Raw genomic sequence first — 48,412 nt, forward strand, 5'->3', positions numbered from 1 at the left:
GGCAGAGAGGTCACACCCGTTCCCATACCGAACACGGAAGTTAAGCTCTCTAGCGCCGATGGTAGTTGGGACCTTGTCCCTGTGAGAGTAGGACGTCGCCAAGCAACTAAAAACACAAGTCATTTGACTTGTGTTTTTTTGTATTGTTAAAAAGAATGGGAAAGAAGTAATGGAAATACAAACACGTTGCCCAAGAGTTAATCATATTATATAAAAGATGGGTGTATATTTTTCTGTAAATTGTTAAGGATTAGAAGTATAAAATAGGTTCACTTAAATAGGGAGGGAAGATTATGAAATTACAAAGTGAAGTTTGTATTGTTTGTGAGACAAAAAGAAAAGAAGGTATATATGTTTATAATAATTTAATATGCCATGAATGTGAAAAGGATATGGTGAATACAGAGACAGATGATCCGAAATATATATATTATTTAAAGCAGCTTCGAAAATTAGAAGTATCATATTTTTAAATAGGCATATGCCTATTATTTTTTTTGTTCTGTATAATAGATAGAGAATGAATAATAAGGAAGAGATGTAGATGAATCAAAATCGTATGCCTTTATATGAGGCGTTAATAGAGTTTAAAGAAAGAGGGCCGTTATCCTTTCATGTTCCTGGTCATAAGAATGGTTTAAACTTCCCTCAGGAGGCAATAAGAGAGTTTAAAGATATTCTATCTATTGATGTAACTGAATTAGCAGGACTAGATGATTTGCATAGTCCGTTTGAATGTATAGATGAGGCACAACAATTATTGGCTGAAGTTTATAATACAAAGAGAAGTTATTTTTTAATTAATGGTTCAACAGTCGGGAACTTAGCAATGATTTTGTCTTGTTGCGGGGAACATGATATTGTTCTTGTACAAAGAAATTGTCATAAATCAATTATTAATGGTTTAAAACTTGCGGGAGCAAATCCCATTTTTTTAGATCCATGGATTGATGAAGCTTATAACGTACCAGTGGGAGTTCGTAATGAAATTATTAAGAACGCAATTGGAAAGTATCCAAATGCGAAAGCACTTATTTTAACGCATCCTAATTATTATGGTATGGGGATGGATCTAGAGGCAAGCATCGCTTTTGCACATGCACATAAAATCCCTGTTTTGGTAGATGAGGCACATGGGGCACATCTATGTTTGGGAGAACCATTTCCGAAGTCAGCATTAACATATGGTGCAGATATTGTAGTTCATTCTGCACATAAAACATTACCCGCAATGACAATGGGTTCCTATTTACATATAAATAGTCATTTAGTAGACGAAGATAAGGTTACTACTTATTTAAGTATGCTACAATCTAGTAGTCCATCGTATCCAATTATGGCTTCCTTGGATATAGCACGCTTTACAATGGCGCGTATAAAAGAAGAAGGTCACAGTGAAATTGTTGAGTTTTTACGAAGATTTAAGGAACAATTACGTTCTATTCCCCAAATCACCATTTTAGAATATCCGTTGCAAGATGAGTTAAAGGTCACCGTACAAACTCGTTGTCAGTTATCAGGGTACGAATTACAGTCTGTATTTGAAAAGGTCGGTATATATACAGAGATGGCTGATCCGTACAATGTCCTATTTATTTTACCCTTACAAGTAAATGAGGGATATATGAAGGTTATAGAGATGATCCGAGTAGCATTGCAACATTATGAGGTGAAAGACAAGAGGGAATCTATTCGTTATACTTATAATGGTGAATTCTCTCTTTTACCGTATACGTATAAACAACTAGACGGATATGAAACAAAGATAGTATCTATAGAAGAGGCTGTTGGAATGATAGCGGCGGAAATGGTGATTCCGTATCCACCTGGAATTCCATTAATTATGTATGGAGAGAGAATTACTTCAGAGCATAAAGAGCAAATTATGTATTTAGAAAGAGCAGGAGCTCGTTTTCAAGGTAATACGAAATATATGAAAGTGTATGATATAGAAAGTAGGTTTTAGGATGAAGGGATTATTTGTAACAATTGAGGGCCCAGAAGGTTCAGGTAAAACAACGTTAATTAAAAGCTTATTGCCATATTTTGAACAAAAAGCACAGAAGGTAATGGCGACAAGGGAACCAGGCGGTATTGCAATTTCTGAGGACATTAGGACGATTTTACATAAACAAGAATATACGATGATGGAAGCACGTACAGAAGCGCTTCTTTATGCTGCTGCGCGCAGACAACATTTAGTAGAAAAAGTTATGCCAGCACTTAATGAGAACTACCTCGTGTTATGTGATCGTTTTATAGATAGCTCTTTAGCATACCAAGGCTATGCAAGAGGATTGGGTATGGATAAGGTATTTGAAATAAATCGTTTCGCAACAGAGGACTGTATGCCTAGTTTAACAATTTATCTAGACATTGAGCCTGAGGTTGGTTTGGCTCGGATTGAAAAAGATGCAGGACGTGAAGTAAATCGACTAGATATGGAAGATATCTCTTTCCATAAACGTGTGCGCGAAGGGTATTTACAAGTTGTAGAACGTTTCTCGGATCGTATTGTATTGGTAAATGCTGATCAACCGATGGAAAAACTTATAGAAGAAGTTGTTCAGATTATAGAAGATAAATTGTTATAATAGAAGGAAAGAATGAAATAAGTGAGGTATGCATTATGACGAAGACGTGGGAGCAGCTTTCTGCTATACAACCCATCGGTGTAAAAATGTTGATGAATAGCATTGCAAAAGAGCGTATATCCCACGCTTACTTGTTAGAGGGAGGGAAAGGGACAGGAAAGTTTGCGACAGCAATTCAAATGGCAAAGAGTTTCCTCTGTTCTGAGCGGAATGGAGTAGAGCCCTGTCATGTATGTACAAACTGTAAGCGAATTGATTCAGGTAACCACCCTAACTTACATATTGTAAAACCAGACGGATTATCTATTAAGAAGCAGCAAATTCATGATTTACAAGAAGAGTTTTCAAAAACAGGATTAGAGGCAAATAAAAAATTATATATTATTGAGCACGCAGATCGTATGACAGCAAATGCGGCAAATACACTTTTGAAATTTTTAGAAGAACCAAGTAGTGATACAACTGCTATTTTACTTACTGAACAAAGTCATCAAATTTTAAATACGATTTTATCTCGCTGCCAAGTTGTTACGTTTAGACCGTTACCTACGGAATCTTTAATTAGAAGATTACAGGATGAAGGGATTACAGCATCTTTATCGACACTTGCTGCTCAACTTACAAATAGTTTTGATGAAGCTTTAGCTTTATGTAGTGATGAATGGTTTGCACAAGCACGAGCTTTAGTGATAAAATTATGTGAAGCGCTCGAAAAAGATAAAACCTCTATTTTTTTTGTACAAGAAAAATGGGGAAAACACTTTGGAGAGAAAGAACAATTACAGCAAGGTTTAGATATGTTACTCCTTATTTATAAGGATTTATTATATGTTCAACTTGGAGAAGAAGATCGTCTTGTTTTTCATGAGCAGAAAGAGATATTTGAATCGTTTTCCTATGCTCAGAAGCGCATTGTATCAGCTCTTTTTAATATATTAGAGGCAAAAAATAGAATCAACGCTAATGTAAATGCGCAGCTTGTGTTCGAACAGTTAGTGTTGCGGTTGCAGGAGGGATGACCGTTTTGTATGATGTAGTAGGTGTTCGCTTTAAGAAGGCCGGAAAGGTATATTACTTTGATCCAAACCAGTTCGATATCTCTGAAAATGAGTTTGTCATTGTAGAAACGGTAAGAGGTATTGAATACGGAAAAGTAGTTATTACCAAAAAACAAGTTGATGAAAACGACGTTGTATTACCGCTAAAAAAGGTTATTCGTATTGCAAATGAAAATGATCGTACCATTGTTGAAGAGAACAAATATGCTGCCAAAGAAGCATATCAAGTCTGTCAACAAAAGGTAGTAGAGCATAATCTTGATATGAAACTTGTAGATGTAGAGTATACATTCGATCGTAATAAGATTATTTTCTATTTTACTGCGGATGGTCGGATCGATTTCCGCGAACTAGTGAAGGACTTAGCCGCAATTTTTAGAACAAGAATTGAACTAAGACAAATTGGTGTTCGTGATGAAGCGAAGATGCTAGGTGGTATTGGTCCATGTGGTCGTATGCTTTGTTGTTCTACTTTTTTAGGGGATTTTGAACCTGTATCCATTAAAATGGCAAAGGATCAAAATTTATCATTAAATCCTGCAAAAATCTCTGGTTTATGTGGTCGCTTAATGTGTTGCTTAAAATATGAGAATGATGAATATGAGGCAGCAAAGGAACAACTTCCTGATTTAGATCAACGTATACAAACCCCGCATGGTACTGGCCGTGTTATCGGATTAAATATTTTAGAAAGATTAATTCAAGTGGAACTAGTAGACAAGGAACGGATAGTAGAATATACGTTAGATGAGTTAGTGAATAAAGGGGTCGTTTCGAGTCAAACCACAGATTAATGAGGTGGGTGCTTGTGGAGAAAAAAGATATTTTTGAATCGGTTTCTAGTATGGAAGAGCAAATTGGACATTTATATAAACAGTTGGGAGAGTTAAAACAGCATCTTGCAGAGTTGTTGGAAGAAAACCAGCATATAAAAATGGAAAATAACAATTTGCGACACCGTTTTGAAGAAGTGCAGAATAAAGAAAAACAAAAAACTCAAAAACGTAAAGAAGTGAAGCCGAAAACAGATATTGGTGAAGGTTATGACAATTTAGCCAGACTATATCAAGAAGGTTTTCATATTTGCAATCTACATTATGGAAGTGTACGTAAAGAGGGAGATTGTTTGTTCTGTCTTTCATTCTTAAATAAAAAGTGAAATTACCTTTCCAATTATAATTGGAAAGGTAATTTTTTATACATGAAATAGGGTAGGTTAAGGGTAAGAAAAGGAGCAGTATATGAATTTATATGAAGATGAACGTTTAGATTACTTATTAGCACAAGACATGAAGATTATACAAAGCCCATCAGTATTTAATTTTTCTTTAGATGCCGTTTTACTCGCAGATTTTGCATGGGTACCAATTCAAAAGGGGAATTTACTTGATTTGTGTACAGGTAACGCGGTTGTTCCCCTTCTATTAAGTACAAGAACAAAAGGAAATATTACTGGTGTGGAAATTCAAGAACGCTTATATGATATGGGAGTAAGAAGTGTTCAATACAATGGGTTGGAAGAAAGAATTCACCTCATACATGGAGATTTGAAAGATATGCCAGAGAAACTTGGGCGTCATCAATATGATGTTGTTACATGTAATCCACCATATTTTCAAACACCTCAAACTTCAGAGAAAAATATGAATGAACATTTAGCGATAGCTCGTCATGAAATTATGTGTACATTAGAAGATGTTGTATCTGCAAGTAGTCAGTTAGTAAAACAAGGTGGGAAAGTAGCGTTTGTACATCGTCCAGGGCGATTACTAGACATTGTCACATTAATGCGTAAATATAAAATTGAACCAAAGCGTGTGCAATTTGTTTATCCTAAGGTTGGAAAAGAAGCAAATACATTGTTAATTGAAGGAATTAAGGATGGAAATGCAGATTTGAAAATTTTACCGCCTCTCGTTGTATATGAGAACAATAACGAATATACAAAGGAGCTACGTTCAATTTTATATGGAGAAGAATAAGCACTTTTTTTATGTGGTAGAGTGCTCTGATGGAAGTTATTATGCTGGATATACAAACCATATAGAAAAGAGAATTCAGACTCATAATAGTGGCAAAGGGGCTAAGTATACACGCGTCAGGCTTCCTGTCGTTTTAAAATATGTAGAGACCCACGATGATAAGCGTACAGCTATGCAAGCGGAGTATTACTTTAAGCAATTAACGAGAAAACAAAAAGAGGCATATATGCAAAAAGGAGAACGCTATGTGGCAACAAAAAAGCTTTCAACAAAATGAAAAGGGAGTTTTATATTTAGTACCAACTCCTATTGGAAATCTAGAAGATATGACATTTCGTGCAATCCGAATTTTAAAAGAAGTTGATTTAATTGCTGCTGAAGATACGAGACAAACGAAAAAACTTTGTAATTATTTTGAAATTGAAACACCTGTCACGAGTTATCATGAGCACAATAAAGAAGTAAGTGGGAAGAAACTATTAGAGAAATTAGAGGATGGAAAGAATGTAGCACTTGTTAGTGACGCTGGTATGCCGTGTATTTCTGATCCAGGTTACGATATTGTCGTTGAGGCAGTAGCTGAGCAATATCATGTAATTCCGCTTCCTGGAGCAAATGCAGCCCTTACAGCATTAATTGCATCCGGTCTTGAAACAAAGCAGTTTTATTTCTATGGTTTCTTGCAGAGAAACAAAAAGGAACGGAAGATGGAGTTAGAAAAGCTACGTTATGTACAAATTACAATGATGTTTTATGAAGCACCTCATCGTTTAGATGATACTTTAATTTCGATGCAGGAAGTGTTGGGAAATAGAGAGATTGTATTATGTCGAGAGTTAACGAAAAAATTTGAGGAATTTATTCGAGGAACAATCGAAGAAGCAATTGAGTGGACGAAGCAAAATGAAGTACGTGGTGAGTTTTGTATTTTAGTAGCTGGTTCAACAGAAGAACCTGCTCCAGAAGAACAATGGTGGGAATCTCTTTCGGTATATGATCATATTGAATATTATATAAATGAAAAAAGTATGAATTCAAAAGAAGCGATTAAAACAGTCGCTAAAGATCGAGATTTGTCGAAAAGAGATGTATATCAAATCTATCATGTCGATAAAAAATAAGCTTCTCATAATTGAGAAGCTTATTTTGCTGTTTCGATATAATCTTGAAGTTCGTTTAAGATTTGCTCAGCGCCTTCTTTGCTTAAGATGATTTTACCTTCAGCTAAAGAAAGGTTACCGTCAGATACTTCACCAGTTACTTGGCAAGTCATGTTTGGTTTATATTTCTTTAAGATGATTTTTTCGTCATCAACATAGATTTCAAGAGCGTCCTTTTCTGCAATACCTAAAGTACGGCGTAATTCGATTGGAATTACTACACGACCTAATTCATCAACTTTACGAACAATACCAGTAGATTTCATAATTTTTTTCCTCCTAAATAAATAGTTTATAAGTTTCGAGTCTATTTTTAGATTCGTCATTTTTCGACAAAATACCCTATGGACATATGATACCAATCATTTACATTTCCGTCAATTCTTAAATTCTATATTTTTTAAAAAGATTTATAGATTTCTTATTTCTTATATATAATAGATTGAGAGGAAATTCCACAATTATTTACATTATTTTCTGAAAAAATAATAAATTAAAAGTGGATATTGTATATTTTTTTGAAATATGAGCAATAGATGATAAAGATATTGAGCATTAAGACCTAAATTGAAAATTAGGTTGGCGTAAAGAAGATAAGTTAGATTTGGGCTGCTCGTAAAAGCCCAATTAACGTGGGCTAATAATTAGTGGGGAGGAACAAAAACCCTACTGATTAAAGTTTCACTTTATATATGAGTTTTTGATATACTGTTTATAAATACATATGAGGTTATTCGGGAGGTCCAAAACAATGACAGAGGAAAATAAGTCCTTTTATATTACTACCCCAATTTATTATCCAAGTGGAAAATTACACATTGGACATGCTTATACGACAGTAGCAGGAGATGCGATGGCACGATATAAGCGTATGCAAGGTTATAATGTGCATTATTTAACAGGAACTGATGAACATGGACAGAAGATCCAAAAGAAAGCAGAAGAGTTAAATATTACGCCACAGGCATATGTTGATAACATTGTTGCAGGAATTAAAGAGCTTTGGGAGAAGATGGATATTTCTTATGATGATTTTATTCGTACAACTGAAGATCGTCATAAAGATGTTGTCGAAAAAATCTTTAAACAATTAGTAGATCAAGGTGACATTTATCTTGATGAATATGAAGGTTGGTATTCTGTACAAGATGAGACGTTCTATACAGAGCATCAATTAGTAGAGCCAATTATGGAAGGCGACAAAGTAGTTGGAGGAAAAAGCCCAGATAGTGGTCATGATGTAGAACTTGTTCGTGAAGAATCTTATTTCTTTAGAATGGGTAAATATGTCGACAGACTATTAAAGTTCTATGAAGATAATCCACATTTCATTCAGCCGGAGTCTCGTAAAAATGAAATGATTAATAATTTTATTAAACCGGGATTAGAAGATTTAGCAGTTTCTCGTACTTCATTTGACTGGGGAGTTCGTGTTCCTGGTAACCCAAAACACGTTATTTACGTATGGGTTGACGCATTATCTAACTATATTACGGCGTTAGGTTATGGAACAGCAAATGAAGAGAAATATAAAAAATTCTGGCCTGCAGATGTGCATTTAGTTGGGAAAGAAATTGTTCGTTTCCATACAATTTATTGGCCGATAATTTTAATGGCATTAGATTTACCTCTTCCGAAGAAAGTCTTTGCTCATGGCTGGATTTTAATGAAGGATGGAAAGATGAGTAAGTCAAAAGGAAACGTAGTAGATCCAGTTACATTAATCGATCGTTACGGATTAGATGCATTACGTTATTACCTACTTCGTGAAGTTCCATTTGGATCTGATGGTGTATTTACACCAGAAGGATTTGTGGAGCGTATTAATTTCGACTTAGCAAATGACTTAGGTAATTTATTAAATCGTACAGTAGCTATGATTGATAAGTACTTTAACGGAGAAATCCCTGCATTTAAAGAAAATGTGACGGAATTTGATGAAACGTTAGTAGCGTTTGCACAAGATACTTTGAAAAAAGTAGAAGAAGCAATGGAGAATATGGAGTTCTCTGTAGCGTTAGGATCTATTTGGCAACTAGTTAGTCGTACGAATAAATATATTGATGAAACACAACCATGGGTATTAGCAAAAGATGAGAATGATCGTGAAAAGTTAGCCTCTGTAATGGCTCATTTAGCAGAAGTACTTCGTCAAACAGGTATTATGCTTATGCCATTCTTAACAGTAGCACCAAGCAAGATGTTTGCTCAGCTTGGCCTTACTGATGAAGCTCATAAATCTTGGGAAAGTCTATCTACAATTGGCTGCATTCCAGCTGGAACAAAAGTAGAAAAAGGAAACCCAATTTTCCCTCGTTTAGAAATGGAAGTGGAAGTAGAGTACATTAAAGAACAAATGAAAAGCTCTGCTCCTAAAGTAGAAGAGAAAAAAGAAGAAGAACCGAAGGCAGAAGAAATTACAATTGATGATTTCTTTAAAGTAGAATTACGCGTAGCTGAAGTACTATCTGCTGAACCTGTGAAAAAAGCAGACAAGCTGTTAAAAATTCAACTAGACTTAGGTACAGAAAAGCGTCAAGTTGTTTCTGGAATTGCAAAATTCTATTCGCCGGAAGACTTAAAAGGTAAAAAGGTTATTTGTGTAACAAACTTAAAACCTGTAAAATTACGCGGTGAATTATCGCAAGGTATGATTTTAGCGGGTGAAGAGAATGGCGTATTGTCATTAGCATCAATTGACCAAAATCTACCAAATGGTACAAAAATCAAGTAATTAAGACAAGAAAAGAGATGTTTCACGTGTAACATGTGTGAAGCGTCTTTTTTCTTTTTACACTCTCTATTTTTGCATTAAGATTGTAGTATTGTTATCGTTAAGTTATTAAAGAACTTATTTTTGTAGAATAAACTTGATTTCAATATAAAAGGAGTTATGTATTATGTTGTTTGATACACATTCACATTTGAATGCAGAGCAATTCGAAGGAGATTTGCAAGAGGTTATTGCCCGAATGAAAGAAGCGGGAGTTACTTATACAGTTGTTGTTGGTTTTGATGAAGTAACGATAAAAAAGGCGATGGAATTAGCTGAAGCCTATGATTTTATTTACGCTGCGGTTGGGTGGCACCCAGTTGATGCAATCGACATGACAGAAGAACATTTAGCTTGGTTAGAAGAACTTGCTTCTCATCCTAAAGTCGTTGCACTTGGAGAAATGGGCTTAGATTATCACTGGGATAAGTCTCCAAAAGAAATACAGAAAGAAGTATTCCGTAAACAAATTGCATTAGCGAAAAAAGTAAAATTGCCGATTATTATACATAACCGCGATGCAACTCAAGATATTGTTGATATTCTAGAAGAAGAGAATGCAGCTGAAGTAGGAGGCATTATGCATTGCTTTAGCGGCAGCGTAGAGGTAGCAGAGCGATGTGTTGATATGAACTTTTTAATTTCGTTAGGTGGACCAGTTACATTTAAAAACGCTAAGAAGCCGAAAGAGGTTGCTACGGAGATTCCATTAGAGAAATTGTTAATAGAGACGGATTGTCCGTATTTAACACCGCATCCATTTCGAGGGAAACGAAATGAACCGAGTTATGTAAAACTCGTGGCAGAAGAAATTGCGAATTTAAAAGGAATTTCTTATGAGGAAGTAGCAGAAATGACAACTAAAAATGCAAAAGTTTTATTTGGTGTTGAATAAAAAAGAATGGGGAAACCTGTTCTTTTTTATTTTGAGAAAAACTAGTAGAAGTGATGAAAAAAATAAATGTGAATGATGAAGTGTTACAATAAGGACAGAGAACAAAGATTTTTCTATTCTATTTTTTAAAATATAAGAATGGGGAAAATAATAATGGAAAAGTCGTCATTTTTTTGTTTTACTAAGTAGAGACGAAATGAGTGTGGAGGCAAGCATGAAAATAAAAGAGATTATCGTTGTAGAAGGTAAAGATGATACAGTTGCGATTAAGCGTGCTGTTGATGCGGATACAATTGAAACGAACGGTTCAGCAATCGGTGATCATGTTATTGAGCAAGTTAAATTAGCGCAGCAAAAAAGGGGCGTTATTATTTTCACAGATCCGGATTATCCTGGAGAGCGTATTCGAAAAATTATTTCTGACAAGGTTCCTGGCTGTAAGCATGCCTTTTTACCGAAGGAAGAAGCGCTTGCTAAAAGGAAAAAGGGTGTTGGGATCGAACACGCTTCTAATGAGTCGATTCGCCGCGCTCTAGAGAATATACATGAAGAAATGGAAGCTTACACAAGTGAAATTAGTTGGAGTGATTTAGTCGATGCAGGCTTAGTGGGCGGAGAAATGGCAAAGAGCCGCAGAGAAAGAATGGGTAAGCTATTAAAGATTGGTTATACAAATGCAAAACAGTTACATAAACGATTACAGATGTTTCAAGTTTCAAAGGAATCATTTGCAGAAGCTTATAAGCAAGTAATACAGGAGGAAAAAAGATGAAGGATATCGCAACGCCAAATCGTACAAAAGACATTGTTGAAAAGTATGGATTTTCATTCAAAAAAAGTTTAGGACAAAACTTTTTAATTGATACAAATGTATTAAATCGTATTGTCGATCATGCAGAAATTGGTTCAGAAAGTGGTGCAATTGAAATTGGACCAGGTATTGGTGCATTAACAGAGCAATTAGCAAAGCGTGCTAAAAAAGTAGTGGCTTTTGAAATTGATCAAAGACTATTACCAATTTTAGATGAGACGTTAGCGCCATATGGTAACGTTACAGTTATTAATAAAGACGTACTAAAAGCAGATGTACATGAAGTATTTAATGAGCAATTTGAAGAAGGGCAAGATGTAATGGTAGTAGCTAACTTACCATACTATATTACAACGCCAATTTTATTTAAATTGCTTGAAGAAAAGTTACCAGTTCGTGGATTTGTTGTTATGATGCAAAAAGAAGTTGGAGATCGTTTAGCTGCTAAACCTGGAACGAAAGAGTATGGTTCTTTATCGATTGCTATTCAGTATTATACAGAAGTTGAAACAGTTATGACTGTACCGCGTACAGTGTTTGTACCACAGCCAAATGTTGATTCTGCAATTATTCGCCTTCTAAAGCGTCCGAAACCGGTTGTAGAGGTGACAGATGAAACATTCTTCTTTGAAGTAGTACGAGCAAGTTTCGCACAGCGCCGTAAAACTTTGATGAATAATTTATCAAATAATTTAAATGGTTTCCCGAAAGATAAGGAATTATTGGATCGAATTTTAACAGAAGTAGGAATTGATCCAAAGCGAAGAGGCGAAACGCTATCTATTGAAGAGTTTGCAACATTAAGTAATGCATTAGTTCTTCATAAATTATCATAAGAATATGAAAGGGACAGTTCAAGTTGAACTGTCCCTTTTGTCACCTTTCTCTCTTTAAATTCATACTTTAAAAACAGGTAAGATGGCCTAATGAGTTTGGAGGTAGGAGAATGGTTTTACATGTTGGAGAATTAGTGGAACGATATTCTCATAAGAGGGATATTCTTTTTCGTATTATAGAAATAAAAGGCGAGATAGCTATATTGTTTGGAGAGGAAATTAGACTGGTGGCGGATGCGCCACTTGAAGATTTAATTAGTATAGATCAAAGAGAACATAAAAAAAGGGTGAAGCGTGAGAAAGAAACAATGGAGCGCACGTATCGTTTGTTTCAACAAGATTATGTACTGATGAAACAAAGGCATGAACATACTTCAACTGGTGGATACACAAGTGAGGTGAATTATTTTCAAATGCCGGGACGTGTATTGCATATAGATGGAGACCCTTTATATTTGCGCAAGTGCTTAGATTTATATAATAAAATTGGCGTTCCTGTTCAAGGTATTCATTGTAAAGAAACGGAGATGCATGAAAAAGTAGTAGACTTAATAGATCACTTTCGCCCAGACATTCTCGTTATTACAGGGCATGATGCATATACAAAATCAAAAGGAGTGAAGGGAGATTTAGCGGCATATAGGCATTCAAGACATTTTGTACAGGCTGTTCGTGAAGTGCGAAAAAAATATCCATCATTGGATCAACTTGTTATTTTTGCTGGGGCATGTCAATCACATTTTGAGGCACTAATTCGTGCAGGGGCCAATTTCGCTAGTTCACCATCTAGAATTAATATTCATGCACTAGATCCTGTATATGTAGTTGGTAAAATTAGTTTTACTTCATTTATGGAGAGAGTCAATGTATGGGATGTCGTACGTAATACAATTACTGGTGAAAAGGGACTAGGTGGAATTGAAACGAGAGGGATTTTACGAACGGGATTACCTTTTCAACATTACGAAGAGTAAGCAGGATACATATGTATCTTGCTTTTTTGTATGGAAGGATTTAAATGAATTTGGATAAAAAGAGGTAAGAACGTGCAGACTACGTAATGATACTTTTACAATATAGTATTTCTTCTATCTATTCAAACGCAGGATGATATTAGCTGTGAATCGCGGTTAATAATTAGGATAGATATATCGTGCTTTAAGTGTTCAATCTAAATTACAGCGAGGTGTAGCGAAGTATATGTCAAAACGTTTAGATGAAATTAAAAGCGAATTAGATCACCATCTTGGACAGCGACTTATGTTAAAAGCAAATAGTGGAAGAAGAAAAACTGTGGAGCAATCAGGTGTACTAGCAGAAACATACCGTTCCGTTTTTGTTGTACAATTAGATCAACAAGAAGATGCGTTGCAACGTGTATCTTATAGTTATGCAGATGTTTTAACAGAGACAGTAGAGTTAACATTTTATGGAGACCCTCATAATGAGGTCATTTTATAATCCGTATATCATTACATATATTCCCATAAATGAAAAGCTATATTATTTTGCATACTAACTATACCGTAGCAAAATAAGGAGGGACTCTGCATTGAGTAGACGAAGAGGTGTCATGTCAAACCAATTTAAAGAAGAGCTAGCAAAAGAGCTTGGCTTTTATGATGTTGTTCAGAAAGAAGGATGGGGCGGAATTCGTGCGAAAGATGCTGGTAACATGGTGAAACGTGCTATAGAAATTGCAGAACAGCAATTAATGAAACGAAACCAGTAGTTGTAAGATACTTTCTATGCTACGGTAGCCGAGGAGACATTCCTCGGCTTTTTGTACTCTAAAAGGTGCCATCATTTTACATAAGTAGTTTCATTCTGAATGCTTTTCGTTATAATTAGGGAAGTGTCATCGTCTTACTATAAATTTATGGTAAAATAAACGATAAAAGATTGAGTACATAGAGTGGGTGAATAGATTGAAGCTACTAGTGAAAGCACCAGCAAAGATTAATCTGTCGTTAGATGTACTGGGAAAAAGACAAGACGGATATCATGAAGTGAAAATGATTATGACAACCATTGATTTAGCAGATCGTCTAGAACTAACGGAATTAGCAGAAGACCGTATTGAAATTTTATCCCATAATCGGTATGTCCCAGACGACCAACGAAATTTAGCTTATCAGGCAGCGAAATTATTAAAAGAGAAGTTTAATGTAAAAAAAGGTGTATCTATTACTATTGAAAAAACGATTCCAGTAGCAGCTGGATTAGCAGGTGGAAGTAGTGATGCAGCAGCCACATTACGTGGTCTTAATAAATTATGGAATTTAGGGCTTACAATTGATGAGTTAGCAGAGCTTGGCGCAGAAATTGGATCAGATGTATCGTTCTGTGTATACGGAGGCACAGCAATTGCCACTGGAAGAGGAGAGAAAATTGAGCATATAAAGACTCCGCCTTCTTGTTGGGTTATTTTAGCGAAACCACATATAGGTGTATCTACTGCTGATGTGTATGGAAATTTAAAGTTAAATCGAGTTACACATCCGAATGTAGATAAAATGGTTGATGTCATAAATTCTGGTGATTATAAAGGAATTTGTGATACTGTTGGTAACGTTTTAGAAGATGTAACATTTGGAATGCATCCTGAAGTTGCCCGTATTAAATCACAGATGAAGCGATTTGGAGCGGATGCTGTATTAATGAGTGGAAGTGGTCCAACTGTATTTGGACTTGTACACCATGATTCACGAATGCATCGCATTTATAACGGATTAAAAGGATTTTGTGAACAAGTCTATGCGGTACGTTTATTAGGAGAGCGAGAAACGCTTGAATAAAGACGTATAATACGTTATGATTTGTTTAGAATATTCGTGATTTGAGGTGAGAGTATGAAAATTAGAAGAAGTACAAGATTAGTCGATATGACTTATTACTTGCTACAAAACCCTCGTCAGCTAGTATCTCTCACTTTTTTTGCTGAAAGGTATCAATCGGCTAAGTCTTCCATTAGTGAAGATTTAGTTATTATTAAGCAAACGTTTGAACAACAAGGGGTCGGCACATTGCAAACGATACCAGGAGCAGCAGGAGGAGTGAAATATATACCGTATATAAGTGAAGAAGAGGCAGATCTAATTATTGATGAGCTTTGTGGCTTATTTGAAAACCCAGATCGTATTTTGCCTGGCGGTTACTTATACATGACAGATTTATTGAGTAATCCTCGCCATATTAATGGCGCAGGTCGTTTGTTTGCTTCTGTTTTTGCTAGGCAACCAATTGATGCAGTTATGACGGTGGCAACGAAGGGGATTCCACTTGCTTATGCAGTGGCAAATTACTTAGATGTACCAGTTGTAATTGCAAGGAAAGATAATAAGGTAACAGAAGGTCCGACTGTTAGTATTAACTATGTGTCGGGTTCTTCTAAACGAATTCAAACAATGACGTTAGCAAAACGCAGCCTTCCAGAAGGGTCGAATGTTTTAATTATTGATGACTTCATGAAAGCTGGCGGAACAATTCAAGGTATGATGAGTATGTTAGAAGAGTTCAAGGCTAATGTTGTTGGTATTGGTGTATTAGTAGAATCCACAGATATTGAAGAACGACTAATTAATAATTTTGTATCATTAATTCGTCTATCGGAAGTTGATGTGAAAGAAAAAACGATTCAAGTGGAAAAAGGGAATTATTCTCTTGCGCCATTTGATGAAGGGCTTGTAGAGGCGGAATAAAAGATAGAGCAGATAGCTCTATCTTTTTTATTTTATTTATAGATTATAAAATAGATGGACAAACTGCCTTTCGTACACTATTTTTAAAGAGTAAAATAAATAATAAAAGGGTGAAAAGTATGAAAGTTGTTCAAACAAGCAAGGCACCACAAGCAATTGGACCTTATTCACAGGGGATTATTGTAAATAACATGTTCTATAGCTCAGGACAAATTCCATTGACGGCAAATGGGGAGCTTGTAACAGGAGATGTAACAGTACAAACAGAACAAGTATTTCAAAATTTACAAGCGGTATTAGAGGAAGCAGGTGCTTCATTTGATACAGTCGTAAAAACAACAGTATTTTTAAAGGACATGGATGATTTTAATGCTGTGAATGAAGTGTATAGCTCTTATTTCTCTACTCATAAACCAGCTCGATCTTGTGTGCAAGTAGCAAAATTACCGAAAGATGTTTCCGTTGAAATTGAAGTAATCGCCCTAGTTAAGTAACCTTTTGTAAGCGATAACCTCCACTAATCTCTATATTCAACTACTTTAAAAATTTTTATCTTAAAAATTTTTAAAAAATTAAAGGGAAAATAGAAAATTTGTGGAATTTATACAAATATATCGCTTATTTAGAAAAGGGTGGTGAACACAAGATGGAAGTGACTGACGTAAGATTACGCCGCGTAAACACAGAAGGCCGCATGAGAGCAATTGCCTCTATTACTCTAGACCATGAATTTGTTGTTCATGATATTCGTGTAATTGATGGTAATAATGGATTATTTGTAGCAATGCCAAGTAAACGTACTCCAGATGGAGAGTTCCGTGACATTGCACATCCAATTAATTCTGGTACACGCTCTAAAATTCAAGATGCGGTTTTAACAGAGTATCATCGTTTAGGCGAGTTAGAAGAGGTTGAGTTTGAAGAAGCGGGTGCTTCGTAAAATTCGAATGAAAAGGGCTTTTGACAAAAAGCCTTATAATTTTGTAGCAAACTCCTGTAAGCATTTACAGGGGTTTGTTTTTTTTTGCTTTATATTTGGAAACTGCATAATTTATTAACATAAAAAGAAGAAACTACTAATTTTTTCAAAATCATTTTAAATAGTATAGCTTATTTCTTAAAAAAGATACTAAAGAGTAAAACATCTTATAAGAATTATGGTAAAATTTAATAGTTAAAATGTGTTTCTTGAAATATATGATGATTTAGGATAATATCTTTAATGGATAAATAGGTTGCGATGGAGGGTCTATATGTCAAACAGATTTGCAGTGATTCTAGCTGCAGGTAAAGGCACACGTATGAAGTCTAAGCTATACAAAGTGCTGCATCCTGTATGTGGAAAACCTATGGTACAACACGTAGTCGATCAAGTATCTCAATTAGGATTGCAGAAACTTGTAACGGTTGTTGGACATGGTGCTGAAATGGTACAAGAACAGCTAGGGAACGTAAGTGAATTTGCATTACAAGCAGAACAACTTGGTACAGCACATGCTGTAGATCAAGCTGCAAGTGTACTTGCAAATGAAGAAGGAACAACTTTAGTTATTTGTGGTGATACGCCTCTAATAACTGCTGAAACAATGGAAGCATTACTTCAGCAACATAAAGAAGCAGGAGCAATGGCGACGGTGCTAACAGCATACATAGAAGAGCCTGCTGGATATGGCCGTATTGTTCGTAATGAGAATGGTCATGTTGAAAAGATTGTTGAGCATAAAGATGCAAATGAGAAAGAATTAGCTATTAAAGAAATCAATACAGGTACGTATTGTTTTGATAATAAGGCTTTATTTGCTTCACTTTCTAAAGTTTCAAATGATAACGTGCAAGGTGAATATTACCTTCCAGATGTTATTGAGATTTTAAAAAATGAAGGTCATATCGTATCAGCTTATCAAACAGAGCAGTTCGACGAAACGTTAGGTGTTAACGACAGAGTCGCTCTATCGCAAGCGGAAATTATTATGAAAAACCGTATCAACCGAAAGAACATGGTAAACGGTGTTACAATTATTGATCCAAGTAACACTTATATTTCTGCTGATGCAGTTATCGGTAGTGATACAGTTCTTCATCCAGGAACAATTATTGAGGGGAACACTGTAATTGGCTCTGATTGTGAAATTGGACCGCATACAGTAATTCGCGATAGTGAAATTGGAGATCGTACGACAATTCGACAATCTACTGTACATGATAGTAAGCTTGGTACAGAAGTATCGGTTGGTCCATTTGCACATATTCGCCCAGATTCAGTTATTGGAGACGAAGTACGCGTTGGAAACTTCGTGGAAATCAAAAAAACTGTCTTTGGTAATAGAAGTAAAGCTTCACACTTGAGTTATATCGGGGATGCACAAGTTGGAGAAGACGTGAATCTTGGTTGTGGTTCAATTACGGTGAACTATGACGGTAAGAATAAATTCAAAACTGTGATTGGTAATGGGGTATTTATTGGATGTAATTCAAACCTTGTTGCTCCAGTAACAGTTGAAGATGGTGCTTATGTGGCAGCAGGCTCTACAATTACAGAGAATGTTCCATCAAAAGCATTATCGGTAGCACGTGCACGTCAAGTTAACAAAGAAGACTATGTTGATCAATTGCTGAATAAGAAAAAATCATAATGTGGAGGGTTAATCTAGATGTCGACTCAATATCTAAATTCTAATTTGAAAGTATTCTCTTTAAACTCTAATAAGGAACTTGCTGAGCAGATTGCAAAGCATATTGGAGTAGGGCTAGGAAAATGTTCTGTTGATCGTTTTAGTGATGGAGAAGTTCAAATTAACATTGAAGAAAGTATCCGTGGTTGCGATGTATTCATTATTCAATCTACAAGCTTCCCAGTAAACGAACATATCATGGAATTACTTATTATGATTGATGCATTAAAACGTGCATCTGCGAAAACAATTAATATTGTTATTCCTTACTATGGTTATGCGCGTCAAGACCGTAAAGCGCGTTCTCGTGAACCAATTACATCGAAACTTGTAGCAAACTTGCTTGAAACAGCAGGTGCAACTCGTGTAATCACTCTAGATTTACATGCTCCACAAATTCAAGGGTTCTTTGATATCCCAATCGACCACTTAATGGGTGTACCGATTCTTTCAGATTACTTTGAAACAAAAGGTCTTAAAGATATCGTAATCGTGTCTCCTGACCATGGTGGTGTAACTCGTGCAAGAAAAATGGCAGATCGTCTAAAAGCGCCAATCGCTATTATTGATAAGCGTCGTCCTCGCCCGAACGTATCAGAGGTAATGAACATTATCGGTAATATTGAAGGTAAAACAGCGATTTTAATTGATGACATCATTGATACAGCTGGTACAATTACATTAGCAGCAAACGCTCTTGTTGAGAACGGTGCTTCTGAAGTATATGCTTGCTGTACACACCCAGTATTATCTGGTCCAGCAATTGAGCGTATTCAAAATTCAAATATTAAAGAGTTAGTTGTAACGAACTCTATCGTATTACCAGAAGAGAAGAAAATCGACAAAGTACATGAACTTTCAGTTGCTCCATTAATCGGAGAAGCAATCATTCGTGTATACGAAGAAGAATCTGTGAGTGTATTATTCAATTAATTGGATAGAATGAGACGTAACCAAAATTGGTTACGTCTTTTCGTATCGAAAAAAGAAAGTAGTGGTACAAGAATGAAATTGATAGTAGGACTTGGGAACCCAGGTAGAGAATATGAATTAACAAGGCATAATATTGGATTTATGGCCATTGATGAACTTGCGAAGCGTTGGAACATTTCTTTGAATGAACAAAAATTTAAAGGTGTATTTGGTGCAGGGTTTGTTAATGGAGAAAAGGTAATCTTATTAAAGCCGCTAACATACATGAACTTATCTGGGGAAAGTATTCGTCCACTCATGGATTATTATAAAATTGATGTTGAGGACTTCGTTGTTATGTACGACGATTTGGACATTCCTGTAGGTAAATTGCGTCTTCGCATGAAAGGTAGTGCTGGTGGACATAATGGTGTAAAGTCAACGATTTCGCACCTAGGAACACAAGAATTTCAACGTATCCGTATGGGAATCGATCGCCCGAAAAATGGAATGAAGGTAGTCGATTATGTATTAGGACGCTTTACATCTGAAGAGATTCCGGATGTTAACCATTCTATTGAAAAAGCAGCGGATGCATGTGAAGAGTGGCTAAATAAGCCTTTTCTCCAAATCATGAATACTTTCAATAGTTAAAAATGAGATTGGGAATATTTCTCTTTTGTTTTACCCATACTAGTAGTAATTGAATTTTTAGGAGGCTAGTATGGAAGGGTATTATTATTGCAGACACTGCGGAGGTAATGTAGGCTCCATTAACGCAGAAAAAGTATATAGCGACGTTTTATTTCAACTAACAGAGCAAGAAGTAGTAGAAATGATTCATTTTCATGAAAATGGAAATATATATATAAAAACGATTTGTGAATCGTGTCAAGAAACGCTCGCATCTTATCCTGAGTATTATGAGTATGAAAAATTTCTGCAATAAAATGTTGTCGCTTTGGCATGTCCAAAGCATTTTTCTGTTTTCCTTTTCCAAAATATTTGCATAAAATAGAATGACTTGCTCTTTATGTTGAGAGGAGTTTTAAAAATGATAGGTTTATTAGAGCAATTTTATAAAAATGAAGAGATACAATCGGTTATTAATGGATTAGAAGATGGGTTAAAAGAACAACTTATATCAGGGATGGCAACGTCTTCTCGTTCGTTATTAATGGCGGCTTTATATAAAAAAACAAAAAAATCACAATTAATCGTGACACATAACTTATACCAAGCACAAAAAGTACATGAAGATTTAGTGGCGTTACTTGGTGAAAAAGATGTGTGGCTATATCCAGTGAATGAACTGATAGCATCGGAAATTGGGGTTGCAAGTCCAGAATTGAAGGCGCAACGTATAGAAGTGTTAAATCGCTTGGCTGCGGGAGAGAATGGAATCATTGTAGCGCCAGTGGCAGGATTGCGTAGATTTTTACCAATAAAAGAATTGTGGAAGCAAAAGCAAGTTGAAATCAATCTAGGGCAAGAGATTGATTTAGATGCGCTCTTGCATACTTTACATCATATTGGCTATGAACGTAAGTCGATGGTAGAAGCTCCAGGGGAGTTCAGTTTGCGTGGGGGAATATTAGATATTTATCCTTTAACTGAAGAACTACCATTTCGTATTGAATTCTTTGATACAGAAGTCGATTCTATTCGATTATTTGATGTGGATGAACAGCGTTCTCAAGGTAAAAAAGAAAGCGTTAGGTTTGGTCCGGCAACAGAGTTTTTATTTTCACAGGAAGAATTAAAATCAGGAATTCAGCATCTTGAAGAAGGTTTAACTAAGACGATGCAAAAACTTTCTGATGATAAACTAAAGACTACAGTGCTTGAGACGGTAAGTCATGAAATTGAGATGTTGAAAAACGGGCAAAGTATAGAACAGATGTTTAAATACTTATCTATTTTCTATAAAGAACCTGCTAGTCTGATAGATTATTTACCAGAAGACGGTGTTGTAATTTTAGACGAGATTTCCCGTATTCAAGAAACAGCATCGCATCTTGAAACAGAAGAGGCGGAATGGTATATATCACTTCTTGGTGAAGGAACAATTATTCAAGATTTATCTTTCTCTCACCCATTCGAGGGGTTTCTTCATCATAAAAAAAGAAGTTTTGTATATTTAACGTTATTCTTGCGTCATATCGCACACACACATCCGCAAAATATTGTTAATGTAACATGTAAAACAATGCAAGATTTCCATGGACAGATGAATTTGTTAAAAACAGAAATTGATAGATGGAATGAAGGGCATTTTACGACTGTTGTACTTGGAACAGATGATGAACGTGTGAAAAAATTACAACATATTTTAAGTGATTATGATATTGAGGCAGATATTGTAGAAGGTACAGATATCTTATTGCCTGGAAGGTTACAAATTGCTGTAGGTGATTTACATGCAGGATTTGAAATGCCGATGCAAAAGCTTGTTGTCATTACTGAAAAGGAGCTTTTTCATAAGAAAGTTAAAAAATCACAACGTAAACAAAAGTTATCGAATGCTGAACGTATTAAAAGTTATTCGGAATTAAAAGTTGGAGATTATGTAGTTCACGTAAATCATGGTATAGGTAAATTTTTAGGTATTGAGACATTAGAGATTAATGGTGTTCACAAAGATTATTTAAATATTAAATATCAAGGTAATGATAAGCTATACGTTCCAATTGAACAAATTGATCAAGTCCAAAAATATGTAGGATCTGAAGGTAAGGATCCGAAAGTTTATAAATTAGGCGGTAATGATTGGAAAAAGGTTAAAACGAAAGTTGAAAAATCTGTACAAGACATTGCGGATGACCTAATTAAACTATATGCTGAGCGCGAAGCTTCAAAAGGCTATGCATATACGCCAGATACGGCAGAACAACAAGAGTTCGAATCCTCTTTCCCATATCAAGAGACAGAGGATCAGTTACGTTCTATTGACGAGATTAAAAAAGATATGGAACGCGGACGCCCGATGGATAGGCTCCTTTGTGGTGACGTAGGGTATGGAAAGACTGAAGTGGCTATTCGTGCGGCATTTAAAGCAATTATGGATGAAAAACAAGTTGCAATTTTAGTACCGACAACGATTCTTGCGCAGCAACACTATGAAACAATTCGAGAGCGTTTTCAAGATTATCCGATCAATATAGGCTTATTAAGTAGATTCCGTACGAGAAAACAACAAAATGAAACAATTAAGGGCTTAAAGGATGGAACAGTAGATATTGTAATCGGAACACATCGTATTTTATCTAAAGATGTTACGTATAAAGATTTAGGGCTTCTTATTATTGATGAAGAACAAAGATTTGGTGTAACACATAAAGAAAAAATTAAACAATTGAAGGCAAATGTTGACGTATTAACATTAACGGCAACTCCGATTCCGCGGACGCTTCATATGTCTATGCTTGGTGTGCGCGACTTATCTGTTATTGAGACACCACCAGAAAATCGTTTCCCAGTCCAAACGTATGTAGTCGAGTATAATCCAGCGTTAATGCGAGAGGCAATAGAGCGAGAGCTTGCAAGAGGTGGTCAAGTTTACTTCCTATATAACCGTGTAGAGGATATTGAAAGAAAAGCAGATGAAATTTCGATGTTAGTTCCAGATGCCCGCGTAACGTACGCACATGGGAAAATGAACGAAAGCGAATTAGAGTCTGTTATGCTATCATTTTTAGAAGGACAGCATGATGTTCTTGTAAGTACAACAATTATTGAGACGGGTGTAGATATTCCGAATGTAAATACGTTAATTGTATTTGATGCAGATCGTATGGGATTATCACAGTTGTATCAGCTTCGTGGGCGTGTTGGACGTTCTAATCGTGTTGCGTATGCATACTTTGCATATAAACGTGACAAAGTGCTGTCAGAGGTTGCAGAGAAGCGTCTACAAGCAATTAAAGAGTTCACGGAACTTGGATCTGGTTTCAAAATTGCGATGAGAGATTTATCTATTCGTGGAGCAGGTAATTTGTTAGGGGCAGAACAGCATGGATTTATTGATTCTGTCGGATTTGATCTATATTCGCAAATGTTAAAAGATGCAATTGAACAGCGTAGAGGAACAGATGGGGCTGAAAATATAGTTAATGTTGAAATTGACTTAGAGGTAGATGCATATTTACCAGATGCTTATATTTCAGATAGTAAGCAAAAAATTATGATGTATAAACAATTTAGAGGTGTTTCTGCAATTGAGGATATTGAAGAATTGCAGGAAGAAATGATCGATAGATTTGGCGATTATCCACAAGAAGTTGGTTATTTATTACAAATTGCAAATATTAAAGTGTTGGCAATGAAAGAACAAATTGAATTAATTAAGCAGAATAAATTTGAAGTAACATTCCTGTTTTCTGAACAAGCAAGTCAAAATATTGATGGTGGAAAATTATTCATGCTCGGAAATAGTTTTGGACGTATGATCGGTTTAGGAATGGAAGGATCACAATTGAAAATTGTTATGAAAACAAATGGCTTAGAGACATCGAAGTGGTTAACAATTGCTGAAAATTTATTAAAAGGCTTACCAGATGTAAAAAAAGAAGTAATAAATGCCTAAAATAAGATAAAAAAATACAATTCGACGTGCATAGAAGAACTAATGTGTAAAATACTATGTCTAACAGTTGGTGATTTTTACATGAACAGGTAAATTCACCACTTTGATCATCAGTAGAAAGTGAGGCAGCATTAGAATGAAAGCAACTGGAATCGTACGTCGAATTGATGATTTAGGCAGGGTAGTAATCCCGAAGGAAATTCGTAGAACTTTACGTATTCGAGAAGGAGACCCACTAGAAATATTTGTTGATCGCGATGGAGAGGTAATTTTAAAGAAGTATTCTCCAATTAGTGAGCTAGGTGATTTTGCGAAAGAATATGCTGATGCTTTATATGACAGCTTAGGACATAATGTGCTTGTGTGTGATCGAGATTCTATCATCGCAGTATCAGGCGTATCGAAAAAAGAATACTTAAATAAAAGTGTTGGCGATCTAATTGAAAAAACGATGGAAGAACGAAAGTCTGTTATTATGACGGATGAAAGTGATATTTCCATTATTGATGGTGTAACAGAAAAGGTTCATTCTTATACAGTTGGACCGATTGTTGCAAACGGAGATCCGATTGGAGCCGTCATTATTTTTTCGAAAGAAGCCATTATAAGCGAGATCGAGCATAAAGCGGTTAATACTGCTGCCAGTTTCTTAGCGAAACAAATGGAACAGTAAGGGTATATTGATTTTAGAAGTAGCAATCTTTCCTAATTATGATCTTTCTTTTTGAGAAATCAATTATTTGGAGATATATGTATATTGAATGAAGGTAGCACTTTGCTACCTTTTTTCGTTGAATATTTTTAACATTTAGGAACTCATTATTACCCGTGTTGGTAAGGGAGTTTGTTCTTTTCTTTATGATATAATACGAGAGGTGAGAATAGAAAAAGGAGTTTTCTTGTATGGAAGCGAAGAAGTATCAAGCCTTTTGGCGTGGGGCTATTATATTAACGATTGCAAGTTTCGTTACAAAAGTATTAAGCGCTTTTTACCGTATTCCATATCAAAATATAGCGGGGGATATTGGGTTTTATATTTACCAACAAATTTACCCGTTTTATGGATTTTGTTTAATTTTAGCTACTTATGGATTTCCTGTTATCATTTCGAAAATGGTTGCAGAACGACTAGAGCGGGGAAAACAAAAAGAAGCAGAAGAAATTATTTGTGTATCTTTTTGGTTCTTATTAGGGATTGGTTTTATAGGCTTCTTTACACTGTTTTTTGGGGCCGAAACAATTGCGGTAGCTATGGGCGATATACATTTAGATAAGTTACTACGTGTTATTTCATTTTCATTCTTATTGATGCCATTTTTGTCTGTAGCAAGAGGGTATTTTCAAGGATTCAATAATATGATGCCAACGGCTGTTTCGCAAGTAATAGAACAAACAATTCGAGTTTCTATTATTGTATTTTTATCGCTATTCCTAATTGCTCACGGATTTGATTTATATACAGTTGGTGCAGGGGCTATGTTAGGCTCAATTGCGGGTGGACTTATTGGGATTATTGTACTTATATTGTATATGCGTCAAGATTTTCGTTCTATATTCTTCAAAAGTGCAGCGAGAATTAAGGGTAAAAGGAAGATAGTTAAAATCCTTTTTTGGCAGGGGTTAGCGATTTGTGTTAGTAATTTAGTGCTTATTTTTATACAGATGGCTGATTCAGTGTCCTTTTACAGCTTACTTATTGGTGCGGGAGAACAGGCTGAAAATGCAAAGGTATTAAAGGGTGTTTATGATAGAAGTATTCCGCTAATGCAATTAGGTACTGTTGTGACGACTTCTTTCTCGTTGTCACTTATTCCGATTATTACAGCGGCGAAGGAAAGAGGAGATCTTTCCTTTATTCAAGAAAAGGTAAAGTTAGCAATGAAAATAACATTTGTTATTGGACTTGCAGCAGCTATTGGACTAACTTGTATTATTCAACCTACCAATATTATGTTGTTTGAAAACAGTGATGGATCAGATGTTTTATCTATTTTATCGTTATCTATTTTATTTAGTTCATTGTCAATTACGACAGCTTCTATTTTACAAGGATTAGGGCAAACGTTTAAGCCAGCGTTATTTGTTGTATTTGGAGGTTGCTTAAAGTTAGCGTTAAATTATATATTCATGCCTTATTTTGGTGTGAAAGGTGCAGCTTTTGCGACTTTATGTGCGTTAATTATAATCTCTGGATTAAATAGTTTGTTGCTTACGAGAGCTGTATCAGGGTCACTTATCAATAAGCGAAATATGTTAGGGATAGTAATTAGTGGTATCTGTATGGGGTTTGTATTAATGATGTTCACACGTGTGTTACAGATGTCTGGATTAGTAATTAATACGGAACATAGAGGAAGCGCGACGCTTGAAGCGTTGTTAGGTGTAGCCATCGGCGGATTGACATATATGTTTTTTATTTTGAAATTACATGTATTTACAAAAAAAGAATTAGGAACCGTTATGAAACAAGAGAAAAAAGAAGGTTCATTGAAGAAGAGTGGATAGAGGTGACTGGTTGTGAGTGGAATCATTACTATTTTAGGTTTAGGAGCTGGTGAATTAGATCAGCTAACGATGGGTGTATATCGAAAAATAAAAGAAGCAGACCATCTGTTTGTTAGAACGAAGGAACATCCAGTTATAGAAGAATTGGAGAAAGAAGGCGTACAATATACGTCTTTTGATGCTGTATATGAAGCGCATGATACGTTTGAAATTGTATATGAAACAATTGCGAATAAATTGCTAGAACAAGCTGAAGGTACAGAAATTATCTATGCTGTTCCCGGGCATCCACTTGTAGCAGAAAGAACAGTTCAGCTACTGTTAGAAAAAGGAGAAGTTTCAAATGTTGAAGTGCGAATTGAGGGTGGACAAAGTTTCCTTGATCCTATGTTTGCAAGTCTAAAGATTGATCCGATTGAAGGATTCCAATTACTTGATGCTACATCATTTGAAAGAGGGCAATTAGAACTGCGTCAACATTTAATCTTTTGCCAAGTATATGATGCATTCGTTGCATCTGATGTGAAATTAACATTAATGGAGATGTTACCAGATGATTATGAAGTGTATATCGTAACAGCTGCAGGAACTTCATTTGAACAAGTAAAGAAGGTACCGTTGTACATGTTAGATCATGAAACGGAATTGAATAATTTAACGAGTGTGTACGTGCCGCCAGTTCAGGAGCGTGCGTCCTTGTATCAACAGTTTGATGTTCTTAGAGAAATTATTGCGGAACTTCGTGGTCCAAATGGTTGTCCGTGGGATAAAAAGCAAACACATCAATCATTAAAGAAATATTTAATTGAGGAAGCTTATGAAGTGTTGGAAGCAATCGATGAAGAGGATGATGATCACTTAGTAGAAGAATTAGGTGATATATTATTACAAGTTATGCTTCATGCTCAAATCGGAGAAGATGAAGGTTGGTTCTCTATAGATGATATCATTCGAACTCTATCTGAGAAAATGGTTCGTCGTCATCCGCATGTGTTTGGAAATACGGATGTAAACAGCGCTGATGAAGTGATTGCAAATTGGGAAGAAATTAAAAAACAAGAAAAAGGATTCGTGAAAGAATCTGTTTTAAATGGCGTTCCAAAAAGTTTGCCGCAGTTACTACGCGCCTATGAAATTCAGAAGAAAGCTGGTAAGGTTGGATTTGATTGGGTTGATGTGCAACCGATGATAGAGAAAGCTTTGGAAGAATGGCAAGAGTTCCAACAAGAGGTTACAAATATGGATGAGGAAAAGATGCTGGGTGAGTTTGGTGATTTACTATTTGCATTTGTTAATATAGCTCGTCATTACAAAATAGATCCAGAAGAGGCGTTACGTTCAACTAATGAGAAATTTACTGGTCGTTTTTTATACATGGAGGCAAAAGTAGCTGAAATGAATAAAGAGATGAAAGATTTATCATTAGAACAGTTAGATGTTTTATGGGAAGAAGCGAAACAAACAGAGCGTTAATAGGGGGATTTGATATGCGTCTAGATAAGTTTTTAAAAGTATCACGTTTAATTAAAAGAAGAACATTAGCGAAAGAAGTAGCTGATCAAGGAAGAATATCTATTAATGGTCAAGTGGCAAAAGCGAGTTCTGATGTGAAAGTAGCTGATGAATTAACAATTCGTTTTGGTCAAAAAATAGTGACTGTGAAAATAAATGAATTAAAAGAAACAACTAAAAAAGAAGATGCAGCAAATATGTATAGCTTAGTTCGTGAAGAAAAAGTAAAAGCGGAAGAAGGCTTGTTCTAAAATCATGTATCCCCTCATACATTACTATTAGCTAGTAAAAACCTATGGGGGGATTTACGTGAATAATGGTTACTCACCTACGTCTTCTAATCAACAAAATGTTTCTGTAGAGCATGACATTATTATGCGTGGCAGGCGTATAATTGATATTACCGGTGTGAAGCAGGTAGAGAGTTTTGATAGCGAAGAGTTTTTACTAGAGACCGTAATGGGTTTTTTAACGATTCGTGGTCAAAATTTACAAATGAAAAATTTAGATGTGGAAAAAGGTATTGTGTCGATTAAAGGGAAAGTTAATGAGATGCTGTATATTGATGAAAATCAAGGGGAAAAAACTAAAGGTTTCTTTAGTAAGTTGTTTAAATGAGCTTAACAATTCAGTTGTATACAATGCTTTCAATGATTGGAATGGGTGCTTGGATTGGAGCGTCTTTAGATACATATCAACGTTTTTTAAAGCGCCAAGAACGTAAACGTTGGCTTGTATTTATACATGATATATTATTTTGGATTGTCCAAGCATTATTCGTCTTTTATGTATTGCTTCTCGTAAATGAAGCTGAGCTACGTATATATGTGTTTTTGGCATTATTATGTGGTTTTGCGGCATATCAAAGCTTATTGAAGGCACTATACATGAAGCTGTTAAATTTTCTCATCTATATTTTTATGCAAACAACATATTTTTTTGTTCGAATTATACAGCTACTCATGATAAAACCTGTTATTATTATAGCGCAGCTATTTATTGCATTTATATTATTCTTATTTCGTATACTGCTTTCAATTGGACATGTGTTATGGAAAATGGTGATTTGGATATTACTTTTCATATGGAAAGTTTTTTTCTGGCCTGTTCGATTTATTGCTTCGCTCATATGGAAACTTCTCCCTAATCGTGTTAAACTTTTTATAGTGAAACATATAGGGTTCCTGCAATATATAGCAAAATTGAAGGGACATATCTTCCAACTATGGGAGCATATAAAAAAGAAGTTAGGGGGACCTCGGAAATGAGGGAACTGAGACAAAGAACAATCGAAAAACAGAGTCCAAATCCTGTTAAAGAGCATATAATACAAACGGATGAGAACAGGAAGCGACTTTATCGCCGTTTAGCGGTTTTTCTTGTCTTTACTTTTACAATTATTGCGAGTATTAGTGTAACGTTTTATCAACAAAACAGTTCCATTAAAGCAAAAGAAGCAAAAGTTAAGGACATGAAAAAAGAACTGGATTCATTAACGAATAAAGAAAAAAGTCTAAAAGACGAAGTTCAAAAGTTAAATGATGAAGAGTACGTATTAAAGATTGCTAGAAGGGATTATTTCTTCTCTGGTAAAGGGGAGATAATTTTTCCTGTTTCTAAGTAGAGTATGTCTTATTGACACTATATTTTAGGATTATATATAATAAAGTAAAATTTGACTTTTTAACCACTAAGGAGGAGCATTTTTTTTATGTCAATCGAGGTAGGCAGCAAGTTACAGGGTAAAGTAACAGGTATTACAAATTTTGGGGCTTTTGTGGAGCTGCCAGAGGGCTTAACGGGTCTTGTTCATATTAGTGAAGTTGCTGATAACTATGTAAAAGATATTAACGATCACTTAAAAGTGGGCGACCAAGTAGAAGTAAAAGTTATTAATGTTGAAAAAGATGGAAAGATTGGTTTATCTATCAAAAAAGCGAAAGAACGTGAAAAAACAGAAGGAGATCGTCCACGTGGTGAATACCAACGCGGTGGTGATCAACAACGTTCTGGACGTCCACAACGTAATAATCGCTCTTTCAACAGAGATAATCGCGGTGGCGGTAACGACCGAGCTCCGAAAGAAACATTTGAGCAAAAGATGGCACGCTTCTTAAAAGATAGCGAAGATCGTTTAACTTCTTTAAAGCGTAACACAGAGTCTAAACGTGGTGGCCGTGGCGCGCGTCGCGGATAATAAGGACGTTTAGTTTTTAACATATAGAGAGGTACCCAGAGTAATGTCTCAGGGTGCTTTTTTATATGTAAAAAATATTTTCAAAAAAGTTTTTGAGATGTGTTGACTTTAATTAGTATCTGATGTAAGATACTAATTGTCCGTTAAATAAGACGACATGGCGGTGTAGCTCAGCTGGCTAGAGCGTACGGTTCATACCCGTGAGGTCGGGGGTTCGATCCCCTCCGCCGCTATATTTAATTTAACGGCCCGTTGGTCAAGTGGTTAAGACACCGCCCTTTCACGGCGGTAACACGGGTTCGAATCCCGTACGGGTCATCTAAAAAGATCATGCAAATTTGCATGATCTTTTTTTGTTAAATAAATTAAGATATACAACACTTCTACAAAATCACCCTATATTTTCTGAATGTTTAATTAAAATCTCGAAAATAACTTACATACCCTGTATATCTGTAGAGTTATTTCGAATAAAAAGTCGAACGATTATAAAAGTGAAAACTGTTGTTTTGACAAAAAAACCAACAATCATCTTTTATAATGACAGTAATTAAACTATGCAGGTGGTGTTAAAAATATGCCTAAAGCAGGAAGGAATACTATGAATACAAGTGCATTGGCAATGAATGAGAGTCAGCTTGATGGAATAAAGTGGACGAGTAAGTTGCGAATGAAATTTGAGCAAGTTTTCTTTAGATGGGGATTTATTATTGTTGTTATTGGTTTTCTTTTGGGACGAGCATATATATTAACAAATATTTTACCGTTTGCACTGCCATTTTTTGCTGCTGTTTATGTTATGAAGCGGGATAAGATGCCGCTAGCATTTTTAGCTCTAATGGGAGGAGCTCTTTCAGTATCGATAGATAATTTGTTTTTTACCTTTGCATCTATCTTTACCTTCTTCATTTATAATATCTTCTTTAGTCGATTTACACGTAAAACTGTTGGACTTGTTCCATTTCAAGTATTTATCTCCGCATTAACCGCACACTTAGTTGTTGTATATTTTGCACAACAAACTGTCACCATGTACGATTTACTCGTTAGTACCATTGAGGCTGGGCTTAGTTTTGTATTAACTATGATATTTTTACAAAGTGTCCCACTTTTAGTGGAAAGGAAAGGAAAACAACAGGCATTAGAGACGGAAGAAATTGTTTGTTTGATTATATTACTAGCATCTGTTTTAACGGGTACAACAGATTGGTTTGTATATGATGCTTCTATTCAACATATTTTTACAAGGTATTTAGTGCTAGTATTTGCATTTATTGCGGGTGCTGCCACAGGGTCTACAGTGGGGGTTGTAACAGGACTAATATTAAGTTTAGCAAATGTGTCTAGCTTGTCTCAGCTTAGCCTTCTTGCTTTTTCTGGATTGCTTGGTGGATTGTTAAAAGAAGGAAAGCGTTTAGGTGTTAGTTTAGGTTTATTAATTGGGACAAGCTTAATTACATTATATGTAGACAAACAGACAAATATTGTAACAACTTTAATTGAGTCAGGTGTAGCGATTGTTATCTTCTTATTAACACCGAAGCTTGTTTTGGATCGTATTGCTAAATTTATGCCAGGTACACAAGAGCATTCGCAAGATCAACAACAATATTTAAGAAGGATGCGTGATGTTACAGCAAATAAAATCAACCAATTTGCAAATGTATTTGCTGCTTTATCTAATAGCTTTTCTGTATATGGGTATGTAGAGGAAGAAGATAAAGAGACAGAAGCAGATTTGTTTTTGAGTACAATTACTGCGAAAACATGTCAAACATGCTTTAAAAAGGATCAATGCTGGGTAGTGAATTTTGATAAAACGTACGATTATATGAAACAAATAATGAATGAAACGGAAGAAGGAACCCTGCAACATAATCGTAAATTAGTTCGTGAGTGGGACAAGCATTGTGTGAGAGGGAAAAAAGTGACGGATTTAGTAGCCGGTGAATTAGATCACTTCTATGAGGGACAAAAATTACGAAAACAAATGAAGGAAAATCGTAGAATAGTAGCGGAGCAACTATTAGGTGTATCAAAGGTTATGGAGGATTTTGCTAAGGAGATACAACGAGAGCGTGAAAATCATCAAGTGCAGGAAGAACAGATTATGCAAGCGTTCCGAGATTTTGGTGTCGAAGTAGAGCATGTTGATATTTATTGTTTAGATAGAGGAAGTATTGATATTGAAATGTTAATTCCAGTTGCATCTAATGAACATGGTGAGTGTGAAAAGTTAGTTGCACCGATGCTTTCAGATATCCTTAAAGAAAATATTGTCGTTAAACATGAAGAAAAGTCTTCTTATCCAAATGGCCATAGTTTAATATCATTTGGTTCGGCGAAGACGTATTCTCTTGATACAGGATTGGCTACAGCTGCAAAAGGCGGTGGATTTGTTTCGGGTGACTCTTATGCGATGATGGATTTAAGTGTTGGTAAATATGCACTTGCGATTAGTGATGGTATGGGTAATGGGCAAAGAGCTCATATGGAAAGTAAGGAAACGGTGAAATTATTACAAAAAATACTCCAATCAGGCATTGATGAAGAAATAGCAATTAAGTCTATCAATTCAATTCTTTCTTTGAGAACGACAGAAGAAATGTTTACGACATTAGATTTAGCTATGGTAGATTTGCGGGATGCGAGTGCAAGGTTTTTAAAGATTGGATCAACGCCGAGTTTTGTTAAACGCGCAAATAATATTTTGAAAATTGAAGCAAGTAATTTGCCGATGGGAATCATCGAAGATGTTGAAGTTGATGTGGTGGGTGAACAATTAAAAACGGGCGATATTCTTATTATGATGAGTGATGGGATTTTTGAAGGAGCACAGCATGTGGAGAATCATGAATTGTGGATGAAACGAAAAATTAAAGAATTGCAAACCGAAGACCCGCAAGAAATTGCTGATATCATTATGGAAGAAGTGATTCGCTCTTGTGATGGTTATATAAATGATGATATGACTATTGTAGTGGCAAAAGTGAAGAAAAATATGCCGAAGTGGGCTACGATTCCGATTGTAGGAATGCAAGCGCAGTAAAATGTAAGTGGAATGTTTATCTATAATTTGATTTTAAAAACCTAGGTGAATACCTAGGTTTTTTTGTGGGAAAAGGTAATGTTATTAATTTTGTGAATATACACGGAGGATGTAAGATAAAAATGTAATTTTTGTATATCTTTTTTTTGCACAATGTTTGTAAAAGTTGTACCATTGTAGACAAGGTGACTAAGGTTGCTGTTCTTGTTTAATGAAAGGTGATTGCGAAGTTGAAAGATACATTTGTTGAAAAAGTAGATGACTTTGTAAAGCAGCATGATGTATTAAAGAATGATTCAACAATTGTTGTGGGAGTTTCTGGTGGTCCTGACTCGTTAGCGCTTTTATATTATTTATTAGAAAAAAGAGCGGAAAAACAGTTGGAAATTGTAGTTGCTCATGTGGATCATATGTTTAGAGGTGATGAATCTTATGAGGATTTACAGTTTGTGCAGGGCCTTTGTGAAGAACTGGGAATTATTTGTGAAACGATAAGGATTAATGTATCACAATATCAACAGCAATACGGAATGAATGCACAGGTTGCTGCGAGAGAATGCAGATATGCATTTTTGGAAAGAATAATGAAGAAATATGATGCGAGATATGTTGCTCTTGGACATCATGGAGATGATCAAGTCGAGACAATTTTAATGCGTCTTGTAAGAGGGAGTACTCCGAAAGGATATGCAGGAATTGCAGTGAAGCGTCCTTTTCATAATGGATATTTAATTAGGCCGTTACTTGGCGTAACGAAGGAAGAAATTGTTGATTACTGTAATAAGCTAAATTTAATGCCACGTATAGATCCGAGTAATAAAAAGGAAGTATATACAAGGAATCGATTACGTAAATATGTCCTTCCTCATTTGAAAGAAGAAAATCCACAAATGCATGAGAAATTCCAAAAATTTAGCGTGCAGATGCAAGAGGATGAGGCTTATTTGCAGGAATTAGCTTTTGAGAAAATGAATAAAGTAATTACAAAAAAAAGTGATAAACAAATTAGCTTATCAATTCCTGCCTTTGAATCCATGTCTATGCCTTTACAAAGAAGAGGGATTCAACTAATATTAAACTATCTTTATGAATATAAGATTCCATCTTCTCTTTCTTCTATACATATTGACAAGTTGATTGAGTTTTTTAAGCGGACACAACCTTCAGGTTCACTTGATTTTCCGGGTGATTTGAAAATTGTTCGTTCATACGAGGAGTGTAGCTTTAGATTTAAACAAGAAATTGTCTCTCCTTTTTCACAAGATTTATTAGTACCCGGGACCATTACGCTATTGAACGGGGATGAATTTGTAACAGAGGTGAGCGAAGATATACCAAGTAACATGAATGAAACAGTATTTGTTGCTAAGTATAATGATATATCATATCCACTTCGTATTCGTTCTAGAGAAAATGGAGATCGCATGTCAATACAAGGTATGAATGGCACGAAAAAGATAAAAGCTATTTTTATCGAAGCGAAAGTACCGAAAGAAAAAAGAGAAGAATGGCCGGTCGTTTGTGATGCAAGTGGGACTATTATTTGGGTACCCTTGTTGAAACGATCTGCATTTGCAATTTCGAAAGAGATGGCAAAGAAGGATAAATATATGATTATTCACTACAAAAGCAAGGAGTCTTCCGGGAGGATAATGAAATGATGAATCAAGATATCGAAAAAGTATTAATTTCTGAAGAGCAAATACAAGAAAAGGTGCGCGAACTAGGTGCAATTATTGCAGAGGATTATAAAAACACAGTACCTCTTGCAATTGGTGTATTAAAAGGCGCAATGCCATTCATGGCAGATTTATTAAAGAGAACAGATACATATCTTGAAATGGATTTTATGGCTGTATCTAGTTACGGTCACTCTACAGTTTCAACAGGCGAAGTGAAAATTTTAAAAGATCTTGATACTTCTGTAGAAGGTCGCGATATTTTAATCGTCGAAGATATTATTGATAGTGGTCTTACACTAAGCTACTTAGTAGACTTATTCAAATATCGTAAAGCGAAGTCTGTAAAAATTGTTACATTATTAGATAAGCCAACAGGCCGTAAGGTTGATCTGAAAGCGGATTATGTTGGATTTACTGTTCCACATGAATTTGTAGTAGGATATGGATTAGATTATAAAGAGCAATACCGTAATCTTCCTTATGTAGGCGTATTAAAACCAAGCGTTTACTCAAATTAATTAAATATAGGCTTCACAATTGTATAGGAAAGTTTTTCTATGTTACGATTTACTATAGTGTTTATGCCGTGAGAGGAGGTTAGGAATGAATCGTATCTTCCGTAATACCATCTTTTATTTACTGATATTCTTAGTAGTAATTGGAATCGTGAGCTATTTTAATGGTTCGACACAAAAAACGACATCAGTTAGCTACGACAAATTCATTACTAAACTAGAAAGCGGTGAAGTGCGTAATGTGCAACTTCAACCGAAAAATGGTGTATTTGAGGTAAAAGGACAATTTAATAACTCTAGCCAAGGAGAACAATTTGTTACTTATGCACCAAATACTGAGGAATTACAAAAGAAAATTAATGATAAAGCGAAAGGTGCCGAAGTTAAGTATCAACCAGCAGAAGAAACAAGTGCTTGGGTAACATTCTTTACTTCAATCATTCCATTTGTCATCATCTTCATTTTATTCTTCTTCTTATTAAACCAAGCTCAAGGCGGCGGTAGCCGTGTTATGAACTTCGGGAAAAGTAAGGCGAAGTTATATAATGATGAAAAGAAAAAAGTTCGTTTCAGAGATGTTGCTGGTGCGGATGAAGAGAAACAAGAACTTGTTGAGGTAGTTGAATTCTTGAAAGACCCTCGTAAGTTCTCTGAAGTTGGTGCTCGTATTCCAAAGGGTGTCCTATTAGTTGGACCTCCAGGTACAGGTAAAACTTTATTAGCACGTGCTGTTGCAGGTGAGGCTGGCGTTCCATTCTTCTCTATCAGTGGTTCTGACTTCGTAGAGATGTTTGTCGGTGTCGGTGCATCACGTGTACGTGATTTATTTGAAAATGCAAAGAAAAATGCTCCTTGTATCATTTTCATTGATGAAATTGATGCAGTAGGTCGTCAACGTGGCGCAGGTCTTGGTGGTGGTCATGATGAGCGTGAGCAAACATTGAACCAATTACTTGTTGAAATGGATGGATTCGGTGCAAACGAAGGTATTATTATCGTTGCTGCGACAAACCGTCCAGACATTCTTGACCCAGCGTTATTACGTCCAGGTCGTTTTGACCGTCAAATTACAGTAGATCGTCCAGATGTAAATGGCCGTGAAGCTGTACTGAAAGTACATGCGCGTAATAAACCACTTGATGAGCATATTAATTTAAGAGCAATTGCGACTCGTACACCAGGATTCTCTGGTGCGGATCTTGAAAACTTATTAAACGAAGCTGCTTTAGTAGCTGCACGTCAAGATAAGAAGAAAATTGATATGAGTGATATCGATGAAGCGACGGATCGTGTTATTGCAGGTCCAGCTAAGAAAAGTCGTGTTATCTCTGAAAAAGAACGTAATATCGTTGCTTTCCATGAAGCAGGTCATACTGTAATTGGTGTTGTTCTTGATGAAGCAGATGTCGTTCATAAAGTAACAATTGTCCCTCGTGGTCAGGCTGGTGGATATGCGGTAATGCTTCCGAAAGAAGATCGTTACTTCATGACGAAACCAGAGTTACTTGATAAAATCACTGGTTTACTTGGTGGCCGAGTAGCTGAGGAGATTGTATTTGGTGAAGTGAGTACAGGTGCTCATAATGACTTCCAACGTGCGACTGGTATTGCAAGACGTATGGTTACGGAATTTGGTATGAGTGACAAACTTGGACCGATGCAATTTGGTAGCTCGCAAGGTGGTCAAGTGTTCTTAGGAAGAGACTTCCACTCAGAACAAAACTATAGTGATGCGATTGCACATGAAATCGATATGGAAATGCAATCAATTATGAAAGAATGTTATGCTCGTGCAAAACAAATTCTTACTGAAAACCGTGATAAACTAGATATTATCGCACAAACGTTACTTGAAGTAGAAACGTTAGATGCAGAGCAAATCAATCATTTATGTGATTACGGCAGATTGCCAGAACGTCCAACATCTTCAGATGATGTGAAAGTAAACATCAACATGAAGAAAGACGATGAAGATAAAGAAGATAAGTAAGAAGTGAAGGAGTGACTATCGTCACTCCTTTTTTGTTTGTTAAAATCTTTGTTAATTACTATTGAGAACTTAGTGGATAAAGTAATTTAAGTAAAACTAGTATTAAAAATTGAAATAGAGAGCAATCTTTTTGTAAAATGATGAGGATAGGAAAGCTGATTATATAAGTATGTGTGATATGATGTTTTTATAAGTTTTATACATACTGCACAAATATAGATTAAATAAGATAAGTGGTGAGAATATGATTTTTGTATTGGATGTAGGGAACACAAATGCTGTACTAGGTGTGTTTGAAGAGGGGGAACTTCGTCAGCATTGGCGCATGGAAACAGATCGTCATAAGACAGAAGATGAATATGGAATGCTTGTAAAGCAATTGCTTGAGCATGAGGGTCTTTCGTTTGAAGATGTGAAAGGTATTATTGTGTCTTCAGTCGTACCACCAATTATGTTTGCTTTAGAGCGCATGTGTGAAAAATATTTTAAAATTAAACCGCTTGTAGTAGGGCCTGGGATAAAAACAGGACTAAATATTAAATATGAAAATCCGCGTGAAGTAGGCGCAGACCGAATTGTAAATGCAGTAGCAGGAATCCACTTATATGGAAGTCCGCTCATTATTGTTGATTTTGGTACGGCTACTACATATTGTTATATTAACGAAGAAAAACATTATATGGGTGGAGTTATTACGCCAGGAATTATGATTTCAGCAGAGGCTTTATATAGCAGAGCAGCAAAACTTCCTCGTATCGAAATTACAAAACCAAGCAGTGTTGTTGGGAAAAATACAGTAAGTGCGATGCAATCTGGTATTCTTTATGGTTATGTTGGACAAGTGGAAGGTATTGTTAAGCGTATGAAAGAAGAAGCTAGACAAGAACCTAAAGTTATTGCAACAGGTGGATTGGCAAAATTAATTTCCGAAGAATCGAATGTAATTGATATTGTAGATCCGTTTTTAACGTTAAAAGGTTTGTATATGTTATATGAACGTAATGCAAATTTACAGCATGAGAAAGGTGAATAAATACGTATGAAAGATTATTTAGTAAAAGCGTTAGCATTTGATGGAGAAGTGCGTGCGTATAGTGTGCGTACAACAAATACAGTAAGTGAGGCGCAAAGACGTCATGATACATGGAGAACAGCTTCAGCGGCACTAGGGCGTTCTTTGACTGCGGGTACAATGATGGGCGCAATGTTAAAGGGCGAGCAAAAGTTAACGATTAAGGTAGAAGGTAACGGTCCAATTGGCCCTATCTTAGTAGATGCTCATGCAAATGGAGATGTACGTGGTTATGTAACGAATCCGCATGTTGATTTTGAAGGAACAGAACAAGGGAAGTTACGTGTATATCAAGCGGTAGGTACAGAGGGGTTTGTAACTGTAATTAAAGATATTGGAATGCGTGAGCCGTTTATTGGTCAATCTCCAATCGTTTCAGGAGAATTAGGAGAAGACTTTACGTATTATTTTGCAGTTTCTGAACAAACGCCTTCTTCTGTAGGTGTTGGTGTTCTTGTAAATGGAGATGATAGCATATTAGCGGCAGGTGGATTCATCCTTCAAATTATGCCGGGTGCGCAAGATGAAACGATTTCATTTATTGAAGACCGTTTACAAAAGATTCCACCTGTATCAACGTTGATTGAACAAGGTCTTTCTCCGGAAGAGCTACTATATGCAGTTCTTGGAGAAGATAAAGTAAAAGTATTAGAAACAATGGATGTTCAATTTAATTGCACATGCTCACGCGAGCGTATTGAGAGTGTATTAATTAGTTTAGGTAAAACAGAGTTAGAGCAAGTTCGTGAAGAAGAGGAAGAGACAGAAGTTCACTGTCATTTCTGTAATGAACGATACAAGTTCTCTAAAGAAGATATTACAAATTTAATCGAGAATTTGTAATAAGGGAATTAAGAGGAGCAATCCTCCAAATGAATTGACAAACAGGGAATTTTCTGACAAAATCTAAATATAGATAAAACCAATAAAAATACTCGGTGTTAGGAGTGACAGGAATGCGAGTGGCACAATCAGTTTCAGAATTAATCGGGAAAACGCCGATCGTTAAGTTGAACCGCATCGTAGAATCAGACAGCGCAGATATATACTTAAAATTAGAATTTATGAATCCGGGGAGTAGTGTTAAAGATCGTATCGCATTAGCTATGATTGAAGATGCTGAAAAAAAGGGATTATTAAAAGAGGGCGATACAATCATTGAGCCGACAAGTGGTAACACAGGAATTGGTTTAGCGATGGTAGCGGCTGCTAAAGGATATAATGCAATCTTAGTAATGCCAGAAACAATGAGTATTGAGCGTCGTAATTTATTACGTGCTTACGGTGCGGAATTAGTATTGACTCCAGGGCCTGAAGGAATGGGTGGAGCAATTCGTAAAGCGACTGAATTAGCAAAAGAACATGGCTACTTTATACCACAACAGTTCAAAAACCAATCGAATCCAGAAATTCACCGTTTAACAACAGGTCCAGAAATTATTGAACAAATGGGCGACCAATTAGATGCGTTTATTGCAGGTATTGGTACAGGTGGAACGATTACTGGTGCTGGTGAAGTACTGAAGGAAGCGTATAAAGATATTAAAATTTATGCAGTAGAACCTGCAGATTCACCAGTATTATCTGGTGGGAAGCCAGGTCCACATAAAATCCAAGGAATTGGGGCGGGATTTGTTCCGGAGACGTTGGATGTAGAAGTATATGATGAAATTATTCAAGTGAAAACAGAGCAAGCATTTGAATATGCGAGAAGAGTGGCTAAAGAGGAAGGTATTTTAGTTGGTATCTCTTCAGGCGCAGTTATTTATGCAGCAACAGAGGTTGCGAAAAAGTTAGGTAAAGGGAAAAAGGTACTTGTTATTATCCCGAGTAACGGTGAACGTTATTTAAGTACACCACTTTATCAATTTGAATCCTAATTAAACGCGATTGAAAAAGCATCCTTGAAAAAGGGTGCTTTTTCTTTTGGGATTGGAAATAGGAAAAGAGTGAATGACTAGAAAACTTCATGTAAAATAAGAGGTAGTATAATTAAATTATTTTCACTAGCCTTCGAGTATAATCAATCTCTATATAAATAACTTATGTAGTTTGAGCTGGTTTATCTAAGAGGGTGGGATAAAAGAAGACGGGGTGTTGATATGCAACGAAGAAAATCTTTAGCGCTTTCTATTCCATATCAGTTAGATTTCTTTAAGCAATATAAATTTCTTTCTCAGGGTAAATCGCAACATATTTTGTTAGAAAGCGGCCGTGGCGGTCGTTATAACATTGTAGGGCTGAACCCAGTAGCGGTAATTCGAGGGAAGGATGAAACGTTACATATAAGTGAAAGTGGTAAGGAAACAATAAAACGAGGGAATCCGTTAGATTTAATGCAAGAATATATGGAACAATGGAAGACGGACTATAACCCAGAGTATCCGCCTTTTCAAGGTGGTGCAATTGGCTATTTCAGTTATGACTGTATCCGTTATATTGAAAAGCTGCCTTCTCTTGCGGAAGATGATATTAATATACCTGACATCTTCTTTTTGTTATTTGATGACGTATTTGTCTATGATCAAAAAGAACAAGTGTTATGGGTTATTACGCATTATGTAGATAAATATGAAGAGGCGAAAGAACGGCTAAATGAGTGGAAGAGTCTTTGGATGACAGAAGCGCCTGAAGTGACCGTGCCCTTTGAAAGTCCTGAAAAGAAAAGCGAAGCAGTTGCTTTTACTGAAGCCAGCTTTATGAAGGCAGTTGAATGTATTCAAGAATATATTGGGGCGGGTGATGTGTTCCAAGTAAACTTGTCGACGAGACAAGAAAGAACGTTACAGACACACCCGCTAGAAATTTATACAAGTCTTCGTGAGATTAATCCATCTCCATATATGGGTTACCTGGAGCTTGGGGATTTTCAAATTGTTAGTGGATCGCCAGAGTTGTTAATTAAGAAACAAGGAACTGAAGTAAGTACAAGACCGATTGCTGGAACGAGATCTAGAGGTGCGGATGAGCAAGAGGATGAAGAATTAGCAAGAGAATTAATTGAGAACGAAAAAGAAAGAGCAGAGCATGTAATGCTTGTGGATTTAGAAAGAAATGATTTAGGACGTGTTTGTAAATATGGCACTGTAGAAGTAGATGAATTTATGGTAATTGAGAAATACTCACATGTTATGCATATTGTTTCTAATGTGCGTGGTGAGGTGGAAGAAGATAAAGATGCTTTTGATTTAGTGAAGGCTGTATTCCCTGGGGGAACAATTACTGGTGCCCCAAAAATACGTACGATGGAAATTATTGAGGAATTAGAACCTGTTCGAAGAGGGATTTATACAGGTTCAATCGGTTGGATTGGTTATTCTGGAGATACAGAATTGAATATTGTAATTAGAACACTTCTTGCTAAAGATGGAAAAGCTCATGTACAAGCAGGGGCGGGAATTGTAATTGATTCAAATCCGGAAAATGAATATAAAGAGTCGTTAAAAAAGGCGATTGCTTTATGGCGTGCAAAAGAACGTAGCGAAGAAACGGTTAGGTGAGAGAAATGATATTAATGATTGATAATTATGATTCTTTTACATTTAATTTAGTGCAGTTTCTTGGAGAACTTGGACAAGAGCTCGTTGTTAAACGTAACGATGAAGTGACCATTTCAGATATTGAGAATATGAAACCAGATTTTCTAATGATTTCTCCAGGCCCATGTAGTCCTAATGAAGCTGGGATTAGTATGGAAGCTATTAAATACTTTGCTGGAAAGACTCCGATTTTTGGTGTTTGTCTAGGGCATCAATCTATTGCACAAGTGTTTGGGGGAGAGGTTGTCCGTGCAGAGCGATTAATGCATGGAAAAACGTCGCTTATGCATCATGATGGAAAGACGATTTTTTCGGATATTCCTAATCCGTTTACTGCGACGCGCTATCATTCCCTTATTGTTAAGAAAGAGACGTTACCCGATTGCTTAGAGGTAACATCTTGGACAGAGGAAGGGGAAATTATGGCACTTCGTCATAAGACATTACCGATAGAGGGTGTGCAATTCCATCCAGAATCTATTATGACTTCTCATGGGAAAGAGCTGTTGCAGAATTTCATTCGTAAATACAGTCCAAGTGCGACATTATGTTAATTTACGTAAATGGTCAGTATGTAGAAGCAAGTGAAGCGAGAATTTCTCCTTATGATCATGGTTATTTATATGGTCTTGGAGTTTTTGAAACGTTTCGTATTTATAATGGTCATCCTTTCTTATTGGATGATCATTATAACCGTTTAATAGAGGCGCTGGATACATTGCAAATTAAATGGACAATGACAAAAAATGATGTGATGCTTATTTTGAAAGATTTACTCGCTAAGAATGAATTGAAGCATGCATATGTACGTTTTAATGTATCGGCGGGTATAGATGAAATAGGATTACAAACGGAAATGTATGAAGAGCCTTCTGTTATTGTTTTTATAAAACCTTTAACAGCTCCAGGGGATGTAGTGGAAAAAGAAGGTGTTATTCTAAAACAAGTGCGAAATACACCGGAAGGGACATTTCGCCTGAAGTCTCATCACTATTTAAATAATATTTTAGGGAAGCGTGAAATTGGAAATGTTGTGAGTAAGGAAGGTATTTTCCTCACTGAAGCAGGTTATGTTGCAGAGGGCATTGTTTCGAATCTATTCTTTGTGAAAGGTGATGTTTTATATACACCTTCGTTAGAGACAGGGATTTTAAATGGTATCACTCGTGCGTTTATTATAAAGAGTGCTGAAGAATTAAATATAGAAGTAAAGGAAGGTTTCTTTACAAAAGATGAGTTATTTTCAGCGGATGAAGTCTTCGTAACAAACTCCATTCAAGAAATTGTTCCGCTTTATCGTATAGAAGCGCAGGATTTCCCGGGTAAAGTAGGAGTGGTTACAAAAAGTTTAATGTACCTTTATGGAATGCAAAGAGAGAAATTATGGAGCAGAAATGAATTACGAAGAGGAGATGTGTAGTTTGAAGTGGGATTATGATTTGCGCTGCGGCGAATATACATTGAATTTAAATGAAAAAACATTAATTATGGGGATTTTAAATGTAACACCAGATTCGTTTTCTGATGGTGGGAGTTACAACGAGGTAGATGCTGCGGTACGTCACGCAAAAGAAATGCAAGGTCAAGGTGCTCATATTATTGATATTGGTGGCGAATCTACTCGCCCAGGTTTTGCTAAAGTATCAGTAGAAGAAGAAATAAAGCGAGTTGTCCCGATGATTCAAGCAGTTTCAAAAGAAGTAAAATTGCCTATATCTATCGATACATATAAAGCTGAAGTTGCAAAGCAAGCAATTGAGGCTGGTGCTCATATTATTAATGATATTTGGGGAGCGAAGGCGGAGCCAAAAATTGCTGAAGTCGCAGCTCATTATGATGTACCCATCATTTTAATGCATAACCGCGATAATATGAATTATCGTAATTTAATGGCGGATATGATTGCTGATTTGTATGACAGTATTAAAATTGCTAAAAATGCTGGTGTGCCAGATGAGAATATTATTTTAGATCCAGGTATCGGTTTTGCTAAAACACCTGAGCAGAACTTAGAGGCGATGCGTAATTTAGAACAGTTAAATGTGCTAGGTTATCCAGTTCTCTTAGGTACTTCGAGAAAGTCCTTTATTGGGCACGTATTAGATTTGCCAGTGGAGGAACGCCTTGAGGGAACAGGAGCTACCATTTGTCTTGGTATTGAAAAGGGCTGTGAGTTTGTTCGTGTCCATGATGTGAAAGAAATGGCGCGTATGGCTAAAATGATGGATGCGATGATTGGTAAGGGGGTAAGGTAATTGGATAAAATTTATATCCATGATATGGAGTTTTATGGTTATCATGGTGTGTTCCCAGAGGAGAATAAATTAGGTCAGAGATTTAAAGTTGACTTAACGGTGGAGTTGGATTTAAAGCGTGCAGGGGAAAGTGATGACTTAGAGCATTCGGTCAATTATGGAGAGCTTTTCGAATTATGTAGAAAAGTTGTTGAGGATAGAAAGTATAAGCTTGTGGAGAGTATCGCTGAAAATATTGCTGCAGATATATTAAAACAATATGAAAGTATTTCACGCTGTACAATTAAGGTAATTAAGCCGGATCCACCGATACCGGGTCATTATCGTGCTGTAGCAGTAGAAATTACGAGAGAACGTCCATGAACAATATAGCTTACATTGCATTAGGGTCAAATATTGGAGAGCGTTATACGTATCTAACTGAAGCGATTCAGTTTTTAAATAAAAATCCTTATATTCAGGTTGATGATATTTCATCTGTATATGAAACTGAGCCAGTTGGCTATACTGACCAAAGTTGCTTTTTAAATTTAGTTATAAAAATTTCTACCAATTTATCACCACAAGAGTTATTGAAAGTAACACAAAAAGTAGAAAATGACCTAGGAAGAAAAAGGGAAATTAGGTGGGGGCCGAGGACTATCGACCTTGACATTTTACTTTATAATCAAGAGAATATTGAAGCAGAGAATCTTATTGTTCCGCATCCGCGGATGTTTGAAAGAGCTTTTGTTATCGTTCCGTTGTTAGAGATTAATCAAGACATAAAACAAAACATTTCACGTTCACAAGTAGAAGAAATGAAAAGGCGAGAGGGAGTAACGGTATGGAAGCAGAAAAATGGGGAAGACGCATTCGTGCTTTTCGAAAGCTAAAAGGCTATACACAAGAAGGTTTTGCTAAAGAACTAGGGGTATCTGTATCTGTTTTAGGTGAGGTTGAGAGAGGGAATAGATCGCCTTCTCAAGATTTTGTAGTAGAAGTTGCTAAGGCATTAAATGTTTCGATAGAGGAATTAATGCCAAAGTGATTGTACAGGAAGGAGTAGGTTGATTGTTAAAGATTGCAAATATCGAGATGAAAAATCCGGTTGTACTAGCACCGATGGCGGGAGTGTGTAACTCTGCATTCCGTTTAACAGTAAAAGAATTTGGTGCCGGCTTAGTTTGTGCTGAAATGGTAAGTGATAAGGCAATATTACTTAATAATAAAAGAACATTAGATATGTTATATATCGACGAGAGAGAAAAGCCATTAAGTTTACAAATTTTTGGTGGAGAGAAAGAAACTCTTGTAGATGCTGCGAAATATGTAGATAAATATACGACAGCAGACATAATTGATATTAATATGGGTTGTCCAGTGCCGAAAATCGTTAAATGTGATGCGGGGGCAAGGTGGCTTTTAGATCCGAATAAAATATATGAAATGGTAGCAGCGGTTGTAGATGCTGTAGAAAAGCCGGTTACAGTTAAAATGCGTATCGGTTGGGATGAAGAACATATTTTCGCAATAGAAAATGCTAGGGCTGTTGAGCGTGCTGGTGGCCAAGCTGTGGCGGTTCACGGACGTACACGAGTGCAAATGTATGAAGGAAAAGCGGATTGGGATATTATTAAACAAGTAAAACAATCTGTAAATATCCCGGTTATCGGAAATGGTGATGTCGCAACGCCGCAAGATGCAAAGCGTATGCTTGATGAAATTGGTGTAGATGGTGTTATGATTGGTCGTGCGGCTCTTGGAGATCCGTGGATGATTTATCGTACGGTAAAGTATTTGGAGACAGGTGAATTAATGCCGGAACCAACAGTGCGCGAGAAAATTGATGTATGTATGTTACATCTAGATCGTCTTATTGACTTAAAGAACGAAAGTGTCGCTGTAAGAGAGATGAGAAAACATGCAGCTTGGTATTTAAAAGGTGTTCGTGGTAATGCGAGTGTACGTAATGGTATTAATGCTTGTAACACACGGGAAGACCTTGCGAATGTGTTAGGTACATTTGTAGAAGAAGTGGAAGCGAAACAACAAACAATTTACGTTGGTTAATAATGGACATAGGAGATTGACATTCTTCTATACACTTCCTATAATTACGTGAAAGAAAGAAGAGCTGCCAGTTAGTTGCTGGCAGTTTTTCTAGTTGAGTAGAAAATGCTATACTGTATATATTGTAAAATTAAATAGAGCTGGAGTGATATCAATATCATGGATAACATGAACCACGAAGAATTAAACGACCAATTGATTGTTCGTCGTGAAAAGCTACATAATTTACGTGAACAAGGAATTGACCCGTTCGGTAAAAGATTTGAACGCACAAATTCAACAACTGATTTAGTGAGTCTATATGGAGAGTTCTCTAAGGAAGAATTAGAGGAGAAGGAAATCGCTGTTTCTATCGCTGGTCGTATTATGACAAAACGCGGAAAAGGGAAAGCTGGATTTGCACACGTTCAAGATTTACATGGACAAGTTCAAATTTATGTTCGTAAAGATGCTGTTGGAGATGACGAGTACGAATTATTTAAAACAGCAGATTTAGGTGATTTAGTAGGTATTGAAGGTAAAGTGTTCAAAACAAACGTTGGAGAACTTTCAGTAAAAGCAACAGGCTTTACGCTATTAACGAAATCTCTTCGTCCATTACCAGATAAATACCATGGATTAAAAGATGTTGAACAACGCTACCGTCAACGTTACTTAGACTTAATTACAAGTATGGAAAGTCGTGAAACGTTCGTTACTCGTAGTAAAATCATTCGTGAGATGAGAAGATACCTAGATGACAACGGTTATCTTGAAGTGGAAACACCTATGATGCATGCAATTGCAGGTGGAGCTTCTGCGCGTCCTTTCACTACACATCATAATGCGTTAGATATGGAATTATATATGCGTATCGCAATTGAGCTACATTTAAAGCGTCTTATTGTGGGTGGTTTGGAAAAAGTATATGAGATCGGCCGTGTATTCCGTAATGAGGGTGTATCAACTCGTCATAACCCTGAGTTTACAATGATTGAATTATATGAAGCATACGCTGATTATAAAGATATTATGAAGTTAACAGAAGATATGGTTGCTCATATCGCGAAAAAAGTACTGGGTACAACAACAATCCAGTATGGTGATTATGAAATTAATCTAGAACCAGAATGGACACGTCTTCATATGGTAGATGCGATTAAGCAATACTCTGGAGCTGATTTCTGGAATCCGATGAGTGTAGAAGAAGCACGTGAGCTTGCAAAAGAACATAATGTAGAAATTAAAGATACAATGGAAGTTGGTCATATTATAAATGAATTCTTCGAACAAAAAGTAGAAGATAAATTAATCCAACCAACATTTATTTACGGTCATCCGGTAGAAATCTCGCCGCTTGCGAAAAAGAATGATGAAGATCCAAGATTTACAGATCGTTTCGAATTATTTATCGTTGCGCGTGAACATGCAAATGCATTCACTGAGTTAAATGATCCAATCGATCAAAAAGAACGTTTTGAAGCGCAATTAAAAGAGCGCGAACAAGGTAATGATGAAGCTCATATGATGGATGACGATTATATTGAAGCTCTTGAGTACGGTATGCCTCCTACGGGTGGATTAGGAATCGGTATTGATCGTCTAGTTATGTTATTAACAAATGCACCATCTATTCGTGATGTATTATTATTCCCTGCTATGCGCCATAAACAAGACTAAGCTTTGGAGATTTCTCCAAAGCTTTTTTTATTTGAGCATGAGTTGCGTGGGTATAGTAAGTCTTGATAGTGCGAGAAATTATATTTATATAGAAGAAATGTGCTGTTTTTATACTTTTTTACTAAGTTAAAAATTTTATTAGAAAAACTATTGCATTTTAATAATCAAACTGGTATATTTATATTCGTTGCCACGAAAGGTAACAAACAAAACAAACGAAAAACAACTTATTGAAAAAAGTTGTTGACGAAAATATAACGAAATGTTATATTGATAAAGTCGCTTCTGAGCGACGAAGTAGTTCTTTGAAAACTGAACGAAACAAACAACGTGAAACGTCAATTTTTATTTTAGATGCTAGACAAACTAACTTTATTGGAGAGTTTGATCCTGGCTCAGGATGAAC

General features: G+C 36.0%; 50 protein-coding genes, 2 tRNA genes and 1 rRNA gene. 52 read left to right on the forward strand and 1 reads right to left on the reverse strand.

Features of this window, described 5'->3' with window-relative positions; all coding sequences use genetic code 11:
* The 10 genes from rrf to rsmI all read left to right on the forward strand — a co-directional run.
* Positions 1-104, forward strand: a 5S ribosomal RNA gene (rrf, locus tag MR107_RS17260); the annotation flags it as partial.
* Positions 105-293: 189 nt separating this feature from the next.
* Positions 294-473 (forward strand): sigma factor G inhibitor Gin, encoded by a 180-nt coding sequence (locus MR107_RS17265; protein ID WP_000776278.1) that lies wholly within the window; start codon positions 294-296, stop codon positions 471-473.
* Between the two features lie 71 nt (positions 474-544).
* A complete protein-coding gene (locus MR107_RS17270) occupies positions 545-1,966 on the forward strand; it encodes an aminotransferase class I/II-fold pyridoxal phosphate-dependent enzyme (protein WP_061457944.1) in 1,422 nt (473 codons plus the stop codon).
* A 1-nt stretch (position 1,967) separates the two neighbouring features.
* On the forward strand, positions 1,968-2,594 hold the full coding sequence (tmk, locus tag MR107_RS17275) for a dTMP kinase (RefSeq protein ID WP_000677218.1): 627 nt from the start codon (positions 1,968-1,970) through the stop codon (positions 2,592-2,594).
* Positions 2,595-2,629: 35 nt separating this feature from the next.
* Positions 2,630-3,613: a DNA polymerase III subunit delta' gene (gene holB / locus MR107_RS17280; RefSeq protein ID WP_048538417.1), complete on the forward strand. Its 984-nt coding sequence runs from the start codon at positions 2,630-2,632 to the stop codon at positions 3,611-3,613.
* 5 nt (positions 3,614-3,618) lie between these two features.
* Entirely contained in the window at positions 3,619-4,446 is an 828-nt protein-coding gene (locus MR107_RS17285; RefSeq protein ID WP_048538418.1) for a PSP1 domain-containing protein, read from the forward strand.
* Between the two features lie 14 nt (positions 4,447-4,460).
* Complete coding sequence (gene yabA, locus MR107_RS17290) at positions 4,461-4,811, forward strand: DNA replication initiation control protein YabA (protein WP_000412063.1); 351 nt, start codon at positions 4,461-4,463, stop codon at positions 4,809-4,811.
* An 82-nt stretch (positions 4,812-4,893) separates the two neighbouring features.
* Entirely contained in the window at positions 4,894-5,634 is a 741-nt protein-coding gene (locus tag MR107_RS17295) for a tRNA1(Val) (adenine(37)-N6)-methyltransferase (RefSeq protein WP_001055366.1), read from the forward strand.
* Positions 5,621-5,911: a GIY-YIG nuclease family protein gene (locus MR107_RS17300; RefSeq protein ID WP_000414350.1), complete on the forward strand. Its 291-nt coding sequence runs from the start codon at positions 5,621-5,623 to the stop codon at positions 5,909-5,911. The genes MR107_RS17295 and MR107_RS17300 overlap by 14 nt, the downstream gene beginning before the upstream one ends.
* Positions 5,880-6,755 carry a 16S rRNA (cytidine(1402)-2'-O)-methyltransferase gene (gene rsmI / locus MR107_RS17305; RefSeq protein ID WP_074553640.1) on the forward strand — a complete coding sequence of 292 codons (876 nt, stop codon included), beginning with the start codon at positions 5,880-5,882 and terminating at the stop codon, positions 6,753-6,755. The genes MR107_RS17300 and rsmI overlap by 32 nt, the downstream gene beginning before the upstream one ends.
* A 20-nt stretch (positions 6,756-6,775) precedes the next feature.
* Here rsmI and MR107_RS17310 read toward each other — a convergent pair whose 3' ends face one another.
* A complete protein-coding gene (locus MR107_RS17310) occupies positions 6,776-7,060 on the reverse strand; it encodes an AbrB/MazE/SpoVT family DNA-binding domain-containing protein (protein WP_000843036.1) in 285 nt (94 codons plus the stop codon).
* A 485-nt stretch (positions 7,061-7,545) separates the two neighbouring features.
* Here MR107_RS17310 and metG point away from each other — a divergent pair, with 485 nt between their 5' ends.
* The 42 genes from metG (at position 7,546) to lysS (ending at position 48,006) form a co-directional block, all read left to right on the forward strand.
* A complete protein-coding gene (gene metG, locus MR107_RS17315) occupies positions 7,546-9,528 on the forward strand; it encodes a methionine--tRNA ligase (RefSeq protein WP_242292564.1) in 1,983 nt (660 codons plus the stop codon).
* Between the two features lie 166 nt (positions 9,529-9,694).
* A complete protein-coding gene (locus MR107_RS17320) occupies positions 9,695-10,462 on the forward strand; it encodes a TatD family hydrolase (RefSeq protein WP_000895851.1) in 768 nt (255 codons plus the stop codon).
* 214 nt (positions 10,463-10,676) lie between these two features.
* Positions 10,677-11,234 (forward strand): ribonuclease M5, encoded by a 558-nt coding sequence (gene rnmV / locus MR107_RS17325; protein ID WP_000692836.1) that lies wholly within the window; start codon positions 10,677-10,679, stop codon positions 11,232-11,234.
* Complete coding sequence (gene rsmA, locus MR107_RS17330; protein ID WP_000651548.1) at positions 11,231-12,109, forward strand: 16S rRNA (adenine(1518)-N(6)/adenine(1519)-N(6))-dimethyltransferase RsmA; 879 nt, start codon at positions 11,231-11,233, stop codon at positions 12,107-12,109. The genes rnmV and rsmA overlap by 4 nt, the downstream gene beginning before the upstream one ends.
* A 110-nt stretch (positions 12,110-12,219) precedes the next feature.
* On the forward strand, positions 12,220-13,083 hold the full coding sequence (gene yabG / locus MR107_RS17335; protein ID WP_000242868.1) for a sporulation peptidase YabG: 864 nt from the start codon (positions 12,220-12,222) through the stop codon (positions 13,081-13,083).
* Positions 13,084-13,309: 226 nt separating this feature from the next.
* The gene (veg, locus tag MR107_RS17340) at positions 13,310-13,570 is read left to right on the forward strand and encodes a biofilm formation stimulator Veg (protein WP_000044347.1); all 261 of its coding nucleotides are present in this window, start codon (positions 13,310-13,312) and stop codon (positions 13,568-13,570) included.
* Positions 13,571-13,661: 91 nt separating this feature from the next.
* Entirely contained in the window at positions 13,662-13,841 is a 180-nt protein-coding gene (gene sspF, locus MR107_RS17345) for an acid-soluble spore protein SspF (protein WP_002094215.1), read from the forward strand.
* 196 nt (positions 13,842-14,037) lie between these two features.
* Entirely contained in the window at positions 14,038-14,907 is an 870-nt protein-coding gene (ispE, locus tag MR107_RS17350; RefSeq protein WP_000772104.1) for a 4-(cytidine 5'-diphospho)-2-C-methyl-D-erythritol kinase, read from the forward strand.
* 54 nt (positions 14,908-14,961) lie between these two features.
* Positions 14,962-15,810, forward strand: coding sequence for a pur operon repressor (purR, locus tag MR107_RS17355; RefSeq protein WP_000702466.1), 849 nt, complete (start codon positions 14,962-14,964; stop codon positions 15,808-15,810).
* A gap of 119 nt (positions 15,811-15,929) precedes the next feature.
* Complete coding sequence (locus MR107_RS17360) at positions 15,930-16,304, forward strand: RidA family protein (RefSeq protein ID WP_000869815.1); 375 nt, start codon at positions 15,930-15,932, stop codon at positions 16,302-16,304.
* Between the two features lie 152 nt (positions 16,305-16,456).
* The gene (spoVG, locus tag MR107_RS17365; RefSeq protein ID WP_000454041.1) at positions 16,457-16,750 is read left to right on the forward strand and encodes a septation regulator SpoVG; all 294 of its coding nucleotides are present in this window, start codon (positions 16,457-16,459) and stop codon (positions 16,748-16,750) included.
* A 313-nt stretch (positions 16,751-17,063) separates the two neighbouring features.
* Positions 17,064-18,443: a bifunctional UDP-N-acetylglucosamine diphosphorylase/glucosamine-1-phosphate N-acetyltransferase GlmU gene (glmU, locus tag MR107_RS17370; protein WP_000071041.1), complete on the forward strand. Its 1,380-nt coding sequence runs from the start codon at positions 17,064-17,066 to the stop codon at positions 18,441-18,443.
* A gap of 18 nt (positions 18,444-18,461) precedes the next feature.
* On the forward strand, positions 18,462-19,415 hold the full coding sequence (locus MR107_RS17375) for a ribose-phosphate diphosphokinase (protein ID WP_000107420.1): 954 nt from the start codon (positions 18,462-18,464) through the stop codon (positions 19,413-19,415).
* Positions 19,416-19,487: 72 nt separating this feature from the next.
* The gene (pth, locus tag MR107_RS17380) at positions 19,488-20,048 is read left to right on the forward strand and encodes an aminoacyl-tRNA hydrolase (protein WP_000767702.1); all 561 of its coding nucleotides are present in this window, start codon (positions 19,488-19,490) and stop codon (positions 20,046-20,048) included.
* A 70-nt stretch (positions 20,049-20,118) separates the two neighbouring features.
* Positions 20,119-20,343 carry an anti-sigma-F factor Fin family protein gene (locus MR107_RS17385; RefSeq protein ID WP_000399438.1) on the forward strand — a complete coding sequence of 75 codons (225 nt, stop codon included), beginning with the start codon at positions 20,119-20,121 and terminating at the stop codon, positions 20,341-20,343.
* Between the two features lie 105 nt (positions 20,344-20,448).
* Entirely contained in the window at positions 20,449-23,979 is a 3,531-nt protein-coding gene (mfd, locus tag MR107_RS17390; RefSeq protein WP_000579688.1) for a transcription-repair coupling factor, read from the forward strand.
* Between the two features lie 136 nt (positions 23,980-24,115).
* Entirely contained in the window at positions 24,116-24,652 is a 537-nt protein-coding gene (gene spoVT, locus MR107_RS17395; RefSeq protein WP_000648302.1) for a stage V sporulation protein T, read from the forward strand.
* 230 nt (positions 24,653-24,882) lie between these two features.
* The gene (locus MR107_RS17400) at positions 24,883-26,484 is read left to right on the forward strand and encodes a putative polysaccharide biosynthesis protein (RefSeq protein ID WP_074553638.1); all 1,602 of its coding nucleotides are present in this window, start codon (positions 24,883-24,885) and stop codon (positions 26,482-26,484) included.
* A 12-nt stretch (positions 26,485-26,496) separates the two neighbouring features.
* Complete coding sequence (gene yabN, locus MR107_RS17405; RefSeq protein WP_000014239.1) at positions 26,497-27,957, forward strand: bifunctional methyltransferase/pyrophosphohydrolase YabN; 1,461 nt, start codon at positions 26,497-26,499, stop codon at positions 27,955-27,957.
* Positions 27,958-27,971: 14 nt separating this feature from the next.
* Positions 27,972-28,247 (forward strand): RNA-binding S4 domain-containing protein, encoded by a 276-nt coding sequence (locus MR107_RS17410; protein WP_001234876.1) that lies wholly within the window; start codon positions 27,972-27,974, stop codon positions 28,245-28,247.
* Between the two features lie 58 nt (positions 28,248-28,305).
* Complete coding sequence (gene yabP, locus MR107_RS17415; RefSeq protein WP_001059104.1) at positions 28,306-28,614, forward strand: sporulation protein YabP; 309 nt, start codon at positions 28,306-28,308, stop codon at positions 28,612-28,614.
* Positions 28,611-29,264 (forward strand): spore cortex biosynthesis protein YabQ, encoded by a 654-nt coding sequence (yabQ, locus tag MR107_RS17420; protein ID WP_000059772.1) that lies wholly within the window; start codon positions 28,611-28,613, stop codon positions 29,262-29,264. The genes yabP and yabQ overlap by 4 nt, the downstream gene beginning before the upstream one ends.
* Positions 29,261-29,620 carry a cell division protein DivIC gene (divIC, locus tag MR107_RS17425; protein ID WP_001208739.1) on the forward strand — a complete coding sequence of 120 codons (360 nt, stop codon included), beginning with the start codon at positions 29,261-29,263 and terminating at the stop codon, positions 29,618-29,620. Before yabQ ends, divIC begins: the two co-directional genes overlap by 4 nt.
* Positions 29,621-29,707: 87 nt before the next feature.
* Positions 29,708-30,193 (forward strand): S1 domain-containing RNA-binding protein, encoded by a 486-nt coding sequence (locus tag MR107_RS17430; protein ID WP_000021451.1) that lies wholly within the window; start codon positions 29,708-29,710, stop codon positions 30,191-30,193.
* A gap of 159 nt (positions 30,194-30,352) precedes the next feature.
* A tRNA-Met gene (locus MR107_RS17435) sits at positions 30,353-30,426 on the forward strand.
* Positions 30,427-30,439: 13 nt separating this feature from the next.
* Positions 30,440-30,511 (forward strand) — tRNA-Glu (locus MR107_RS17440).
* Positions 30,512-30,770: 259 nt separating this feature from the next.
* A complete protein-coding gene (spoIIE, locus tag MR107_RS17445; RefSeq protein ID WP_001123541.1) occupies positions 30,771-33,242 on the forward strand; it encodes a stage II sporulation protein E in 2,472 nt (823 codons plus the stop codon).
* A gap of 230 nt (positions 33,243-33,472) precedes the next feature.
* Positions 33,473-34,903, forward strand: a complete 1,431-nt coding sequence (tilS, locus tag MR107_RS17450; RefSeq protein WP_000655463.1) for a tRNA lysidine(34) synthetase TilS — start codon at positions 33,473-33,475, stop codon at positions 34,901-34,903.
* On the forward strand, positions 34,900-35,442 hold the full coding sequence (hpt, locus tag MR107_RS17455; RefSeq protein ID WP_000981842.1) for a hypoxanthine phosphoribosyltransferase: 543 nt from the start codon (positions 34,900-34,902) through the stop codon (positions 35,440-35,442). Before tilS ends, hpt begins: the two co-directional genes overlap by 4 nt.
* Before the next feature lie 85 nt (positions 35,443-35,527).
* Positions 35,528-37,429, forward strand: a complete 1,902-nt coding sequence (ftsH, locus tag MR107_RS17460; RefSeq protein WP_001079674.1) for an ATP-dependent zinc metalloprotease FtsH — start codon at positions 35,528-35,530, stop codon at positions 37,427-37,429.
* 244 nt (positions 37,430-37,673) lie between these two features.
* Complete coding sequence (locus tag MR107_RS17465) at positions 37,674-38,462, forward strand: type III pantothenate kinase (RefSeq protein ID WP_000578368.1); 789 nt, start codon at positions 37,674-37,676, stop codon at positions 38,460-38,462.
* Between the two features lie 6 nt (positions 38,463-38,468).
* On the forward strand, positions 38,469-39,344 hold the full coding sequence (gene hslO, locus MR107_RS17470) for a redox-regulated molecular chaperone HslO (RefSeq protein WP_000656372.1): 876 nt from the start codon (positions 38,469-38,471) through the stop codon (positions 39,342-39,344).
* A gap of 113 nt (positions 39,345-39,457) precedes the next feature.
* On the forward strand, positions 39,458-40,381 hold the full coding sequence (gene cysK, locus MR107_RS17475) for a cysteine synthase A (protein WP_001261712.1): 924 nt from the start codon (positions 39,458-39,460) through the stop codon (positions 40,379-40,381).
* Positions 40,382-40,603: 222 nt separating this feature from the next.
* On the forward strand, positions 40,604-42,001 hold the full coding sequence (gene pabB / locus MR107_RS17480; RefSeq protein WP_001189720.1) for an aminodeoxychorismate synthase component I: 1,398 nt from the start codon (positions 40,604-40,606) through the stop codon (positions 41,999-42,001).
* Positions 42,002-42,006: 5 nt separating this feature from the next.
* Positions 42,007-42,594 carry an aminodeoxychorismate/anthranilate synthase component II gene (gene pabA, locus MR107_RS17485; RefSeq protein WP_000602290.1) on the forward strand — a complete coding sequence of 196 codons (588 nt, stop codon included), beginning with the start codon at positions 42,007-42,009 and terminating at the stop codon, positions 42,592-42,594.
* A complete protein-coding gene (gene pabC, locus MR107_RS17490; RefSeq protein ID WP_086404255.1) occupies positions 42,588-43,460 on the forward strand; it encodes an aminodeoxychorismate lyase in 873 nt (290 codons plus the stop codon). The genes pabA and pabC overlap by 7 nt, the downstream gene beginning before the upstream one ends.
* Positions 43,435-44,295, forward strand: coding sequence for a dihydropteroate synthase (gene folP, locus MR107_RS17495; protein ID WP_140158308.1), 861 nt, complete (start codon positions 43,435-43,437; stop codon positions 44,293-44,295). The genes pabC and folP overlap by 26 nt, the downstream gene beginning before the upstream one ends.
* The gene (gene folB / locus MR107_RS17500; RefSeq protein WP_000358062.1) at positions 44,296-44,658 is read left to right on the forward strand and encodes a dihydroneopterin aldolase; all 363 of its coding nucleotides are present in this window, start codon (positions 44,296-44,298) and stop codon (positions 44,656-44,658) included.
* Complete coding sequence (folK, locus tag MR107_RS17505; RefSeq protein WP_001059450.1) at positions 44,655-45,170, forward strand: 2-amino-4-hydroxy-6-hydroxymethyldihydropteridine diphosphokinase; 516 nt, start codon at positions 44,655-44,657, stop codon at positions 45,168-45,170. The genes folB and folK overlap by 4 nt, the downstream gene beginning before the upstream one ends.
* Positions 45,122-45,325, forward strand: a complete 204-nt coding sequence (locus MR107_RS17510; protein ID WP_000387031.1) for a helix-turn-helix domain-containing protein — start codon at positions 45,122-45,124, stop codon at positions 45,323-45,325. The genes folK and MR107_RS17510 overlap by 49 nt, the downstream gene beginning before the upstream one ends.
* Before the next feature lie 23 nt (positions 45,326-45,348).
* Positions 45,349-46,347: a tRNA dihydrouridine synthase DusB gene (gene dusB / locus MR107_RS17515; protein ID WP_000912251.1), complete on the forward strand. Its 999-nt coding sequence runs from the start codon at positions 45,349-45,351 to the stop codon at positions 46,345-46,347.
* A 159-nt stretch (positions 46,348-46,506) separates the two neighbouring features.
* Positions 46,507-48,006, forward strand: a complete 1,500-nt coding sequence (lysS, locus tag MR107_RS17520; protein ID WP_000369668.1) for a lysine--tRNA ligase — start codon at positions 46,507-46,509, stop codon at positions 48,004-48,006.
* The last annotated feature ends 406 nt before the right edge of the window (positions 48,007-48,412 follow it).

It is taken from the genome of Bacillus cereus group sp. BfR-BA-01441, from assembly GCF_022663075.1.
GTDB lineage: Bacteria > Bacillota > Bacilli > Bacillales > Bacillaceae_G > Bacillus_A > Bacillus_A cereus.

What these genes read in the sequence shown, in the direction of transcription:
- MR107_RS17265 (WP_000776278.1), top strand. Translation starts at nt 294, where the DNA reads ATGAAATTACAAAGTGAAGTTTGTATTGTTTGTGAGACAAAAAGAAAA.
- MR107_RS17270 (WP_061457944.1), top strand. Translation starts at nt 545, where the DNA reads ATGAATCAAAATCGTATGCCTTTATATGAGGCGTTAATAGAGTTTAAA.
- tmk (WP_000677218.1), top strand. Translation starts at nt 1,968, where the DNA reads ATGAAGGGATTATTTGTAACAATTGAGGGCCCAGAAGGTTCAGGTAAA.
- holB (WP_048538417.1), top strand. Translation starts at nt 2,630, where the DNA reads ATGACGAAGACGTGGGAGCAGCTTTCTGCTATACAACCCATCGGTGTA.
- MR107_RS17295 (WP_001055366.1), top strand. Translation starts at nt 4,894, where the DNA reads ATGAATTTATATGAAGATGAACGTTTAGATTACTTATTAGCACAAGAC.
- MR107_RS17300 (WP_000414350.1), top strand. Translation starts at nt 5,621, where the DNA reads ATGGAGAAGAATAAGCACTTTTTTTATGTGGTAGAGTGCTCTGATGGA.
- rsmI (WP_074553640.1), top strand. Translation starts at nt 5,880, where the DNA reads ATGTGGCAACAAAAAAGCTTTCAACAAAATGAAAAGGGAGTTTTATAT.
- MR107_RS17310 (WP_000843036.1), bottom strand. Translation starts at nt 7,060, where the DNA reads ATGAAATCTACTGGTATTGTTCGTAAAGTTGATGAATTAGGTCGTGTA.
- metG (WP_242292564.1), top strand. Translation starts at nt 7,546, where the DNA reads ATGACAGAGGAAAATAAGTCCTTTTATATTACTACCCCAATTTATTAT.
- MR107_RS17320 (WP_000895851.1), top strand. Translation starts at nt 9,695, where the DNA reads ATGTTGTTTGATACACATTCACATTTGAATGCAGAGCAATTCGAAGGA.
- rnmV (WP_000692836.1), top strand. Translation starts at nt 10,677, where the DNA reads ATGAAAATAAAAGAGATTATCGTTGTAGAAGGTAAAGATGATACAGTT.
- rsmA (WP_000651548.1), top strand. Translation starts at nt 11,231, where the DNA reads ATGAAGGATATCGCAACGCCAAATCGTACAAAAGACATTGTTGAAAAG.
- yabG (WP_000242868.1), top strand. Translation starts at nt 12,220, where the DNA reads ATGGTTTTACATGTTGGAGAATTAGTGGAACGATATTCTCATAAGAGG.
- veg (WP_000044347.1), top strand. Translation starts at nt 13,310, where the DNA reads ATGTCAAAACGTTTAGATGAAATTAAAAGCGAATTAGATCACCATCTT.
- purR (WP_000702466.1), top strand. Translation starts at nt 14,962, where the DNA reads ATGAAAATTAGAAGAAGTACAAGATTAGTCGATATGACTTATTACTTG.
- MR107_RS17360 (WP_000869815.1), top strand. Translation starts at nt 15,930, where the DNA reads ATGAAAGTTGTTCAAACAAGCAAGGCACCACAAGCAATTGGACCTTAT.
- spoVG (WP_000454041.1), top strand. Translation starts at nt 16,457, where the DNA reads ATGGAAGTGACTGACGTAAGATTACGCCGCGTAAACACAGAAGGCCGC.
- glmU (WP_000071041.1), top strand. Translation starts at nt 17,064, where the DNA reads ATGTCAAACAGATTTGCAGTGATTCTAGCTGCAGGTAAAGGCACACGT.
- MR107_RS17375 (WP_000107420.1), top strand. Translation starts at nt 18,462, where the DNA reads ATGTCGACTCAATATCTAAATTCTAATTTGAAAGTATTCTCTTTAAAC.
- pth (WP_000767702.1), top strand. Translation starts at nt 19,488, where the DNA reads ATGAAATTGATAGTAGGACTTGGGAACCCAGGTAGAGAATATGAATTA.
- MR107_RS17385 (WP_000399438.1), top strand. Translation starts at nt 20,119, where the DNA reads ATGGAAGGGTATTATTATTGCAGACACTGCGGAGGTAATGTAGGCTCC.
- mfd (WP_000579688.1), top strand. Translation starts at nt 20,449, where the DNA reads ATGATAGGTTTATTAGAGCAATTTTATAAAAATGAAGAGATACAATCG.
- spoVT (WP_000648302.1), top strand. Translation starts at nt 24,116, where the DNA reads ATGAAAGCAACTGGAATCGTACGTCGAATTGATGATTTAGGCAGGGTA.
- MR107_RS17400 (WP_074553638.1), top strand. Translation starts at nt 24,883, where the DNA reads ATGGAAGCGAAGAAGTATCAAGCCTTTTGGCGTGGGGCTATTATATTA.
- MR107_RS17410 (WP_001234876.1), top strand. Translation starts at nt 27,972, where the DNA reads ATGCGTCTAGATAAGTTTTTAAAAGTATCACGTTTAATTAAAAGAAGA.
- yabQ (WP_000059772.1), top strand. Translation starts at nt 28,611, where the DNA reads ATGAGCTTAACAATTCAGTTGTATACAATGCTTTCAATGATTGGAATG.
- divIC (WP_001208739.1), top strand. Translation starts at nt 29,261, where the DNA reads ATGAGGGAACTGAGACAAAGAACAATCGAAAAACAGAGTCCAAATCCT.
- MR107_RS17430 (WP_000021451.1), top strand. Translation starts at nt 29,708, where the DNA reads ATGTCAATCGAGGTAGGCAGCAAGTTACAGGGTAAAGTAACAGGTATT.
- spoIIE (WP_001123541.1), top strand. Translation starts at nt 30,771, where the DNA reads ATGCCTAAAGCAGGAAGGAATACTATGAATACAAGTGCATTGGCAATG.
- hpt (WP_000981842.1), top strand. Translation starts at nt 34,900, where the DNA reads ATGATGAATCAAGATATCGAAAAAGTATTAATTTCTGAAGAGCAAATA.
- ftsH (WP_001079674.1), top strand. Translation starts at nt 35,528, where the DNA reads ATGAATCGTATCTTCCGTAATACCATCTTTTATTTACTGATATTCTTA.
- MR107_RS17465 (WP_000578368.1), top strand. Translation starts at nt 37,674, where the DNA reads ATGATTTTTGTATTGGATGTAGGGAACACAAATGCTGTACTAGGTGTG.
- hslO (WP_000656372.1), top strand. Translation starts at nt 38,469, where the DNA reads ATGAAAGATTATTTAGTAAAAGCGTTAGCATTTGATGGAGAAGTGCGT.
- cysK (WP_001261712.1), top strand. Translation starts at nt 39,458, where the DNA reads ATGCGAGTGGCACAATCAGTTTCAGAATTAATCGGGAAAACGCCGATC.
- pabB (WP_001189720.1), top strand. Translation starts at nt 40,604, where the DNA reads ATGCAACGAAGAAAATCTTTAGCGCTTTCTATTCCATATCAGTTAGAT.
- pabA (WP_000602290.1), top strand. Translation starts at nt 42,007, where the DNA reads ATGATATTAATGATTGATAATTATGATTCTTTTACATTTAATTTAGTG.
- pabC (WP_086404255.1), top strand. Translation starts at nt 42,588, where the DNA reads ATGTTAATTTACGTAAATGGTCAGTATGTAGAAGCAAGTGAAGCGAGA.
- folP (WP_140158308.1), top strand. Translation starts at nt 43,435, where the DNA reads ATGAATTACGAAGAGGAGATGTGTAGTTTGAAGTGGGATTATGATTTG.
- folK (WP_001059450.1), top strand. Translation starts at nt 44,655, where the DNA reads ATGAACAATATAGCTTACATTGCATTAGGGTCAAATATTGGAGAGCGT.
- MR107_RS17510 (WP_000387031.1), top strand. Translation starts at nt 45,122, where the DNA reads ATGGAAGCAGAAAAATGGGGAAGACGCATTCGTGCTTTTCGAAAGCTA.
- lysS (WP_000369668.1), top strand. Translation starts at nt 46,507, where the DNA reads ATGGATAACATGAACCACGAAGAATTAAACGACCAATTGATTGTTCGT.